The organism is Reichenbachiella sp., from assembly GCF_039941815.1.
Taxonomy (GTDB): domain Bacteria; phylum Bacteroidota; class Bacteroidia; order Cytophagales; family Cyclobacteriaceae; genus Reichenbachiella.
The window spans coordinates 172,303-229,973 of record NZ_JBDVDW010000027.1 but is presented as its reverse complement, the minus strand read 5'-3'; the positions used below and the strand labels follow the sequence as shown (position 1 = coordinate 229,973).

The following is a 57,671-nucleotide window of genomic DNA, read 5'->3' as shown; positions in this document are numbered from 1 at the left end:
TTGAGTCTGCTCAAATGGATGCCATAGTGAAAGTGGGAGAGGGAGAAAAGGATGAAGCTCCCATGTTGTACGTAGGCGAGGCCTTGGGTACAGGATCAGGTCTACGTTTGGATATCGCAGTGGACCCAGTCGAAGGGACTGCGCTTATGGCCTCTGGCAAACCCAATGCAATCGCGGTCGTGGCCGCCACAGATCGTGATGGGTTTTGGGATGCAGGGAGCGCTTATTATATGAAAAAGATCGTGGTAGGCAGCAAGGCCAAAGGCGTCGTCGATATCAACGCCTCAACTCAGAGAAATCTGGAGGCTATAGCCCATGCTAGTGGTAAAAAGATAGAAAACCTGGTGATTTATGTACTGGATAAGCCCAGACACAAAGAGCTAATAGCTGAAATTGAGGAATGTGGAGCAACGGTAGATCTGCATGCAGAAGGAGATGTGATAGGCTCAATATTGGCACTAATGCCCGACCATCCGGTAGATGCTCTCATGGGTATTGGAGGAGCGCCGGAGGCAGTCATATCAGCGGCTGCTGTACTCGCTCTGGATGGCGATATGCAAGGACAACTGGCACCTCAGCAAGACTCAGAGCGTACCAATCTACTTACAGAAGGAGCAATTTTGGATCAGGTTTTAAAACTCGAAGACCTCGTGAAATCCAATTGGGCCATATTTGCCGCGGCAGGAGTGACTTCAGGAGCGCTACTAAATGCCCCGCAAAAAGTCGAAGGCCGATGGCAGGCCGATAGTGTTTTGCTTGGGCCACAAGCTGGAGCTATCGTCCAAAGAGCCAAAAATTTACTCTCCGATTAATACAAAAGGCGCCCAGTAGTAAGGGCGATTATATTTATCATCAGCGATTAGGGACAGTTTGGCTTTTCTTAGCGCACCGCTAAAGGTGTTGTAAGTTGATGAATACAAATGATTGTTGTAGAAGTCAATCATAAGACGCGAAGTCGATTCATCGGCTACCGTCCATAGTGAAACCACCAGATTTTTAGCTCCCGCATAAAGCAGTGCTCTTGACAGGCCGATGATACCTTCGCCTTTTGAGATTTTTCCCAAACCTGTTTCACAAGCACTCAGGCAGACCAGATCTGCATTGATATTTATATTATAAATGTCGCCAGAATACAAACTGCCGTCATCAAGAAAAATTCTTGACAGATTGGGCTCAGATTCGTTGACCATTCCGTGAGTAGCAAAGTGTATGTACTTGTATTTTTTGATGCCTTCGTCCGTGATATTGGCTTTAGAAGCTTCCGCATTGATGAGCATGTCGGCTTCTCTATTGTTGGCTTTGAATAAATATTTGATTTCATCAATTTCAGCTTTTGATCCGGGGAGGTTGCTTAGCCTGCCTGACAATCCTTGATATTTTTTAGTTCCAAATTCTATTGGCGCGACTAGCAATATGTCTTCCGTAGCACCTTCGTAGCTTTCTATTTCTTTTTTTCGTTGGACGAAAAGCGTAGCGGAGTTGTCATAGCTGACATTATATTTTTTTATCACATAGGGCATGTCTTTGTAGCTCACATCACCTTCTAAGTTGGCATCAGTGACCAGTGCTTCGAACGGGATGGTGGAAAGGCTCCCTTCTGGAATGACAATCAACTGGTTGATGTCTTTAGCAATTTTAATAGGGAAGAGCTCCTGATAAAGCCTCTGTGCCGTGCTCAAAAATGATTTTTTCACATCATATTTCATCGAGTTTCTTAAGCCCAGAATTTGCTTATCGAAAGTTTCGTCTTTTGGCTGATTACTTACCTTATAATCATCCGCAGTAATCAGAAAAGTGAAAATCCTATTATTCGTGATGAAATGAGTAATCACAGCAGTCTGCGGTCCTAACGCACTTTGCAGTTCGCTGAGCTCGACGTGCTTCACATTAAATTTTAGATTATAATAGTTAGGATAGTTGGATTCCAGCTTACGCACAAATTCATTGTATCGGTTATTCAGAGCTAGCAGTTTTTGCTTTAAGTCTGACTCATTAGCTGGATCCTGATTTGTGGCCAGCAGCTGTTCTTGCAGCACTATATCTGCTTTGAGATCACTTTCTTCGGTGATTAGTTCAGTCGGGATTCCAGAAAACTGCTTGGCGTTAGTATCCTGAATCGCTGAAAGTAGAACCGCAGATTTGCTTTTCTCCGCAAAATCAAAAGCTTTCTCGTAGTAAGGCTTAGGCTTCATGACCACCTGACTCATTTGATAAGACAGCGTAACTCCAGATTCATAAATCTCCGCAGCCGTCGCACTCAACGAAATCTTATCTTTCTCACTGAGTCGAATCTGACGAATATGACTGATGAGCAAATCTGCCAATTCTAATGTCGTCAAGGCAGCCTTCAGATCCCGGAATTTTAAAGTCTTGTTGTAATGAAAGCTTTCGAACGCTTCTGATTTTTGCTGGAGTGAGCTCAGCAGTATTTCAGCATTGTAGTAGTTTTCTAATTTTGGGTTTTGATAAATATCCGTCAGCTCCTGGTCAGCAAGATTGGCATAAATCGCCTTTTGAAATGTCTCAATTGATGCACGATATTCAGTCTGCTTTAGATATACATCAGCCTTACGATTATAAATATTGGCTATTTCTGGATGCTTAGGTCCATATAGATCTGTGTACATTTCCAGAGCCTGATCTTGATATTCGAGTGCTTTTTCGAAATTTTGCTGATGATAATATACTTCGCCAATACTGAATGCCGCAAAAGCCTTGCTTGGATGCTTTTCAGGATATAGGTTGTTCCAGATCTCGGACACCTGTTGCAGGTTTTCTAGTGCCTGTTCATAGTTCTCCTGAATATCATATTGCAACGCAAGATTGTTAAGCACCAGGGCTATTTTTGGATGGTTGTTGTCATATATGGATTGATAAATTTTAAGCGCATTGTTAAAATATACCACCGCAGCGAAAGAATTGATTTCAGCATTCACCAGTCCAATATTGTTATAGGAGTCGGCCACCTCGGGATGATTTTGACCATAAAGATCCTTGCGTAAGTTCAAAGCATTTTGCAGATACTGCAGTGATAGATCCAGATTTCCATTGTTCCAATAGGCGATACCCAAATCATTATAGCAGTTAGCGTTTTCCTTTGAAGTAGTCACACCGGCACGCTCAAAAAGGCTTTGAGCTTTAAGCAAATCATCGATTGCCTCCACATTTCTTCCGAGGTGAAGATAAGCATCCCCTTTTACGCTGTAGTTTTCGGCCAATAGAAGAGATTGATCCTGTAGGTCGGCTTCGAGTGCGTTGCACATTTCTAAACCCGTGCTGGCATTGCCTAGTCGAATATTGGCTTCAGCTATTTTAATTTGACATTGTACAGATCCCTCACTATCATTTTGGGCTTGACATGCCTCATATACAGTTTGGTAGTTTTCCAGCGCCAGCTGAAATTCCCCAAGTTCAAAATGGGATTCGGCCTGTTGAAATACCTTGTGGTCGGTCACACCTTGGGCATGTGTGAGTTGTACCAACAACAAAAAGGAAGCGGTCAGTATTGAATATTTTTTGCTCATTATTTTAGAATCTAAATCCATAGGCTACTATAAAAACCTGAACTCTGGTAAGACCATCAGGATTTACTTTTCGATCTGTGAATTTTCTACCGTATGATAATTTGATGCTATTGCTTACATTGAAATTGTATGTAAAACTTGACAACAAGGTCATCGCTAATCCTGTTGTACCTTCCAATTTTTGGTACTCGCCGGTTGTTCGGTCAGCGATCTGATCTTTAGTGATTCTATAGATTGGCAGCAGGCCAATGTTGAAACTGTAGTTGGAAAATCTGAAATTTCGCTCCACACGGATCATTACATCTGTACCTCGTTTCAGTTTTGTGGCATTGTCATATGTCATGACGTAGCTTTCGCTTGGGTAAGTAGGAGGAAACCATTCTCCTCGCCAGAAATTGTTATTATTGGCCGTAAGTGCCATCTGTACCCCGGCAGCCACTAGCCATTTCGAACTAATCATGGATCCACCGGCTACAAAATCGTAGCTTCCCAGACTGGTTTGATAGTACATAGGCAGTGAAAGACCTTTAGAAGCTGGTCGTTTTGAACCACTGTCTTTTTTGTCAGCATCATTGCTTGGTATTTTCATTCCGATCGTTGCATTTATATCGAATCTTTCATTGCTAGCCACTCGCTGAGTCAAACTTAGTGAGATATCGCCCATCCCCGAGGTGTTGTCAAAGTTGCCGGTGACCCACTGATAGGGCAACTTGATCTGAAAACCTAAATTGTTGGTGATGGAGAAAGAGGCATCCAGATTCGCTACATTGATGATGGGGGATGTAGTGGATTCACCGTAGTAATAGCTCACTTCTATTGAGCGTAGTTTTAATTCTACTTTTTTGTTGTAGGCCTGATCAGGCTTCATTGCACCCATGGTGCAAAACCCTGCATCACTGCAGCCTTGAGCGGTCACCAGACGAGTGTCTAACAGACCAGTCAATATTATCAAAAACAAAATAGTTAATGTTCGTTTTTCCATAGCTCCAAATTTATTTAATAGTATATAACTACTAACAACTTCTTAGTCACATCCCCATCATTTTTCGATCAGTTGTCATCCACCTTCGGTTGATGTCATTTCTTGCTGGTCCAGGACCTCATCCGTACTCAGCTCTCCTTGTTCTGACAAGGCGACCGCAACAAATCGCAGGCTTGGAATCTCCTCGCATACGATGATCATCATCACAGTAATGGGTACACTAAGAATCATTCCCATGACACCCCATATGGCACCCCAGATTGTCAGTGAGAGTATGACTACCAGCGAACTCATATTTAGTGAATTACCCATCATTTTTGGTTCGATGATATTACCAACGATTACCTGAATGACGCCTACTGATACAAGCACGTATACAAATGGTGCCAATTCGCCAAATTGAAGTATGGCAAAGAAAGCAGGAAATAAGGTAGCAATCAATGATCCGACCGTAGGAATATAATTAAGAACAAATATCATCATAGCCCAGAAAAATGGAGAATCTATGCCGAATAGCATTAAGACCAAATAGCTCAATAAGCCGGTGATAAAACTGACAAAGGTTTTAAGCAATAAATACCGACCTATGTTTTTATCCATTTTGTTTAATAGGCTAAATTTCTTCTCTCTTTCTTTTTGATCTGGATAGAATGCTGCCATTTTTCGGTCAAAAACAGTCTCTTCTACTAGCAAAAAGATCAAATAAATAAAAATGAGGAATGCATCTCCCAGAAGAGTGGTGGCAGTATCTATCATCATACTGATAAATTCTGTAAAGTCAGAGTTTTGAACATAGCTAATCATCTGTGCGGCTAGGTCCACGCCTACGAGATCGTTGAGTTCTTGCATGGCCAATAGCAGGTTGGCTTGATACTCCTCTAGCCCAACAGATAGATTGGACATGCTGATATAGAGCATTTTCCCTACCACAAATAGTATGACATTCATGAAAAGAAAGGAAAAGGTGCTTTGGGCCCAGACGGGTACTTTTCTGGCTACAAATGGTATTCTTACCAAATACTCTCGTGCCTCATGTATAATAAACCAAACCAGCATGGCAATGATAAATGGGATCACATACTCCTCTGTATAATACAAGATCATGACTATGGCTACTGCACTTATAAGGATATATGTTATTTTGGCCAGGTCAGGTGCTTTTACGGAGTTTTGATTGGACATAGAGGGTTTAGTTTACGATGATAACCTAGCTGATTGTATCTTCCAGGGCTAAAGATATTGTAAAATAATTAGCCAGCCACATCAAAAAATCGTTGTCAAACGAAAGTTTATTTTGTTGAGGCTTTCACTCAACCCCACGATTTGGGTTAAATTTGTATTATCAAGTAATTAATGAGCTTTTTGATGAACTAAATTTATAGATCTGAAAGCAAAAATTGGCATGGAGCAAGTGGAATTACAACCTAAAACCAGAGCTCAGTATCTGGAAGAAATCAGTAGATTAAAGAAGGAAAAGAATGCGGTTATTTTAGCCCATTACTATCAGGAGCCTGATATTCAGGATATCGCTGATTTTGTAGGAGATAGTCTTGGCTTGTCTAGAAAAGCCGCCGCCACGGACGCAGATATTATTGTCTTTGCCGGGGTTCATTTTATGGCAGAAACGGCCAAGATCATCAATCCTGACAAAAAAGTGATTCTACCAGATGTCAATGCTGGCTGCTCACTTGCAGAATCAGCACCCACAGGGCCTTTCAAGGACTTTGTAGATGCCCATCCTGATCATATAGTGGTGACCTATATCAATTGTACTGCGGAGATCAAGGCCATGAGTGATATCATCTGTACTTCTTCGAATGCAGTGGATATCATCAATTCTATTCCAAAAGATCAGAAAATAATCTGTGCTCCCGATAGAAATCTGGGAGAATACCTGATTCAGCAGACTGGCCGGGACATGGTGCTATGGGACGGCGCATGTATGGTGCACGAAGCTTTTGCTATGGACAAGATCTTGGACCTACACAAAGAGAATCCACAGGCCAAATTCATCGCCCACCCCGAATCTGAGCAACAGGTGCTTCGCGTCGCCTCGTTTGTGGGGTCTACCGAAAAACTGCTCAACTTTGTTCAGGACGATGAGTCACAAGAATTTATTGTGGCCACAGAAGCGGGTATTCTCCATGAAATGCAGAAGAGAGTGCCAGATAAGAAACTTATACCGGCGCCGGCCAAGGAAGACAACACTTGCGCATGCAGTGAGTGTCATTTCATGAAAATGAATACACTGGAAAAGCTCTACCTCTGCCTCAAAAATGAAACTCCAGAAATCATAGTACCAGAAAACATAAGAAAGAAAGCGCTCATTCCTCTCGAGCGAATGTTTGAACTATCTAAATAATTTATGATCAAACACGACTTTCTTATCATCGGTTCTGGATTGGCAGGCCTGACCTACGCCCTCAAAGTCGCCAGACACTTCCCTAAAAAGCAGATAGCCGTGGTGACAAAGGCTGCGGCCAACGAGTCCAATACGAAATACGCCCAAGGCGGCATGGCTGTGGTCATGGACAATGTCACAGATTCTTATGACCAGCATATACAAGACACGATCATAGCCGGAGATGGTCTCTGTGATCCTGAGATAGTAGAAATGGTGGTAAAGGAGGCTCCTGAGCGACTAAACGAATTGCTGAGCTGGGGTGCGGAGTTCGACAAAACCAAATCTGGAAGTTTTGACCTGGGTAGAGAAGGGGGACATTCTCAGAATAGAATTCTTCATCACAAAGACATCACCGGCTACGAACTGGAGGAAACGCTCCTATCGCAAGTGGCCGAATGTAAGAATATCAGCCTTCTTAGCCATCACTTTGCAGTTGACCTGATCACCAATCACCATGTGCAGGCCTGGAAGGGAAGAGAAAGCAACCGGTGCTTTGGTGCATATGTACTCGACGAAAAAACAGGTAAGATCGAAACTTACCGCTCCCATATTACTTTGCTGGCGAGTGGAGGTATAGGTCAGGTATATCAAAATACAACCAATCCCAAAGTAGCCACAGGAGATGGTGTGGCGATGGCTTATAGAGCCAAAGCTCGAATTCAGCATATGGAATTTGTGCAATTTCACCCTACCGCTTTGTATGATACAAGACCGGGTCAGACCTTTTTGATTTCAGAGGCTGTGCGTGGTTTTGGGGCTGTCTTGAGAAATCGTCGAGGCCAACTTTTCATGGAAAACTACGACGAGAGAAAAGAATTGGCCTCGCGAGACATAGTATCTCGTGCCATCGATAGCGAACTCAAGAAAAGTGGCGATGACTATGTCTACCTGGATTGTAGACATTTGGAGCCAAAAGCTTTTGAAAGCCACTTCCCCAACATTTTACAAAAGTGTAAGGAGCTGGGAATAGACTGGCGAAAAGATATGATTCCGGTCGTGCCGGCTGCACATTATTTGTGCGGAGGTGTAGTCACCAATGCCTTTGGGCAAACCCAAATAGCCAACCTGTATGCGTGTGGCGAATGTGCCTACACGGGCTTGCATGGAGCCAACAGATTGGCATCCAACTCTCTCCTCGAGGCACTGATTTTTGCCCATCGTTGTTATGAAAAGTCAGTGACCGAAATAGAAATTGAGGCCGAAGAAGTGGAGGTGCCAGAGTGGAGTGAAAAAGGTACCACCAACCCAAAAGAACTTATTTTGATCACCCACAACAAGAAAGAAGTACAGGCGATCATGAGTAACTATGTAGGTATCGTACGCTCTGATATCAGGCTGAATCGAGCATCCAATAGGTTGAAGGTGCTGTATGAAGAGACCGAAGATCTCTATCGAAAAACCAAGATATCACCACAGTTGGCAGAGCTTCGAAACCTGATTACCATTGCTTACCTGATCGTAAAACAATCACAGGAGCGAACCGAAAATAGAGGAGGATTCTACAAGGAAGCCTAATTAAATAGGGGTAAACCGGCTCAATGGGGTTTATCTAAGGGTACATCAACTTTTCTTATGATCCATAGATTCAAAATTCTGACGCTGCTGCTTGTTTGGTCGATCACCGCATGTGATGACAGTCCTGATCCTCAATTTGAGCTTCCCGACGATGTAGACCTGGCGGAGTCATTTTTTGTGTATATAGATTTGAATGACAGATCAGGAGATACATTTAAAGTGCAAATGTATGTCAATGAACTGTCTGAGGACAATGATGTAATTCAATTTGCCGCAACAGTCCCTGGTACTTATGACATTTCTGATGTAGGCAGATTTGTTACCAATTTTCAAGCCTTTGATGAAGCTGGCAATACGCTGGTAAGCGAATCTGTAAGCACCAATCAATTCCGAATTCTTGAGCCAGAGTCGGCTTATAAAATCACCTATGAAGTATTTGAAACTTTCGATACCCCCGTATCTACCAATCAGATTTATGCCATGGCAGGCACTTCCATCGAGCACGACCACGTGCTACTCAACACCCCAATGGTGATAGGATATCCTACCGGATTAAAAGAAAGAGACTATTTTGTGTCCTTGAGTTACCCCGAAGAGTGGACGCTTGGCACCGCCTTGGAGGTCTATGGTGAAAACGTATTTAGGGCAACGGATTTCGATCATTTGGCAGACTCACCCATCCTGTTGGGTGAAATGACCACCAGTACTATAGAAGTAGGTGGTGCGGATATCAATGTACATGTCTACTCAGAGGGTCAGAATATCACCTCTACGCTAGTGTTAAACGATGTCGAACAGATCTTGCTGGATGCAGAAGCTTTTCTCAAAACCCTTCCCACTGATCAGTACGATTTTTTATACCATTTTGGAGACGTCAATGCGGGTGCACTTGAGCACTCCAAAAGCTCAGTATATGTGTTGAGAGATGGACCATACAGTGCCAATTATGGGGCGGCCATTAAGAGCATCTCGGCGCATGAGTTTTTCCACGTGGTTACACCATTGAATATTCATAGCGAGATCATAGCAAATTTCAATTTTGCGGTGCCCACACCATCACAGCACCTTTGGTTATATGAGGGAGTCACAGAATGGGCCTCCGATTTTATGCAGTATCGAAATGGCTCCATGTCGCAGACTACCTTATTCTCTGAGCTTGGGAGAAAGGTAGAGGTAAATAGCTTTTTTGACGAAGATTTCAGTTTAGTAGATATCAGCACCCAGTCTTATACCCCGTCTGGTGGTGAGCAATTTGTTAATATTTATAATCGGGGAGCTTTTATTATCAGCTTGTTGGACATTCGGCTTTTGGAGCTTTCAGATGGCCAACGTGGCATGCGTGAAGTAGTACTGGAGTTGGTTGAGACCTTTGGACCGGATAAGGCCTTTTCGGAAACGGATTTTTTTGATACGGTAGTAGACATGACCTCTCCGGAAATCGAAGATTTTATAGATAGCTACATCAAGGGCACGGAGACTCTCCCTATTCAGGAGTACTATTCAAAAATTGGTGTAGAATATAACGCAAATGAATTTGAGTTTTCCAAAATGGATAACCTCAGTGCTGAACAGACCAAGCTGCTCGAAGCCTGGTCTACTAACTTGTAAGGCTGACAACCTATTCGGCCTTCCTCTTGCCCTCCTGAAGGCCCTTTTCGTAGAATCCACAAGAGGATAACTGCTCAATAATTGAATCATGTTCAAATGATGATCATCAAAAATTACCAGGCCCAAAACCTATCTATTTAAAGGCAGGACGGGAAATAAATACAGTGCAAACGGCGTGATAAAAATCGTTCAACGTGCTGCTACAAGGGCTAACCTCAAGGAAAGAGTTATTGCCAGGGCACAATCCATAAAGACTACAGAGATATACACTCATGTTGCAGTTTTAGGGATGAACAAAATAAACAATCCTATAGATTCTATGATACCAAAAGGCATATAAGTGTACTTTTGTATGCTTATTGAATTGTTGTGACTAATACAAAAAGGCACGAAATAATGACAAGAATAATTTACTACGTAGCAAGTTCAATTGACGGATTCATTGCAGGTCAAAATGACGACATAAGTGACTTTGCAGCAGGCGGAAAAGGCGTGGACAAATACTTAGCTGACTTGCAAAATTTTCAGATTGTAATTATGGGTCGTAGAACCTATGAATTTGGATATCAATATGGACTTGAACCAGGTAAGCCTGCCTATCCTCATATGGAACACTTCATTTTTTCAGACTCATTAAAAATTGAAAACTTGGCTGAAACAGTACATATTGAAAAAAAATCAATAAACAGAGTTAAGGAAATAAAAGAATCAGCTCAGTCTGACATTTATTTATGCGGTGGTGGAGAATTTGCAGGTTGGCTTTTGGACAACGAACTTATTGACCAACTGAAATTGAAATTAAATCCAATTATTCTCGGAAATGGAATTCGACTTTTTGGAAACTCAAAAACCAAAGCCAAATGGAACTTGAAAGAAACTGAATCATTTGAAGATGGACTAAAAATTCTGACTTACGATATTGAAAAATAAAGTACTAGCCACAACAAGGCATATAGCTTATGGCGGATAAACGGTACTTTGCAAGGTTTTCGCTCCTTAGCCAGCTTTTGTTTCTGTGGACAGGAAAGTGTATCGAAAACACCACAAACCCAAAGTAAACCGTTCACGTGCTGCTGCGAGGGCTAACATAAAAAAGAGTCATTGCCAGGGCACAATCCATGAAGACTACAGAGATATACACTCATGTTGCAGTTTTAGGGAAGAACAATATAAACGACGCTATAGATTCTATGATGCCATAAGCTTTATAAGTGTACTTTTGTATACTTATCGAATTGTTAGAGCCAATAACTGCTACTTGATATATGAACTTTAGAGCATCATTCTGCGATCCATTTAAACCAGACATAATTGAACTTGGTGAAATAGAACAAGATAAGATTATGGAGAATTTCGAGAAGATCCCTTGGGAGGAACTTCTGGAGAAAATGAAAACTACTAACGAAAACGAAATCCATTATTCCCCATCACTGGAAATAGAGAACAAAACTAACAGAAACGGACTATCCGTATCGGCAGTTGATGGAACAGAATGGTACATTTTCTTCAAGAGACCGAAATTGGTAAAAAAATGGTTTGGATTAGTAGAGAAGATGGACGACAACTACTTAACTGATGTAACAGGCCAATCGACTGATGACGTCAAGAACTGTCTTAATGCTCTAATTAACAACGACTTGGAATATCTGGAAAAGCACATTGGATAAAACTGGATCTAACAATATGTATGAAGGCATGTGCCAAAGTGCTTTTCGGCTGAACTCAGTGCGAATCAGCCGCTGAACAAAGTGCGGCAGTTTCTACCAGCACCGGAAAATCTCCGACTTTCTTCGGGGACGCCCAGTCACATGGTTGAAAAAAAGTAGTGATGAAAATCGAAGATTTTCCTAATTTGTAAACGAAACAAAATATACGTCAAGTATCAAGGATGATGGGTGGACGTTGTGAGGCATTACGGAAAATGGAAAAAGGACAAAAATTCGAATTAAAAACTTTCAACGGAAAAACAACAGCAAATAAAGACTGTTGCAAGAACGAAAACTATTGGCAATTAATTAGCACAACCGGAACACTTGTAAATTTTGCACATGAGCTGAATTTCCCAAACGAGAATAGAGTTCTAATACAATTTGATGTTGACGTTAAAGCAAAAGGATTAGAATGCCATAACGAGATTCCTAATGCTTTGTGGATTTTAACGTCTGATTTAAGCGCAATTAACATACAATGATCACGTCCAATTCATATGTTTATTTCGCTTTCAAAGGAGACGATTTTGATCCAATATACATTTCTGAAGACTCATTGTCTTTTGATTGAACAATACGCTCTCCAACGTTGTCTTTAATCCCATGCCAGTTCTACGGTAGATTTGACTTTTCTGCTTTCTGGCAGCACCGGAAAAATCTCTGATTTTTCCTACTTTGAATCCGACACTTTAACTTACACCAACGCCATAGGATATAGGCACACGTTGGCAATAATATAGACATGAAGAGATTAATACTTACCAACCTGCTGATCTGGATATTTTCAGCGGCGTTTTCACAAACAGAAAATAATACATTTAAAAATTTCGAAGAGTTCACCGCTGATGCCCCAACTGGAAAATACAATTTCCAAATTAAACAGAGAACAATCGGTAATGTGGTAATGATGGGAGGCGTAACAAATCATAGGTTAAAAAAAATCAAACCTTCTACTGATTCTGACAAACTCAACAAGTTCGCTTGGGGAGTTAAAAATGGAGATTCTCTATACATTAATAGCTACCCGTATTCTAAAATTTTGGGATTTAATAAAATTAGGGAACGGGGCTATTATTCCTATTTCATGGGAGAACCTGCAAGGACAAAACAGGAGCAACTGAATTTAGGAATGATCAAAGAAGGTGATCCAAGAATGTCAGTTTGCTGCTGGACTGGATTTGTAATATTGAACACGGGTGAAGTAAAACATTTAAGGCCAAAACTTGTTGGCGAACTTATCCAAGATAATGATGAATTGTATTCAGAGTTCAAATCGCAAATTCTGCAAATTGAGAATGTTCATGAAATGTTTGAATATTTGAGTAGATACAATAAGACAAAATGACTATTGCCAACATAAGCTATGAAATGCATGCGTTTTCAGTGCAAATTGAACTTCTGTACCAATTGAAAAGTCCGCCACAAGTTTTAAATTTAAAACAATGCGTGGCTATGTGAGAGACGAGAGGTTAGTGCTTTCTAATCCACACTCATAATAGCTAAGCGTTATCCTCAATACTTATCAAATCGTATGTTATTTGGAAAACCTAAACCTACCGTAACTTCTGAAGACCAAGAATGGATAGAAGATGCCTTCATATGGTTAGAAGAACAGTATGGTAGAGAATATCTGAAGTCATTAAAAATCATCGAACCAACAAAAGAGTTTTTTGACCATCAATTTACTGGTACCGAAGCGGATGCTGAATATGCATTGAAGAAGTTGACTGAATACATGGATCTGAAGGGAACCAACATTGAATTGTATTACTTCTCTGAATCTCCAATGGAATTTGAAGACGAAGGAATTGTCGCCACTCAGAACTCGAACGGAACTGGGACTCAAGATAATTATGCCCTCGGTACTTACTCAGAAGATGGACCCAACAAATTTGAAATCGGACTAGATCTCTCGCAATTAAAAGACCCTCAATCCATGATTGCTACTTTAGCTCATGAACTCTCACACATGGTTTTACTTGGCGAAGGTCGCCTTGAAGAAAACGATGAAGAGTTAACAGACTTAAATTGCATTGCGCTTGGACTCGGAATATTCATAAGTAACTCCATTTTTAACTTCCAACAATGGCAAGGCTCAAGTCACCAAGGTTGGCAAGCAAATAGACAAGGATATATTCCTGAAGAAGTGGCGGCTTATGCTCTCGCCCTTTTCAATAACTACCAGAACAATCAATCAGATTGGCATCAACACTTGAATAAGTCGATGACCAAACTTTACAAGAAGAACTTAAAGTACCTCCAATCAACAACGGATGAATTGCGGTTTAAATAAAAGAGGATAACATTCTGCGATCAAATCATGGTTACACTAGGCAAAGTTAAAGATCGAATTAGTGACTCAAACTGGTTTTTATATACCCTTAAGCTTGAAGAAAGCAAGTATTACATCGGAACAGCCATTGATCCTGAACAAAGATTCTCAGAGCATCAAGAACAAGGAAAGAATTGTTCAAGTTGGTGTAAGAAATTCAAAGCGCTGGAAATCTTGGAGGCTGCTGATACAGGGCTTAAGAGGATGAAAGATGCTACGCTATTGGAGGATATTTTAACCCTCAATTATATAAGGAGATATGGAGCAGCGAATGTCAGAGGCGGACGGTATATTGGAAGCGAACGTAAAGTTCAAAAATCCTCTGAGCAACATTTGAATAGAGGTTACATAACAGTGATGCATAGACTTCTCGAAAAATTCAATATTACATTTCACGAACTAAGTGAACTGGGTCTTAACGACTTTGTTATGGATAACAGGAATGAAGCATTTTTAAATAATCTCATAGTGATAACATCCAACTCAGAGAACCCGAAAACTAAACTGCTTGAAAAAATAACGAAAGCACAACAAACGATATAGCATATGCATCCACTTAGTTACTTGAAACTGATCTGCAAAATCGATACTTTAGTGGATATTTAATCAGTTCAGAGGCACGTGTCATATCTGAACGTTAGCGATAACAACTAGCCGTAAATTTTAGACATGGATATATCAACCATTAAATCAGCTTTTAAACCTTCGAGTGAAATTTCTGACCCAAATTTCTTCGCTGGTCGAAAGGAAACCATAAAAAAGGCAATAATTGACTTTCAAGATGATGGAGCCTTTATGGTCGTTCATGGCTTACGGGGAGTTGGTAAATCCTCAGTAGCTAAACAATTAAAGCTAATCGCTGAAGGAGATAAGCGGTTAATTAAAGCTTTAGAACTTGAAAAATTTGTTCCTCGCAAAGGATTTAATTATTTGACGCATGTAGTTACCTGTGATGGTAACACTAAAAACACTGAGTCCTTGTTGAGTAGAATCTTGGCTGGGGCTGATCAGAATCCGTCTTTATTCTCAAATACAAATGCGGGTATTGGGAAAATCCAGCAGCTAAAAACTAAATCATCAACAAAAGGCTCAGCAAAAATTGCAGGTCTTGGTGTCGAAGGGAATACTGAACAAGAAAAAAGTTACATTACCTACTCCACAGAAGACGTTTTTCAGCATTTCAAACAACTTCTTGGAATAGTTAGAAAGGACAACTTAGATAAGAACGGTATCCTATTCATAATTGATGAATTTGACGTTCTAAAGGATAAATCTGGGTTTTCATCTCTTGTAAAAACTTGCAGCAACGACTTTGTCAAATTCATGGTAGTAGGAATTGCAAATACTATTTCTGAATTGGTTGAAGATCACTCTTCTGTCGGAAGACAATTGAAAAGTGTTGACGTTGACAAAATGTCGGAAGATGAACTTTGGGAAATCATTGTAAAAGCCGAAAGATCAATTGGCAAAGACTTTGAATTCACAGATGATGCAGCTGGTTCTATAACTAAATCTGCCGACGGGTTTCCTTACTTCGTTCACCTTTTAGGAGGAGAAGCATTAATGAGAGCATTTGAAACAGGACAGTCTCAAATTGATAAAGAGCTTACAGAAGAAATCAAACATGATATTGCTAATGGAAAGCTTTATACGTTGTATGAAGAAATGTACCATGACGCTGTAAAGAACTCGCAACAGAGGGAAATATTACTAAAACTATTTGCTCAACGGCAGACTGATGAAATCTTCTCGGAAACAATATATTCAGAAGCAAAAGCAGACTGGGCTATAACCAACCCAACTCAGTTGATGAAGGAACTTACGAAAGCCGGAACCGAAACCCAAGGAGTATTAACAAAAGTTAGAGAGAAATACTATCGCTTCACTGATCCTGTTTTCAAGGTTTACGCGAATCTTCGAACCTTTAAATTTTAAATATCGCTAACATGTGCTATGAATGAATAGGACTTTATCAGTCAAGATAATTTCGTGAGGGTTGGAAAGTCCGCCACAATTAATAAATTTAAAACAATGCGTGGCTATGTGAGAGACGAGAGGTTAGTGCTTTCTAATCCACACTCATCATAGCTGTACAGTTAGCATCAAAAAGTGTCCATATGAAATTATTTACTCTCTTAGTTTTAGCATTTGTAATATCTTTTTCAGCATTAGGTCAGCCGAATGAATTCAAAAAAATCACGAGCAAGGTTGATACGGTAGGCTCGCTATCGAGAACTGGAAAAGTGGTACGAATTAGCTATCAGTTTTCAATAAAGTACTCAGGCGAACATGAAAACATTGAGACCCTTATGCAGTTCTGTTCTTCTGAAGTCCAATATTCAATTAGGCAAGAAGTATTGAAGTATGAACCTGATTCAGTTGAAAGCATAAAAATAAAGTCAAGTATTCAGCCAACACTGGATTCCGTATTTCTAACAAACAAGATTCAACTTTTGAAATTAACTCTGGAAAAACTATAATAATTACATGATGCCAACAAGAGAAAGGAAAGCATGGTCTTGCCAATTTTTAGAATATTTGGTGCTAGATTCATCACCCCCCTCTTGCAGATGACTTTCGGATTGGCTTTTAGGAATAGGCTAGTTATCTTCTTGTTTTTAACTAACTAGACAACCAGCCTTATCATTGGAGAGCATTATGAAGAACTGCATACTTTTCCTTTTAACTTTAGTAAACATTGGCAATTCCTGTTCAACAAAAGATAAATATCAGTTGACTGGTTATTGGAGTGTTTGTTATAGAGATGGCAGTTACCAAGAACATATTTTCAATGAGAACAAAATATATCTTTTGAATAAATTCACATCAAAAGATGATGTTGCTGTTTTTGAATACAGAATAAAAAATGATAGTCTAATGGGATTCGGGATAACAAAGAACACTGTTAAGGACACATTTCAATTGCACATAAATGTTGTTTCACCCAATGAAACTATTCTCTCCAATCAATACCTCCAGTATAACTTAGAGATGCTCAATGAGCAATATGACCTCCCTACAGGATCCAACGTAGAATTATGGGCTCAACAAGCCATCCCTAAATTTGCCACTCGAATGGCGGAGCGCGGATGTCTTGACATACGAACTGAAGAAGAAAAGATGCTTCCTGATCTAGGAGAAATAGAAGACGATTTTGATCCAATATACATTTCTGAAGACTCATTGTCTTTTGATTGAACAATACACTCTCCAACGTCGTCTATAATCCCATGGCAGTTCTGCGGTAGATTTGACTTTTCTATTTTGAATCCGACACTTTAACTTACGCCAATGCCACAGAATAAGACAGGCGTTGTAGCACATTAGCTCATGAGACACTTAACCATCATTTTCTTAATTCTTTTACCCAGCATGCTATTTGGACAAGAACCAAATTGGAGATTGAACAAGGTGAACAAAACAAATGAATTGAAATACGAATATTGGCTACATACAACGGCAACTATCGACCTAAGTGGGCTTGAACTAACAACAGACAAGGACTCAACAAAAGTCATAACTCAAACGCCTGTCGTTTACGAAATTCATTCGAAGAACGAACTTACAGAAGAAGATAAGGAAGCTATATTGACATGCATCCTTGAACATCAGACTGACTTTAACTCCAAATGTAGTGTCAGAAAAAAATATCAAATTTACGGGCAGATTTAGGGGGAAAATCAAAATTTTGAGACGCTTAAAAGAACATGCTACAACATGGTGTAGGCACGAATGCCCTTACGAGCTTCTCAAATCAATGAGCACCACCGCTCCTCGTGGAATCTCTAGAATACCGATAACGCCTGTCTGCTGACAGGCAGGCATTCGTGGTTCCTTAGCGGTATAAATCTGGGTTAATGGCTAAACCGACTTTTGCGGTTTTACGTGGATGGGTTATCTTTCTGCCATAGTCAAGCCTTTGGGGGCACTCGTCCTACACAGGCGTTACCTTCTATTATCGACTAATACTTTTTCCTATTTTGAAACAAATGAATAAATACAGAAAAATTAATCGGCCAAAAAAAAATGAATACCCTCCATATTCTCAACATTATTTTGACTTAATAAAAACTGATACTGATATACTACAAGAACTATATGAGAATTTTTTCAAGCTTAAAGAACTAGTATATTCTTTATCTGAAGAAAAACTGACTTTCAGATATGCTGAAAATAAATGGACTATTAAAGAAATATTAGTTCATAATATTGATGACGAGAGAATATTTGCCTACCGAGCATTGAGACATGCGAGAAATGACAGTACTCCTTTGCATGGATTTGAAGAAAAAGATTATGCGAAATACTCAAATGCGAATACAAGAAAATTAGATGACATCTTTGAAGAATACTGGAGTGTTAGATTATCTACTATATTATTATTTCAAAATTTACCGGAAGAATCTTTTTCGAGAAGGGGCAGCGGAATTGATACAGATGGAGAAGTTAAAAATGAAAGAACAGTTAGAGCTTTCGCTTATCATATAGCAGGTCATGAATTGAATCATATAAAGGTTATTAAGGAACGATATCTTGGGATAAAAGTCGATAAATTCCCTATTTAAACAGAAGGTAACAAATGCTAAAATGAATATGCAAACTGAGCCTTTTGATATGACAATGCGAACAGAAACTTTCCTGCCTCTAGCAACTGGCACTCATACTCATTTTAGTTGAGCGTTATCAGCAAGTACCAAAATGGACTCAAGCGAATTTCTCGAACAACTCAAGCAACGTTTCAACTCAATAGCCTTTGAGCGTAAGGAAACTGAACATGAACTTGAAGTACTTGTAGTAACTGAAGAACCAAAACCTTACAATTTCTACATCTGGATTGAAGGTGGGTGGACAATAATGGATATTGGAGCAACTTTAAAATCCGAACCATCAAAATATTTCTGGTATCAGTCTTGGGAGAACTTCTACGATGTTGATACTAAATGGATAGACGAACTCCTTGAAACAGCAACTGACCAACTTGAAATTCTCTTGAATAAGAAAACTAGAGTGATCCAACGGAAGGGACTCCTTGCCTCTTCATTTGAGTGCCAGTACATGAACTCCGAATGGGCGAAATTAAGCAAGAACCGAGCTTTACATTCGAACCTTGAATTGCCCAAAATAAGCGGACGAAAAAAGGTCTACGAATAAAGCTGATAACATGGTGTAGGCACGAATGCCCTTACGAGCTTTCTGAATCAATGACAGAATCATCACCACCGCTCCTCACGGAATCTCTAGAATACCGATAACGCCTGTCTGCTGACAGGCAGGCATTCGTGGTTCCTTAGCGGTATAAATCTGGGCTAATGGCTAAACCGACTTTTGCGGTTGTACGTGGATGGGTTATATTTCTGCCTTAGTCAAGCTGTGAGGGCACAACATCCTACATAGACGTTAACTTGAATTATCCGCTAAATGGAAAATAATACTAAAAATTCAAAAATATAGCTCCAAGAAGGGATAGACTACTCCTGGCCTACAAACTTGTAAGGCTACCAGCCCATACGGCATTCTTCATAGCCTCTTTTTTTACCAGATTCATAACCTGCCTGATAGCCAGCTTTTTTTCCTGCAGTGAATCCTGAGGAATATCCCTTCTCATGACCTTTACTATGGCCTTCCTCTTGCCCTTCTTGACTGCCCTGAAGTAATCCAGCTTCAAATCCGCTTTCAAATCCCTCCTCACGACCCAAGTTGAGCCCTTCCATTTTGCCCTGTTTGATTCCCTCCTGCAAGCCCTTTTCGTAGAATCCACACGAGGAGAGTGTAAAAGTCAGAAGAAAAATTCCATATACAGTGTAGTATTTCATAAGCTGAGTTGATTCTGAAATATAAATTTAACACGAATGGAATATAATTATACTAAGAAATTAGAATAACTGAAAAGTTTCTTGAAGAATGGACTTTTTGATGGAATGGATTGAATAAATAAAAAATGGGCACCATTTACGGTGCCCAAACAATATTATTTAATCGAGCTCTGCAACTGATCACTCTTTAGGTGTTTTTGGATCACCTGTTTTATTTTCGCTCTCGCAGATTCTGACTGATAGGGGTGCTCGCCGATCATTTCCTTCTCCAGGGCGAACAGACGCTGAAAAAGAATTTTATCATCCACTTTCATCTGAATAGAAATAGTTTTGTTCTGATCAAAAAGTTGATCCCAAACGGCTCTGACATCGGCCCAATAGATCTTGTTTTGTTCCCACCAGACCTTAGCCACAGTACATTTCGAATCATCCGTTTTCGTATAGGTATTCATTCCTTTTTCTTGCGCGAGGAGTGCATCGCCTGAATCATCGCGAATCACTTTGTCGTTGTCCTGTTCGTGAATCCAACCGAAATCCGTGATTTCCTGATGATTGGTTCTGGTCATGACGTTATAGTCTTTTCGTTTGCTGAACTCTCGGCGTGGCAGAGGAGCATCGGTTGTACTCTCCCAGTAGTGTCTTCCGTCTACATGCACCCAAGAGGCCGACCCTTCGTAGCGAGGGCCGTCGTCTACCTGATATACTTTCTGTGTCCACTGACCCTTTACCTCATCAGCTGCAAGCGCATTGTATTTCCAGGTATTGTCCCTATCGAATTGATACAACGCCGTGCCTTCATAAATCCAATCCTGACGCCAATGTTTGATTATCATGGTATCACCAATGACTAAGAGATGCTGCAGTACGATTTTATCCTTTTCATCACTGATCGGAAAGACATATTCCAATGCTCCCGAAGTATAATTTTCGTGAAACTCATAGTTCTGATCTGGCGCAAAGGTTTCCGCGAAATTGAATCGAATCTCATAACAGCCGCACATTGCTTTGATAGCCGCTATATCCTGTTTTTTTTGTTTCTGTCCGTAGGACACCGCAGTCCATAGGAGTAGACAGATTGTGATTGTTTTTTTCATAATTGTAAGTACTTACTTAGTTAAAAATGCTTTTTTAAGTTTTGGATACTCATAGGCGAGTAGTCCGAGATTTAGAATTAGATAAAATCCAGTCAAGACGAGCTCACCTATTTCATGAGGTTCCAGAAAGAGGTGAAAAAGAAAAATATTGAGTGATAATGGTACCAGCATGACTGCACCTAAAAGTGCGTAGCGCTGCGTAAATAGCAGTAGGCCGCAGAGGATTTCAGCTATTCCCAGGAAAGGCCAGAAATATTCTGTGCCTTTCAGCCCGCCAATCATGGCTTTGATTTTCACTACATGATCCGGGAGTTCAGTAGCCTGCTCCGTGGAAGACCGCGGAGTCTTAGGGGCAAATTTTTGTACGCCAGCATAGATAAATAGTCCGCCAAGCAGCATATTGATGACAAAGACTGCAATTTTTAATTTGTTCATGGCGTGATCAATTCATAGGTGAGTTCTGGGTAGCCTCGTTCACCCGAAGAAGAGGTCAACCGATTAAATTTCAATTTGTAGTAGTTGTTTTGAGCATCGAGAATTACAAAAAACCGATCGTCGTATAAGGCCGGTTCAGTACCTGGCCCACCGCCTATTCTCCAGTCAGAGCCCAGAGCGTTGATCTCACTACTAAAGGTTAGATTCGACAAATCTTCGGCTGTAATATCTGCATATGAAATATCGCTGATTAGCACCTTCGCTACTTGTGTCTGATAGCGGTTGAGTGTAATAAAATCACTGTATCCATATGGAATAAAACCTCCAAAATTCACCAGATTGGTATAGGTGCCATATTGAATGTCCCAACTCTCTTTTTCGGGTTGAACATCAGTTATACCTTCATCAAGGTCGAAAAAGGTGAAGTTGTAAGCGTCTTCCTTCGTAATGTCTGCTATAGAAATTTGGTCGGAGTCAATGTCAGCATATTCAATTTGGTAGCCGTTGTCCGCTCTGATGATTCTGATTTTCTTCCAATTTCTACCCTCGCCATCACGCTTCACTATGAAAATCTGATTTTCAGAATCTGTAGAAGCCACAGTGCCAATCGCCAGATCAGAGAGATCTCCATTGGGAGCATCCACCCAGTCGGCCGCGCCTATTGATGGGTCATACTGAGGGATAGCCATCTCAGACCCAAACCCAACTGTGTCCTCAGCGTTCACTTGAGTCAGATCGGTGAGGTCAAGTCGACGAGCCATAACATAAGCCCCACTATTGAGGATCACTTTGAATTCGTCCGGTTCAGAGGCAAAACCGAGATCCCACGAGTACTTTTCTACATTGGTTTGTTTGTTTTTACTCAAGTCAACGAAGGCCTGTAAACCAAAGGAAGCTCCACCAGCATTCAGTTCTATGGTACCGCTTTGGGCAATAAAATTTTCAGAAAAAACGACAGTCATTTCTGATTGTGATCCAAGCTCGAGCGCTTCATTTGCCGGCAAGCTGAGAACAAGTGATTCACTTTGTTCGATGTTTAGCCCAGCGCCTGGAAATACCTCCATCACCACTGATTCGTCACCTGCTGTATAGGGAATAGTTACGGTCAGGTCTGAGGCAGTTGGTAGTGTATAAAAGTCAGCCGATTCTCCATACGTCAAGGTAGTGCTGGATAAGTCGATCGAGATTGACCCATCAGCGGCCACTGGTCTGGAGAAAGAGATTTCTACGGCTACAGAGGCATCATTTTCTGCCAGATTGACCTCTTCGTTGGCAAAATTGACCCGGATGGGTGCAGACTCCTCTTCCTCACAAGCAGATATTCCCAAGAGGAGTAAGCCAGCAAGTAGGATTGAATTGGTAATTGAATATTTCATTGTTATTTAGAGAATTTATAGTTGATATTGAAAAAATAGGACCTGCCGTAGGCTACCGACGATTGACCATTGGAAGAGCTGCTATGAGCATTTCCACTGGTTTGGATGTTGGTCACAGCTGTGACGTCCAAAAGATTTTTAACCCCAAGGCTGACAGTCAGGCCAGGTGTGATGCCTCCAGAAAGAGTGAGATCCCATAAATGAAATCCCATCCTTTGCTGTAGCTGAAGCTCCGAAGTACCGTCGTCTTGAGTTACGTTGATGTACTGCTTGCCCGGCCCCGTGTATTTATAAAAGCTGGCAAGCGAAATACCTGTTTTGAAAAGATCAAGTTGGAGTGCGGACGTGACCTCAGGAGCGTACAAGTACTTAGGGACATCATGGAGTGAAGTCTGTTCGGAGAAGTTGTGATACCGACCGACATAGGAGAATCCTGTGCGGGCCATTATTGAACCATGTTCGTAGGTCACCCCTGAAGTATAACCGTGTGTTCTGAAATTTGAAACATTCATATAAGTAGTCGCCTCGTTTGGATTGTCAGGAGTGAAGTATCCAATTCGGTTGTTGATGCTATTGAAGAATCCTGCTACAGTAATTCGCCACTTTTTTCTCAGCCTATAGGTGAAGTCACCATTTACATTTTTTGAATATTCCGGCTCGAGTTCCGAGTTGCCGATTACGTTGTGATTGGCGTCGATAAATTCGTGGTAAAGCTCACGCAGCGAGGGTGCCCTAAATCCCTGGCCATAGCTCAATCTTAACTGCGCGTCAGTTGAAAAATCATATTTCAGATTTATTGAGGCTGTAGGACGGGTGGAGAAGGTATTGTTGTACGCCAACCTGAGGCCAGGTCGGATTTTTAATCTTTGAAGAATTATTTCTATCGAAGCGAACAGGCTGAGGTCACTCATCTGTTTTTCCCCATCGTTGAGCGTGCTTCCTGATGCCTTCTCAAATGTACCCTCCAGACCAACTTGTGTGTGCCATTCAGAGTCGCCGATAGACCACTGGGCGGCGTCGTTGAGTGTGTGACGAAAAAAAACGGTGTTGAAAGCGACGGTATCCTGACCTTCGGGAGTGGTGAAATCTGGTACTCCATCAACAAGGTACGATTTGAATCTATGCGTGCGTCTTTTAAACTGGGTATATGACAATACTGTGTGCGCAGCGCCTTGGCCTACTGGTAATTCAGCTTGAACCTGATGCATCCATCTGGAAGTCAGATAATTTTTGTCAAAGGCGTATGGATCTTCTTGTGGATTTGTTTGCTCGGCCGAGCCGTGGTTGAAAAGCTTTTCATTTAAGTAATCGAATCTATAGTAGATATTAAAATCTGATTGCTCATATTTCAAGGCGCCAGATTGAAAAAACTGATCTTTTGGATACCACAACTTATCCCTACCGATACCTGACCATCCACCGAACCGATAAACCCGGGACTCCGACTGCAAGGTCCAGGAGGGACTGAATCTATAATTTCCATTGAGAGATAGATTGTGAATGCCCTCGTTGATGAGTCTATACTCACGACCGACAGAAGCCTCATGCATCCGAATATCAAAGGAGATTTTTGAGGAATCGGGCTGTGTGGTGATGATGTTGACGACTCCGGCCAACGCATCAGCACCATAGTTGACTGCCATTGGACCTTCAATGATCTCTATTTTTTCGATCGCAGCTAGGTTGATTTGGCTTAGATCTATTTCGTTGTTGATCCCACTACGACCCACGATAGGTACTCCATCCAACAATATTTTGATGTTTTGTCCAGATATTCCTTGCAGACTGGTCGAAGAACTTCCGGTGGCGTTGTCTCTTTGAAATTGAAAATTGAGTTCGTAAGCCAGCACCTCAGGTAGAGATTGGATACCTTGTGCTGTCAATCGCTCCTTGTCAAGCACTCGTACGTTATAGACAGATTTTTGTACAGATTGAGGCATCAATTGGCCAGTGATTACTACCTCATCGAGCCTATGTTCCTTTTCCGAAAGCATGATTTGATGCCTGCCCTCCTGCGTTACAGTGTCTTTTCGTGTTTGAAAATTTACATGACTGGTCACGATTTGAAAAGGAGGTTTTATGCTAGTATGGACTTCTCCCTTTTGATCAGATACATGAAAGAATTGAGAATCCCCAGCGATTGAGGTGACCACCACAGAAGCATTACTTACAGGGCCTTGATCGCTACCTACTAGAATAGTTTGAGCATAGCTCAGTGTCGAGCAAAACAGGATCAAAAAAAGTAATGAAGAAGCGTTTGTCATAATTTCACTATTTAGAATAATTCTAAACAATGCAAATTTTAAACAAAGCGTTGAGGCGTGCAATCACCAATTTTGGGGAAAATAAACCTCCCTAGTACTAGTGAGGAGTCTACATAGCTCACTAGTGTTGGTGAATTAAGCCCGTTTAGACCTCATTTCATGATTAAATGAATAGTCCTTGCATTTTAAAACATAAGTTATACTTTTGCGTATGATAGTAATACTATTAAAAAAGATGTTAATGCTAGTATCCATATGTCAACATTAAATATAGTCCTGGGAGAACGGTACTTTAAAAAGGATCCTCAGTCTTCTGATTTGGGTAGAAAAATAGTAAGTGACGGTATTGTGGTTCTCGACGAGCTAGGTTTCGAAGAATTTACATTCAAGAAATTGGCCGAGCAGATAGACTCCACCGAAGCCTCGATTTATAGATATTTCAAAAACAAACACAAGTTTTTGGTCTATTTATCTACCTACTATTGGTCTTGGTTAGAATATGTTATCGAATTTGAAACACACCACATAGATGATTCAATTGTGAAGTTCAAAAGGATTATTGGCATAATATGTCATGCAGAAAAATTTCCTGATGCTTTGGATTTGCCTGGAGTAAATATATCCAAATTACGAAGTGTAATTGACAAAGAATCAGATAAGACCTATCTCAATCGTCAGGTCGACGAGATCAATAGCAAGGGCCTTTTTACTGGATACAAGAGTCTCTGTGCTAAGATTGCCTCTGTTGTAGAGCAAATCAATCCTGAGTTTCAATATCCCAAGGCTTTGGTCAGCATGATCATGGAGGCTTCACATCAGCAAGTGTTCTTTGCACAACATCTGCCCTCTCTTACAGAAATTTCTGGGATAAACGAGAAGTCGATGGAGGAGCAGACCGCTGATTTCCTTTGTCATACTGCCATGAGTTCATTAAATTAATTTTTATCACCTAATGAGTAGCAATACCTGAATATGGAAAGCCCTATTATAGATTTGAATTTGAAACTGTCTCCAATCAAGCGATTGTTTAGGATGCTTTCTTTGGACCAGCGAGAGATATTTATCATATACGCCTATGCCATATTCAATGGGCTTATCAACCTGACTTTACCGTTGGGTGTACAGGCAATTGTCGCCTTTGTGATCAGTGCTGAATTTTCGGCTTCCTGGGGGATTCTAATTTTTATTGTAGTCTTTGGGGTCGCCACATCCGGTGTCATTCAGATTTTGCAACTCACTCTTACTGAGCTTTTACAAAGAAGAATATTTACCCGTGCGTCTTTCGAATTTGCCTATCGGATTCCAAGGTTTAAGATGGAGGCGGTTACTGACTTTTATCCTCCTGAGCTGATGAACAGATTCTTTGACACGCTGAATGTGCAGAAAGGATTGCCAAAAATATTGATTGATTTTTCAAGCTCGACATTGCAAATTCTTTTTGGAATGATATTGCTCTCTCTCTATCACCCATTCTTCGTGTTTTTTGGCTTTCTACTTGTCGGTATGATGATACTGATCTTTTATCTGAGTGGGCCAAAGGGATTGAAAACAAGTATTCTCGAATCGAAATATAAATATCAAGTCGCTCACTGGCTGGAAGAGCTGGCCAGAGTCATGGGTACTTTCAAATTGGCTGGTGAGACAAACCTACCGATAGAGAAGACCAATGAATATGTGTCGAATTACCTGAAGTACAGAAAACAACACTTCAAAGTACTCATCTTCCAGTTTAGTAATATTGTGGCATTCAAAACGATTGTGACCGCCGGATTACTGATTTTAGGAAGTATTCTTGTCATCAATCAGGAAATAAATTTAGGGCAGTTTGTGGCCTCTGAGATTATTATTCTTTTGGTATTGAGCTCTGCAGAAAAACTAATCTTGACCATGGAGACTGTCTATGATGTGCTGACAGGCCTTGAGAAGCTTGGGCAAATCACTGATGTACCGCTCGAAAACGAAGAAGGTATTTCTCTGACCGAAGTATGCAAGGAAGGTGGTATCCCGATAGAATTCTCCAAGCTTTCCTATCAATTTGAAGGGGAGTCCAAAAAAGCTTTGGATGACATCAATTTGGATGTCAAGGCTGGGGAGAAAATTTGTATTGTCGGTGGCAATGAATCCGGTAAAACCACGCTTATATCTGTGGCCTCAGGACTCTATCACAACTATGAAGGTTCGGTTCTATTTAATGGAATTCCATTTTCGGATATTAATATAAATAGTTTCCGCTCTGTGGTGGGAGATAACTTGAACCTTCAGGATCTTTTTCATGGTACGCTAGCTCAAAATATATCAGTTGGAAAAGACGATGTTGAAATGGAAGACATTTTAAGAGCGATTAATCAGACCGGACTCAATGGCTTTTTGAAGCAGCTGCCCAAAGGCCTGGCTACGATGATCAGCCCAGAAGGCCAAGGTCTTTCTGATAGCGTTAGACAAAAAATCATCCTCTCTCGAACATTAGCCGAAAGGCCAAAAATAGTAGTCATGGACAATAATGCGCTTAGCGGTCTTGACTTTGAGGATAGAAAACGAATTAGTAATATCCTAACGGACCCAAAACAGGAGTGGACGCTGCTTGCAGTGACCAACGATCCATTGATGCTTAACAAATGTGACCGGGTGGTCACTCTTGAGAATGGGAAAATTGTGGACATTCACAAAACGGTCAAGAAAAACAAAAAGTAAAGTAGCTATGCTTAACATTTCAAATCGTCCAACAAAGAGGGAGGAAATACTCAAAGATCTCTCTTCCTATCAGGAGGTGACAAACTCGCAATCTACCCGCAAGTTCGTTTATCTCCTCACGGGGATCTTTGCATTGCTCTTTATTTGCCTTTTTCTGCCTTGGACGCAAAATATCCGAGCCAGGGGAACATTGACTACGCTCAACCCTGAAAACAGAGAGCAGTCAATTAATTCTTTGATTTCGGGGCGTATAGAAAAATGGTACGTACGAGAAGGCCAGTTGCTCTCAAAAGGAGATACAATACTGCACATCTCGGAAATGAAAACAGAGTATCTGGATCCAAATCTGGTAGGTAAGACACAAAATCAGGCTAACGCCAAACGAGCCTCCGTCAACGCATACTCTAATAAGGGAAAGGCTCTGGATCAGCAGATAGCTGCCCTGGAACGAAACAGGAAGCTAAAACTTGAGCAAGCCAGAAACTACATTCGGCAATCCGTACTCAAACTGCAGTCGGATAGCATAGATTTTTCTACCGAACAGATCAATTTTGAAATTGCTGAGAAACAGTTTATCCGGCAGGAGACACTGTACAAACAAGGACTGAAATCATTGACCGAGCTGGAGAATAGAAGGCAAAAATTGCAGGCAGCCATGAATAAGAAGATCTCCGCAGAGAACAAGTGGCTAGCCAGTCAGAATGAATATATCAATGCTCAAATCACCCTGAATACCATAGAGAATGAATTCAGACAAAAAATAGCTAAAGCGCAGTCTGATAAAATGTCTGCCCTATCAGGAGAAATGGACGCTGAAAGCCAATTCAATAAGCTTTCAATACAGCAAGAAAGCTACTCTAAACGTTCAAGTTTCTACTTTATCACCGCTCCTCAAGATGGATTTGTGACCAAGGCCATCAGCAGTGGTATCGGCGAGAGTGTAAAAGAAGGTCAGGAGATTTTCACATTCGTACCATCAAAATATAACATGGCTGTCGAGCTGCATATCAGACCTCTTGATTTGCCCTTGATTCGTGAAGGGAGTAGAGTAAGGTTACAATTTGACGGATGGCCCGCACTGGTATTCAATGGCTGGCCGGGTATGTCCTTCGGTACTTTCGGAGGCAAAATTATTGCTTATGACAAGGTGGCAAGAAATGGTATGTTTAGAATATTAGTTGTACCAGATGAGGATGAAGTGCCGTGGCCCACTTTATTACGTCTGGGGAGCGGTGTATATGGAATCGCCTTGCTCAACAATGTACCTGTGTGGTATGAATTGTGGAGAAACTTAAATGGATTTCCTCCTGATTTTTATACCAATGACGCCAAAGACACATATATCAAAAAGAAGTCGAACTATGAATAAAGTGATCGTATTCTGTTTGGTAATTCTTTTCGGCTCCCCAGGTTTTGGGCAGTCCGGTGAGGAGGTATTGAAACTAGAAGAGTTTTATTCGCTTGTAAAACAGCATCACCCAATGGCACGTCAGGCCGAGCTGATTGTTCAACGAGGCGAGGTGGCCGTACAACAAGCCAGAGGAGCGTTTGATCCTAAACTGGTCTCTACTTATGATACAAAGCAATTTCAGGGAAAGGACTATTATGATATTTGGGATACCTATGTCAAGATTCCTACTCTGCTCAATGTGGACTTGAAGGCTGGTTATGAGAGAAATAATGGACTATTTCTAAATCCTGAAAATAACGTGCCGGCAGATGGACTATACTATGCAGGTATCAGCGTACCCATAGGGCGTGGAATGATTCATAACACCAGAACTATAGGATTGAAAATGGGTAAGGTGGAGCAAAGAACCCTGCAAAACGAAGCTTATGCGGTATACAATAACCTTCTTCTTGATGCCAACTATATTTATTGGCATTGGTTTGAAACCTTTCAAAAAATGAGAATTGCTGAGTCCAATTTGGACTTGATTACAGAGCGTTTCATGGGTATCAGATCGGGAGCTTTGAATGGAGAAAATGCGACAATAGATTCCGTGGAAGCCTTGATACAGGTTCAAACGTGGATGAATACTTTGGAAAAGAGCAAAATGGAGTATCAAAATGCAATCCTGCAAATGCAGAATTTTATCTGGGATCCAGAGACCACCGTTGAGCAAGCACAGCCTGACGCGGTTTGGAATAATGACGAAGTGCTGGTTGTTGACAATTATGTAGACTTCGCCATGAGGAATCATCCAGACCTGAATACTCTTGAAGCCAAATTGAACGGTCTCGAACTGAATCGAAGGCTGGCGGCAGAGAACATAAAACCGGTGCTGAATTTAAATTACAATTTTATTACTGGCGGCGACACCACTGACGAAAGCCTGACTGGCGTGACTAACAACTATAAAGGAGGCGTGGAGTTTTCATTTCCATTGTTTATCAGGAAGGAACGCGCCAAACTCAAGCAGACCAAACTCAAGCTTTTGGAAGGGGATTTGAAGCTGAGCCATAAAACGAGAGAGGTTACCAACAAAGTGTTTCAATCCTATGGCAAAATGATAGTATTAAGGAATATGATCATTCAACAATATCAGATTATTGAAAATTATGAAACTATGCTGGAAGGGGAGAAAACGAAATTTGACAACGGCGAAAGCTCCATATTTCTCATCAATAGTCGGGAGAATAAAAAAATATCGGCGGAACTAAAATTAGTTGAGCTTCAAGCCGAATATGGTAGAGCACTCGGGTTGACCAACTGGTCGAGTAGCTTCTATATCAATGACTTGGTGACTCAAGTGCCCTAGATTGAATATTGTAGAGTAGCTTAGCCTAGATCCACAAGGCCTTTTTTGACTGCATACACGATGAGTTCGACAGGAGAGGCCAGCTCGAGTTTTTTCAGCATATTTTTCCTATGAGAATTGATCGTATGAGTACTCACATGGAGCTGGTCAGCGATTTGGGTTGTGGTCAGCCCTTTGGCCACCCATTTCAGCACCTCAATTTCACGGTTGGATAGTATTTCCAGATTTTTGTTAGATTTCTCTGGAGTAGGCGGCTGCATGAGAACGTCAAGGATGTCACCACAATAAAACCTCTTGCCTAAGCGAATGCTTTCCAATGCATTTTTAATTTCCTGTGCATCGCAATGTGTGGTTAGAATGCCTCGAATTCCGATCTCTTTCAGTTCTTGAATGAGATTGGTATTCTCCAGATCAACGACAAGTAATAGGTCAATATTTGACCGACCCATCAACTGTGAAATTTTGGGAAGCACTTCTGAGTTGGCCTGAGATAAATCTGCCAGCAATAGTGTTTGGGACACGTCAGGTGACCATTCTGATATAGATTCCGCTGCCCCAACTATTTGAAAGTGTGGGGACTCACCGATGATTTGCTTCCAGCCCATCATCGAGACGTAGTTAGGATTCACTAAAAATGTGCGTGTAGCTGGCAACTTTTTCTATTTAGAATAATTCTAAACAAAACTAGAAGGCATTATCCGATTTTCCAAATTGTTTGGAACGATTCTAAATAATAATATGGTCTTCTATAGTCATGCCAGTCAGATATGTCAATTGTTGTATGTGATTCTTACTCTATAAATACTGTTATTGATGGGAAGACTATCGTGAGTAAAACATTTAAAAAGGATATAATAAATATTATTTGCGGTATCTACCTGACTATCAATACTAATCACCAGGTCTAGTTTAGTACCAGACGATGCAATCGTGCTACCCAAGTTTTGAGCACCCTCCCCATTTGCCGCAAATGGCAGCTCCATGAAATAAACTGTAGCGCCGAGTCCTCTTGTATCATCTGTCACAGCATCTACCTGTTTTACTGTCACTTGATCTGGTAGATTGACTTTAGCAATCATCCACCCTTCTTGATCTTTTCCCCCTGTTAGATAGGCTCTGCCATCTTGAAGACCACCAGTATTGTCGTAAGCTATGTTGTAGTTGATTTCGATTGAATTATCATAAACCTCAAAATCCTGAGCGGTCAAATAGTAGTACTGAGTGCCTGCGTTGGCATCCTGACCTGCCGGGCCGCGAGGTCCCGTAGCACCAGTCGCTCCTGTGGCACCGGTCGCTCCCTGAGGTCCAGTAGCGCCAGTTGGTCCTTGAGGCCCTGTTGCACCGGTCGTACCGTCACTACCCGGTAGTCCCTGTAATCCTTGTGGTCCAGCGGGCCCTTGTGGTCCTGTTGCACCATCCGCTCCAGCATCTCCTTTATCTCCTTTATCGCCTTTTGGCCCCTGGGGTCCAGTGGCACCAGTTGCGCCAGTCGCGCCTGCCGCTCCGTCATTACCAGGCAAACCTTGTATTCCCTGTGGCCCGGTAGGTCCCTGTGGTCCTGTGGCACCGTCCGCTCCGGTATCTCCTGTATCACCCTTCGGGCCTTGTGGTCCCGTAGCTCCTGTTAGTCCAGTTGCGCCAGTCGCTCCATCATTACCAGGTAAACCTTGTATCCCCTGAGGCCCGGTAGGTCCGGCAGGTCCCTGTGGTCCTGTGGCACCGTCCGCTCCGGCATCTCCTTTATCGCCCTTTGGACCTTGAGGTCCAGTTGGCCCGGCAGGTCCTGTTGCGCCAGTCGCTCCGTCATTACCAGGCAAACCTTGTATTCCCTGTGGTCCGGCAGGCCCAGCTGGCCCTTGCGGTCCAGTGGCACCGTCCGCTCCGGTATCTCCTGTATCACCCTTCGGACCTGCAGCTCCTGTGGCACCAGTAGCTCCATCTTCACCGTCCGCTCCTGCCTCACCTTGAGGACCTTGATCTCCCGTGTCACCTTTGTCACCTTTAGGCCCTGGTTCGGAGCTACCTGACGACTCAGCATACAACGCATAGGGGACACTCAGTAGCTGAGTAGTTCCCAGTGTTTGGAAACTTGAGCCGCCACTGGTATCTATACCAACTTGTATAAAGTAGGGGCCACCAGACCAATCGATTGCATCAAAAGATCCTGTAGTCACATCTCCTTCACCGATAGTCATTCCAACTAATCCATAACCATTGGTGCTTACCAAGTGAGTTTCGGAATAGACCGAGGATCCATTGGCACTTCCTTGAAGTAATGTTACTTCAAAATTGACCGTTTGATTAGCGATTGGATTGCCACTGGCATCCCGGGCTATAGCCTGATATTTAAATGCACCCGGAGCTTGCGCCAGTACGAATGAAGTCGATAGAAGCAGAATTAGGCTGAGCGGTAAGATCTTATTCATAATTACCTGATTTTTGAGAGTTTAAATTTTTTGATTGGTCTTTCTTCTCCGTCGAATACCTGCACGACATATGCGCCGATATTCAAATAATCTACATCTATGACCTGTTGATTAGCGTATTCATTGCTGCCAGCATACAACAATCTTCCGGTCAAGTCTGAGATGAGTACCCTAAAGTATGCGACTTCCTCAAATTGGAGCGTGAGTTTGTCGCTAACTGGATTTGGAAAAAGCTGAATGTCTAGTGCATAGGCAGTCAAACCTAGTACGTATGGAGCAATATCTTCGGACTGAACTCCTGAGGATAAAATGATATCTGTATTAGAATAAGAGTCGAGTACGCTTCCACCAAGGGTCCAACTGAGCTGAATATCGTCATCAGAAAATGTACCACCAGCCGTGCTGACTATGGTGGGAGCCAATTCCTGTCCTAAACAAAAAAAGGAAACAAAAAGTAGTAGATGAGTGAGTAGATATTTCATGGTCAGACCGCGTAGGTACTAATATTAAGCTAAGACCACTGTTTTGAACAGTGTCCAACCATTTTCTACAACTGCCAAAATAATTAAAAAAAATCACAATAAAACACAATTTTATTACAAATTGTCAGAATTAATTACGCATATTATCTATTAGTACTTCTGCTGACCCTCTAGGGTATCAGCGTAAAATGATGTCTACCGGTCATTTAATTATTCCAGATGGGTGAGGTCAAAGCCACGAATGACTATATTTAATTGCATTTTTAACCCCGAAAATACATTCAGCATGACATCTATTCTTGTAGTTGACGATTCAAAATTTCAAAGAGAAACCATCAAAAATATTCTGGAAGAAGCTGGATATGATGTGATTGGAGAAGCGGCCAACGGTGAGGATGCCATCAAGCTGGCTTTGATTCTTAAGCCCGAAATAATCACGCTTGACAATGTGCTTCCTGATATGTTTGGATTGGATGTGATGGACGAGCTCAACGATGTAGATTTCAAAGCCAAAGTCATTATGATCAGTGCGGTAGGTCAGGATATCGCACAAAGAGAAGCCAAAGAGATAGGCATATTAGATTACCTGGTAAAACCATTCACAAAGGAAACTTTACTTGAAAAAGTATTGAAATTGGCTACCATGTAAGAGGAAGGTGAGTTACAGTTCCTTTATTCAGATTCTATAAAAAGAATTATCACGACAATTCTCAATATCAAAATACATATTTGTAGTATTTGATAAAACAATTTATACATTTGTATAAATTGAATCAATTTTATTAGATATGAAAGGGACACAATTAGGAGAGTTCGAAGAGGTAGTGCTACTTGTAGTTGGGCTACTTTATCCTCAGGCGTACGGGGTAAACATTCGACAAGCTATTGAGGAACAGACCGGTAGAAAGGTGGTACTGGGTGCTATACACTCTGCACTGAATCGATTGGAATCCAAAGGATTTTTAAAATCCAAACTGGCTGAAGAGACTCATGTAAGAGGGGGTAGGCGAAAGCGGTTATTTCAAATCACTGCCGGTGGAAAGAAGGCCCTGGTAGCTAATCGTACACTTCGCAACGAGCTTTGGGACAAAATCCCTGATCTGGCATGGAATGGCCTGAATTATGGACTTGCCTGATCCATCATCACCTCCTCGATTTGCAGATTACTTTTTGAAGTGGTTTTGCAAGAAGGAGCTTCTGGAAGAAATAAAAGGAGATCTCCATGAGATCTACGAACTCGAGACACAAGGCATGCCAGGCTGGCGTGCAGCACTTTTCTATTGGATACAAGTAATCAATTTTCTTCGTCCATTTGCAATACACGGTCATCACTCAAAACATACCATCATGATATTAAACCATATTAAATTCGCCAAACGCAATTTGATCAAGCACAAAATCAGTGCATTTCTCAATATTCTTAGCCTTTCGATAGGGATAGCCTGTTTCACGTTCATCTTTGTCTACCTCCATTCGGAATTGAGCTATGACCGATTTCACAAGCAGGCAGAATTAATCTATCGGGTCCCAATAGATTTTGTCGATAGTAAGAACAATCGAATACCGGATGCTACTACTCCTCCAGCGCTGGCTCCTGCTCTATTGAGAGATTTTCCAGAAGTGGCTTCAGCGGTACGCTTGTTTCCAAATTGGGGGGCACATTTTCGATTGGGGACAGAGGATGGAAGACAGTTTTTCGAATCAGATCTGATTCGTACAGATTCTACCTTTTTTGATGTTTTTAGTTTTCCTGTTCTGCATGGGGATCAGTCTACCGCTCTCAATACGCCTGATAAAATAGTATTGACCAGAAAAATGGCCATCAAATACTTCGGCAAAGAAGATGCAGTAGGAGAAAAAATACTGCTCATCGGTGCCGCACCAAAAACATTTTTGGTTTCGGCAGTATTAGCCGACCTCCCGACAGAGTCGCATTTCCAGTTTGGGTTTCTTACACGAATAGATTTCGAAAGATTGGAGCAAAATTGGGGATGGTATAATTTTTATACCTATATCAAAATGCATCCAGCTTCAGATCTGACCGCATTTGAATCCAAGTTGCAGCCATTCTATGAAGGCTATATAGAAGAAGAGCAGGAGAATTACAATCAAATCTACACCCAACCCCTCACCAGTATTCATCTGTATTCCCATCTGAAATGGGAACTACAGGCGAATGGAGACATTAATAGTATCCGAATTTTTAGTGTCCTTGCCATATTCGTGCTACTTGTGTCCTGTCTCAATTATGTAAACCTAACCATGGCGCAATCAGTGCGTAGATTCAAAGAAGTCGGCGTAAGAAAGGTTTTCGGTGCCAATAAATATACCTTGATCGGTCAATTTATCGTAGAGACACTACTTACCGCGAGTATTGCTTTGTTTTTTGGGTTCCTGCTGACGGAAGCTGCCCTGACCAATCTCAATCCACTCCTCTCCAAGCAACTAACTCTTCTTGACCCTGATGGCACATGGCTCATTATCATCATTTCGGGAGTCGTTTTGCTGCTGGGCATACTTGCAGGAATGATTCCTGCCTATCATTTGTCCACCTACCAAGTCGCCCTGGCGGTAAAAGGGATTCGAAATACGACGGGTCAACCCATCAAGAAGATGAGATATGGACTGTTGATCGTGCAGTTCGCAATCTCGGCTTTAATGATTCTTGGGGTTCTTGTTGTGCAAAAGCAGTTGAATTTTATGAAAGGAACGGACAAAGGTTTTGAACCGGACCAGGTACTCATTATTGAAAATGGTAGAGAAATTGACAATTTTCAAACCCTCAAAAATGAACTACTCAAGATTTCCGAAATACAAAGTGTGAGCAATGCCAGCGGAGTATTGGGACGGCTCAACTGGACTACCAGCGTCGGCTACCCTGATCCTTTTATAATGAATTATGTGGCAATAGATGCTGACTTTATTGAAACGATGGGTTTCGAGCTACAAGCAGGCAGAGCCTTTTCCAAAGATATGGAAAGCGACAAACACGGTTATAATCTCATGGTCAATGAAGTCGCGTTTGAAGAATTGGGTCTGAAGGAGGAGGATTTGGGTCAGACCATTCCGGTCAGACAGGATGGAGATTCAATTATATACGGAACAGTCCTCGGTGTATTGAAAGATTTTCAGTACACAGACCTCAAGATGAAAACGAAACCATTCGCTTTTTTCTACCGCGAGGAGTCGCTGGATTATATAAGTATAAAAATGCAGGCCGGAGAAGTGGCCGATGCCTTGAGCAGTATAGAACGTGCATGGGATCAGATTTCCGGAGGTGCTCCTATTGACTATTTCTTCCTGGATCATGTCTTTGATGAGTTGATATTGGAAGAGCAGCGACTAGGTCAGCTGATGTTTGGTCTTACTATGCTGTCTTTTTTCATAGCCTTTATAGGCATGTTCTCCATTGCCAACATGACACTCAAGGACAGAAACAAGGAAATAGCCATTAGAAAAGTATTAGGGTCGACGGCTGGCTCAGTGGTGAAGCTGATTACCGGCAAATTTCTTTGGCTTGTATTGATAGCTAATCTTGTCAGCACGCCAATAGCATTTATTTTAGCTAATCGCTGGTTAGAATCATTCAGTTATCGAACCTCACTTGGATTCGAGCTTGTGCTCATTGCCTTTTTGTCGACAGCCGTAGTAGCTTTTGCCGTAGTAGGTGGCCAGTCACTGAAAGCAGCCTTAGGAAACCCTGTGGATAGCTTAAAACATGAGTAGATTAAACGTATAGAAAAAATTGACTCGAGTCAATACCAGATTTAGTATTAAAGTTTGAAATGATTCCACTTGATTCTATGTCTACTCTAGGGGTTAATCAAGACAATAGTGTTTTTTGAAGGAAAGAAAAATGTAAAAGCATGAAACTAGCTTTTTATACAATGTTGATCCTAGTCTTGGGGTTGTCTGCATGTGATGAAGATGACGTGCCCAAAAATACCTTCACCATTCCTGAATTGGGAAAACCAATTGTATTTGACTACAATCCTGCAAGCCAAAGTGCATTTGAAGATACTTATTATGAAATGGACCTGAACTTTTATATTCCTGAAGGAATTGAAGACTTGAAAAACAGGCCGTTGCTTTTTACTATTTCTACCCTTCGAAATGGAAGCGTCACAGGGAGTATGATTGAGATTATACAAAGGGAAGGAATGATAGCCGTAAGCCCTAAAAATGGAGAGCAACAACAGTTTCAATTATTTTTGGAAGCCCTGATCGATACGGAGTATGTGGATCCATCAAATGTGTATCTCGCTGGGTTTTCGGCTGGAGGTTTCCATGCTTATGAGTTGGCGCAACTAGTGCAAAACAAAGTACGAGGAATCGTCTTGCTGGACCCTGCCAACTTTAATTCCTTTGAGCCCGAAGAAAATTCTTCCTTATCCCTATGCATCGTATGTCAATATGATAGAATCGAACGATATGCTCAGACAGTTGCCGAACTAACAGCATACGGAATGAGTACCAAAGTAATAGCGGTAGAAGGCACAGATCATTTCGGAATTCTATCTACATTCACGAAACAGGAAAAATCAGAATGTTTCGATTTCGTAAAAAACGTTGACTAAATGTTCTTTCAGCGACGCCATGAGTATTTTGGTATTGCTGATTACTAATAGGTGTGAGCTCTGTACTCTTTTTTTATAAGCTTTATAAATCAATTCTATAGCGTCTCGATGACAAGAATTGAACATTCTCTGTTCTATTAGTGTTTCGTTGATAATGTTTAAATTCAGAATAAGTATTTCTTTTTCGAAATGACCGATGAAGTACAATCCCGAATATGGTGTTTTGCTTTACTGAAAATTAAACACCACATTACGATACCACTAAACTCGCACTACCCATGGCAGATTCGCTGATCCAACTAGTAAAAATCGACAGCTTAGAAGAAAAAGTCCCAGCCTATGCTTTGGCTGAAAATACTGATCTCGTACTTATCAAATACGGTATGGAAGTATCCGTGCTATATGGGAGGTGTCAGCACAGAGGTGCGCTGATGTCAGACGCCACGATCATCGGTGACGACATTGTCTGTGGATTGCACAATTGGGACTATAGATACGATACTGGCGTGAGTGCTTACAACAATACTGAAAAGCTCCACAAGTTTAAGGAAATCCTCAAGGATGAATTCGTTTGTGTAGACAGAGCCGAAGTGCTTGCATTCGAAAACGACAACCCTCAGCCTTTTCAGCGAGAAGAGTATCAAGGCACCTTCGCCGATACCCATCCGGAGAGCACTGAGCCATACACTAGAGAAATTGGAGAATTGGCCAAAAATGGCTTGAAGAACCTGGGTCACCATGGTTTTACCGAAGCCATGGGTGTCGATAGAAATACGCTACCAAAATGGGAAAACCTGCAGTTTTTACCTGCACAAATGGCTAAGAGACCCTTGTTGGATGACGCAGCTGTATCCACAAAAGTGGTCATAGGGCCACGAGCCAAAAAACCTTTGGAACTGGACATGCCTTTGTTTGTTTCCGATATGAGTTTTGGAGCCCTGTCACGAGAAGCCAAAATCGCCCTTTCCAAAGGAGCCGAAAAAGCCGGTACAGGTATTTGCTCAGGAGAAGGCGGCATGCTACCCGACGAACAAGCCAACAACTCAAGATATTTTTATGAGCTGGCTTCTGCTCAATTCGGATTCTCCTGGGATAAAATAGAAAAAGTTCAAGCCTTTCATTTCAAAGGAGGGCAAGGGGCAAAAACGGGTACTGGCGGCCATTTGCCTGGCAATAAAGTACAAGGTGAAATAGCTACGGTGAGAGGGTTGGAGCCTGGCCATTCGGCAATAAGTCCGGCCACTTTTCCAGACTTCAAAGGGATGGATGATTTCAAAGCCTTTGCAGCCAAAGTAAGAGAGGTGTCTGGCGGGATACCGGTAGGATATAAGCTCGCTGCCAGTCACATCGAAAAGGATTTAGCCTTCGCTTTGGAGGCTGGAGCTGATTATATCATCCTGGACGGTCGAGGAGGTGGCACAGGAGCCGCTCCTACCGTACTTAGAAATAATATCAACGTACCGACGATTCCCGCATTAGCAAGAGCTAGAAAATTTATGGACGAGCAAGGAGTTCATGATGTCTCGCTCGTGATCACAGGAGGGTTACGGATCGCTGAAGATTTTGCTAAGGCGCTGATGCTGGGTGCCGACGCCATAGCCGTATCCAATTCTGCTTTACAGGCCATTGGCTGTCTTGGGATGAGGGCCTGTCATACCAACAATTGCCCGGTAGGGATAGCCACGCAAAAAGAGAATCTGAGATCAAGATTGATCGTAGAGAACTCTGCAGAGCGATTAAATAATTTTTTCCGAGCAAGCAATGACCTGATTCGGGTAATTGCCAGATCCTGTGGCTACAACGACATCAGCCAATTCAACAAAGAGGATTTATCCACTTTCGATTGGGATCTATACAAGCTGACAGGAGTAAACTATGCAGGCATCAAATAATCATGTTTGAGGTATTCTTATGATTATATTGAAAATTTGTCGCATCATTTGTATAGCACCTACTTCCAGTGTGTCTACGATAGAGACTTTTAGCTTTAGAGGATCAGCGATTTACGGAGATGATATTTATACCTTTAGAAAAACTGGAAATCACCAATAGCCATAAACTAATATGAAGGAAATTGATAAAAACACTTTAACTCAGACTCGGAAGAGTTTGCATCAGGCAATTCAATTGGTAAGCGCTGTACCTAGAAATATTCTGCCTCACGACCCTACTGATGGTAGATCAAGCCTGGAATGGAATTCTCAACTCAATTCTTTGCAATCCTTGCCTGTCACCAATTCAAATGGTGAAATTAGGGTTGGGCTTACTTTCGAGACGTTTGCGCTGTACATCACTGTCAATGATGATAGCAAAGCAGCATTGGAAATGTCGGGACGATCGGTAAATGAAGGACTGATTTGGATGAAGCAGGAGCTTGCCAAAATCGACATCGCATCAGAAGCCATCAATTTGGATCTGCCCTATGAAATCGAAAAATATGATTATTCAAAGGCCCTTTATGTTGACACTGAGGCGCTGAATGCACTAGCCGAGTTGTATCAAACTACAGCTGAGGTATTGTCGGATATAGTGAATAAATGGGAGGATGCCCATGACATCCGTTGCTGGCCTCATCATTTTGATCTGGCTACCCTCATTCCATTGGAGACAGATCAGAACAAAGAAATAACTAAGAGTATCGGTATTGGACTGTCTCCCGGGGACGACTCCATCAACGAGCCTTACTTATATGTCAATATCTGGCCGCAGGTGGACTCAGCCATGCTACAAAAACATGATTTGGTTGTTGGTGAATGGAACCTGGAAGATTGGTCCGGAGCCATATTGCGATATTCCAGTATGAACCTTGAAAACCTAAAAGTGGAATTTGAATCTTTTACCGGTAGTGTGATTCCCATGCTACAAGAAGAAAAAAATTAGTAAGCTAAGCGATTGATGAAGCATTGGTTTTTGGGTGATATTTCGCACTTATAGAGAATGAACAATAAAAAAAGACGCATCAGGATAACTCATAATCCCTCGGGCGAACTGATAGCCGAAGGAGAAAAAGGTTGGGGGATGTTTTCCTTTGAAGGCAACTATTATATAGCTGAAAAAAACTTAAAGACCCTTGGATTCAAATTCTCAGGTATTCCAGGCATTTGTCCTTACAAATTCATTTACTTCTGGTATCATTTTGAGTCGACAACTGGTATCAAAACCTCCATGTTGGGATGGAAGTATTGGCTGCCCAACCCGCTTTTTCCATTCATAGCTTTCAGGATAGCCGTACCGATAAATCACCCAGACCTCACCGTGGAGAACATAGAAAGCTAAGTGCCTTATTCACCTATGCCAATAGTCGTTTTAAATTCCTGATAAATATTGGTTGCCCATTTGGACGGCGTCTGAGATATTCTCAAAACCGATGTCTTGAGATAAGATATCCTTACCATTTTTCGGGAAGAACCGTTTGATGCAAGCAGCATAGTTCATTTTGTAGACGACCTCGGCCTGATTTCCTTTTTTCAAGATTGGACGCTCATGTAGGGCTTTCCCAAAGGACTTGGTCGGTCTGCCATTGGCATAGATGCTATTTCCAGTGTGGTAATATTGGTACAACTCGGCGGCTCCTTCCTGAACTAATTTTGCTAAAACCCAATGTGTGATATCTATGGCTTCATTGAAGTTTTCCTCACCGGATTCTACCAGCGCGATGACATGAAATTTTTCTGCGCCTATTTCTACCGCTGTGATTTTATCTAGAGACAATCGCGTAGTATCCGAGCCAATAATATAACTCACGTGCGATACATTGCCAACCAAGATTCCTGTCGAATAAACTTCTATCAGGCACGTAACTCTATTCTGATTTTTGGTGTAGATCACGCCTTTTTCATAATCGGCAAATAGCAGGGTATTGGAAAATACCAGGATTAAAAAAGATAGTAGATGTTTCATAACAGTAGTTGTTTGATATGATTCCAATACAAACTAAATACTCAGATGTTATATGAGAATTTACTACTGATTACATTATTGTTAAACTTCAGAGGCAGTGTTAAATCATTGTTATAGCTACGTGATTACTATCAAATGAAAACACTTTGTTCTCGGCTATGTGATCGGACACAAGCCTTTTTTTCAGAAAGGATTCAGGTTAATTCGGCTATGCTATTCAGCCAATATGACAATTTTTACTCATCATATAGCTTATGACCCATTAAATCGTCATAAGATACTCAATACCCCAATTAGTTGATTTATTCAAAATTTGAATTTAAGCATAATGACCATACTCCGAAAAAAAGTTAATTACGCAGCCTCTTTTATTTTTTTACTTATCTTTTTTGTTTCATGCGGTGAGTCAAAGATTGATCCAGAAGAATCGTTGGTTTACGTCGGTCCCTGGATTCCAGGTTGGCCCGAATTAGGGCATGATGGAGAACCATATGAGTCGGACAGATTTATCGTTTACAGTAATTATTCGACTTTTGAGACCAAAATTGAAACTTCTGAGTATGCAGAAGCCTCTATAGACGAAGTGCTGGAGGCCTTTGAATTGACTTGGGATGACTATCAGTTTGTGACGAGTCAGAGCAATAGAAAAATTGTCATATTTTCTGACCACGATCAAAGGAAAGCAAATAGTGGGTTGGCCTATCGGGATGGCATTATTATCAGGGCACTACATTCCCCTCTTTATGAATTAAACTACACACTCTATAGATGGAAGCGTACCCTCAAGCATGAACTTACGCACGTCAATGAGTTTTTACTAATTGGAGATCCTGCTTATCGATTATCCAATACGGTATGGTTCAGAGAGGGCATTGCGAACTATATATCAGAAAATCAATCTGTGCATCAACTGAGTGACTTGGAAGATTGGCGCGAAAAGATGATAAATGTTAGCGGAGGGGGCAATCCAATCAGCATAGAGGTTTGGGGAGATTTTCCTCAATCACAAGCAAATTCTGAATGGGAATATTATGCGTTTTTCGAGCTGGCCATTCGCTACCTTCTTGATCCTAATGGAAATGGGTCTACAATATCTGATGTCAATGCATATTATAAAGAGCTCGGAAATGGGACAAGAGTAGGCATTGCATTTGAAAATAATTTTGGATTGACCTTGGAATCATTTGAGGAGCAATATTGGGATCTAATGACCAATTACTTAAGCAAATAGAATTAAAAGATTAAGCAACTTACATATGTGAAAGGACTGCTGACTAGTCAGTTTTTCGGATCATTCTGGTGACCTCGTTTTCAGAAATGATCCCAACAGGCCCGCTGTAGATCCCTCCATCTATTCCGATGTCTTTCACCTTCACGGCAAGTACATTTTTTTTGCTCAGCAGGCCATTCGGAATTTTGTACACTCGGATGGTTCTGTAAGACTGACTCTGCCCGAAGGACTGATGATCGTTTGTTTCCCCGACGAACTCTCCATTGAGATAGGTGATATCAAAGTCATCGATTCTGCCCAACACCAGGTAGTAGTCTTCATGGGGATTTGGAGTGAAGCTGAGATCAAAACTCTTCCTGTACCAGGCAGTCCCGTCGAAGGATCGGTAACCCTGATTGTCCCAATACCCAGGGACAAGTAGTACATCCCAGTGATCGTCGTCGTAGTCAGGCTCGATGAATGACTTACTGTTGCTTCTAGTAAATCTCCATGGACCGTATAGGTTTTGCAGCAGGTTTTCGCTCCCTTCGGACAAGTAGATTCCTGGGTTTCCCTTGACGATGCCACCATTCTTATATTCGTCATAGACTTTGACAGAAATCACGTTGTCTCCCTCGAAATTGATCAGCTCGCTGCTCAGGTAATATCTCCTATTGGAATTATAAGCTGTTCTGAATCTGGGGGGAAACCTTCCCGTTCTCCCTACCAGTCTGCCATTGAGAAATGTTTCGTCTACATCATCTATAAATCCCAGCACCAGATAGTAGGCCTGATTTGGTTTTAGTTTTCTCCCATCAAAGTGGATTCTATACCAGGCATATCCATCGTAGCCATTGAATCCTTCATTTTCCCAGTCAGTAGGGGCATAGATTTCCTCCCATGATTGATCATCAATTTCAGTTGTTGACCATTTTTTATTATCTCCTATTTGAAATTTCCAGGTTCCCGTTAGATCAATAACCTTTTTATAACCCTTCAAGGATTGATCGTCAGCATTGTGCTTCATCTTTTTATCCTTGTACATGTATTCAAAAATAGTCTCCCAGAAACCGTCCTCTTCAGAGTTTGGTTCAGTGTCTACACTTTGAGCTATGGCAGTGGCTGATGATACCAGCCAAGCCATGGTCATTACAAGAAGTGTTTTATTAAAACTTATCATTACTAGTTACTACGATTAACGATGGTAGAAAGTACAAATGATTCTTGTTCTTGCCCTTCAGCGAATTTATTTTTCTTACGCTTTACAGGAATGCTTGCGGTCCCTTTTCGCATATCTATTACAAATCCATAGGCGCTCATCATCCGAGTGCCTATTATTCCTGAGATGCGTTTGCCTGTCCTGCGCTGAATCGACTTGGCTACTGTAGACAGATCAAAAGCAAATACAGGGCCTCTAAGTCTGACCTCTCCAAAGTCAATTTTGGCGTTGGATACTCTTTGCAACTGGTTGGCTGTCGATCCAAAACCTGGAACCTTCAGCGTTGCATCCTGACTGCTACTAGTAGAAAAGCTGTATTTGTCCTTCATCTCAGTATCCAATACGGTGAAGTCCGATCCAGTGTCTAGCAATACCCATGTTTTTTGGCCGTTCAGCTGCATTTGTATTATTGGTTTACCATTGTATCTGGCTTGTACCAGATCAGGCTCCTGAGCCTGTGTGAAATTATAAATTAATCCAAGCATGACGAGTAATGTGATTTTCTTTTTCATGGTTTTGAGTTTTTGTGAAAAATGATATTCAAACTAACTCACTACCATGTTACCGTGTGTCACCACTGCGTCAACAGATGTCACAAGTTGTAACATTCACCTTTTAAAGCATCTTATATCCCATCCCATGTACAGTAAGAATGATCTTAGGATCATTCGGATTGAGTTCGATTTTTTGCCTAAGCCTCAAAATGAAATTATCAATCGTCCGTGTAGTGGGAAACTCGTCATATCGCCAAATATTTTTTAGCAAGTCGTCGCGCCCTACGATTTCTTGCCTGTGTTCCTTTAGAAACTGCAAAACCTCAAATTCTCGGTGTGACAGTTTGATCTCCTCCTGACCTTTTTTCGCTACGTAATTCTTAAAATCTATTTCCAACAAACCTATAATCTCATAGTGCTGGTCATTGGTCGTACTTATCGTCTGAGATCTCCGCAAAATTGCCTTTACTCTGGCTATCAGCTCTCTCAGGCTAAAGGGCTTGGTGATGTAATCGTCTGCGCCAAGCTCAAGGCCCAGTACACGATCTATCTCCTCACCTTTGGCTGTGAGCAGTATCACAGGTACATCATTGCCCTCGATTCTCAGCTGCTTGCAGACATCGAATCCGGACATTTCAGGCATCATGACGTCGAGTACAACCAGATCATAGGAATTCTCCTTTAATCGGTCCAGGGCCATCTCTCCATTTTCGGCCAGATCCACTTCATATCCCTCAAACTTGAGATTGTCAGCCAATCCATCTCGCATGGCAGGTTCGTCGTCTACTACAAGAATTTTTATCATATAATTATTGGGTTAGCGGAAATTTGAGTGTGAAAGTACTGCCCACTCCGGGTTTTGAATCTACTAATACCTGACCCTGATGGGATTCCATTATGTGTTTAACCAAACTGAGTCCCAGGCCAGTACCTTTCGTTTTCTGAGTCAGAGCACCTTCTACTCGATAAAACTTATCAAAAATATGCTTTTGTGCAGCTTTGGAGATACCCGCTCCGTAGTCCTTCACGGTACAGCATCCATAGCCCTCGTCTACAAAGGTTGATACCTCGATTGATTTGCTTCCATTGCTGTATTTCACAGCATTTTCTATCAGGTTGGACAATGCCTCACCGAAGGCCTGTGGATCTACCGATACCGATACCGAGACACTTTCGGAGCACAATGAAAGTGTACATTCCATTTCTTTTTCTTTGAAGAGGTGAGCAAAGTTCAGATGGATAGATTCGACCATCTCGTTGAGCTCCTTTTCCTCAAAATGGTATGTCTTCCTGTTGGCCTCGATTCTAGAAAAATCTAGAATATTGTTCACCAGATAAGTAAGCCTACCAGACTCATGATGAATGATTTGATAATAATGCTTCTTTTTGTCTTCAGTATTGACTCGTCCCAGCATCAATGTCTCCGCATACATGCGAATGAGCGCCAGTGGGGTGCGGATTTCGTGAGATACGTTGGACACAAAATCGGATTTTAGCTGAGCTATCTTCAGCGTGCTTCTTATATTTCTGATCACCAGAGCAGTGCCAATAAAAACTGTAAGTAGAGAAAAAAGCAGAAAGTACAAATTGTTTTTGCTTCTCTCCTGTATGATATCAATATAACTCTCTCCCTTGGGTTGGATGGACAAGTACATGCCGGGGAGGACCCATAGCTTCTTTTTGATTGAGCTACTTTCAATATCGAAAGTATCAGTTTGATAGATATATCTGGGAGATTGCTGATCATGAGTCCATTTATATACTCCTAATCGAAAGTCGTCCTGATCTATTTCTTGCATTTTGTTACCCAGAACTTGCTCCACCCAATAGGTGGGCTCCAGCACCATCAGCGAGTTGTATAATACCGAGTCTTGATCATAGACCATAGCAGTCATGGCTACCTGACCTGCTTTTAGCCCACCAGAAGCCTTCCAATCTTCTGCGGCCTGTATTTTCTGAAATCCTGCATCGAGATATTTTGTGAGCTGCCGAAGGGTAGAATCTTCTTTCTGATACCAGCGATCAATTTGCTTTTCCAGATTTTCATCCTTGGTCACATAGTCATTTAAAAAGACCGAATCTTCTTGGTTAACCATTTTTCGCAATACGAGCAACTGGATGGACTCGTTTCCAATAATCAGGTCATTGCCATTTTCCAAAATGGGCTGTTGATCGCTGGACAGCCGTCTGATCCACTGGCTCATCATATCGTCGGCATACTGGTTTAGTGAAAACAAAACCGCCTCCATTTGCTTCTCGTAGACCGCTTGTGCCATTTCTTCATCTTCGCCCAGTGATCTAACCTGGATGAAGGCATAGATCAGAAATGGAACGGCGATAAAAAAGAGTATTAAAAGTACCGGCTGTATCGGTTTGTTCATAGTAGCCAAATTTGCTCCTAAAAATAATGGTTTTACGGCAGTATGAGCTAGCCGTTAGCGAATTCCAATAAGAACGCCTGTGTTACTATTCATTTCTAAGTGTATCTGCAGGATTGACTCGAGCGCCTCGATAAATGGTAATGCTCGTAGTCGCTATTCCTATGATAAAAATGCCGATCGAGCTAAGGAAGATTGGCACAAACTGAACCGAAATGTGAAAGGCATAAATCAAATCAAGAATCCAGGTTGTGCCATAATATCCACCAATACCTCCAAATATTCCTGCGAGTACAAGTATGATGATAAACTCTTTGTTCAGCAGGAACAAAATATTTTGTGTTGTGGCGCCAAGTGCTTTTCTAATGCCTAGCTCCTTTGTTCGTCTGGCTATATTCAACGAGGCTAGTGAGTAGATTCCGGAAGCAGACAGTAGCCCACCCAGCAAGGTGAGAAATAAGAATATTTTCTTCAGGTTTCCATTGGTTTGTTTGGTGCCAGCGAGCAAAATATCCTCTTGAAAGTTGCTGTCATATGGCTTGGTAGGATACATCTCCTTCCATGCGGTTTCTAAAAATTCGTTGACCGACGCCAGATCAGCAGGTTGAGCCCTTACCACCATATTTCTCCATCTTTCGCCTACAGTCGCATAAAAGATGTAAGGTTCGGGATCCTTAGATCTGAAGACATTATCTACAAAGTCTTCTATGACACCCACTATTTTTTTCTTGTTTTCACGAACGATCACGTATTGACCAATAGGATCACCTTGAATATTCAGGCTTTTTAGGAGCTGGCGACTGACCACCGCACCTTCATTGAAGTCATTGGCCTTGTCGTAGTCAATCGCTCTCCCATGAATAAATTCGAAATCCATAGTTTCGAAATAGTTTTTTCCAAATTCCAAATGCTGCACTTCATACTCCTGACCTTCAAAGGAGATAGGGTTGGGATATGTGCTAAATCCGATTTGATGCTCGGTAGAACCTACTTCTTCTATTTTAGGGTTGACTCGAGCTTTCGCGGCGAGGGCGTGGTACTCGCTTTCACTTTGAATACCCACGATCATCAGTTTTTCCTTGTGATAGCCAAAGTCTATGTTTTCCTGAAAGGCGGTGTTTTGAATGAAAACCACGCCACCGATCAATACGATAACAGAGATGGCAAATTGGATTGTCACGAGTGTACGTGTCAGGAAGTTTGTACCATTCACTTTTACATTACCCTTCAGCAGGTTGATGGTATCCAACTTTGCACTAAATAGAGAAGGGTAGATGCCTGCCAGGATAGAGGCCATAAACACCAAGAGCAATAAGGTGATCATAAGATTGACACCGCTTAGATCTGCAATCCCATAAGGCAATTCCCACATGGCTGTGAACTCTGGCACGATGATCATGGACATCAAGTAGCCTGCTACCAAAGCCAGCAGGGCCACGATCAGGGTTTCCAACATAAACTGCGCCACCACCTGACTTTTGTTGGCTCCCATGGATTTTCTCACTCCGATCTCTTTGAGGCGATTGGCCACCATAGCAATGGAGGTATTAGTTAGGTTAAAGCATGCGATCAGCATGATCATGACGGCCAAGACAATGAAAATCATTAGCGGTTCTGTCGGAATTGGGGCATTCAGATAAGACCAGGTCATATCATTTTGATTCAACCTGGTTTTGAACGGTACCAGACTTACTCTTTCTACTATTTGCTCTTTGAAAGCTTCATTTCTTCGTGGGAGATATTTGTCAAAATACCCTGCTATTTCTTCGGCTTTCTCTGGATCTTCCAGTTCAAACAACGTAGCAGGTACATTCCAATCTCCCCAGGCCGGCTGGTCTAGTGCACGCATCTCTTCAAAATGTTCGTATCGCATGAGCATAGGCATGTAAAACGAATTGTTGACTGGAATTTTGGCAAGCACGCCGCCTACAATCACTTTTTTCACAACTCCTCGAGCGAAACTCAAGGTGAGCACTTTGCCAATTGGCTCGTCATCTCCAAAGTATTTGGTGGCAATTTCCTCATTGATAAATATGCTGTGCAAATTTTTGAAAGCCTGTTGACTACCTGCAATTAGGGGCAAATCAAACATATCAAACAAAGTGCTGTCCGCATAGGCGATATACTCCCCGAACGTATTGTTGATCCCGGTCTCCTTGTTGATATAACTCACGCTAGCCCCGCCACCCTGACTACCAGATATTCTGACAAATCTTTTGATGCCAGTGATGTCTTGAGCTGCCATGGGTGCCACAGGTGTAGGCGTGCTGATGGCTTCTCTGTAGTCAGATCCATTGATGACTACATGTGAGTGAACTCTGAATATATTTTGGACTTTGTCCGTGCTATGAAAATCGTCGAACTCAATGTTGTAGGCGATGAGGATATAAGCCGTCAGACAGCAAGCCATGGCGATACCCAGACCAAACGTATTGATAATGACATAATTCTTGTTTTTGATCAGGTTTCTGAGTGCTATGAGAAGATAGTTTTTTATCATGGTGTTAGAGTTTTGTCAAAAATGCGATAGAAACTAAATCAATCAATGAAAATGATCTCATACGTTGTCATCAATTGTAATAGTTTGTCACAAGACCATAAATAGAATGCGTCACAGGTGTAAAAGATTGCTTTTGTGGTGATGGCGAGTATTATAATGTTTAACCTGAAATATGCATAATCCAGGTTTAATAAGGGTATGTATCTCTCTAGTAGTTTAATTTTTTTATTTACTCTGAAAAAAACGAAATGAAATCTACAATTCTACTTCTCTTAGTAGCATTCACAACAGCTGCATTCTCACAGAGACCTGAATCCAAATTGACTCCTTTTTTTACCTCCTAGGTCAGTACAATCTTAAAGTATATACTCCGGATGAACAGGGAGAGTGGAAGCGTGATGGGTCCGGGACTTCGATTTACACCTTGCTACTGGACAGTACTTATATAGATGAAGAATTTGCTATTCGAATGGAATCCGGTTCGATTACCATGCGTAGCACTTTAGGGGTAGACGGTCGCACCAATGAACTGAGACTCATTGCACTTGACAAGGAGTATAGTACGATGGATGTCTATGCTGGGACTGCCACAGGCCGAACGCTGGTACTGAGCAACCTAAAGACTGACGTAGCTTTTAAAAGTGCCGATGGCACTCAATTTTCATTTCGCCTGACACTAGAGCCTTGCAAATCTTGCCATCATCAATTGACGGTAGAGTACACCAATGACAATGGACAAACCTGGAAGAGATTTTCCAGGCAGGAGTACTTTTTGAAAAAATAGTATTTTTACGGTCAGCCCAAAACAATCAGCTTGCCCACATGGAAGATCATTTGCCTCATTACCAGATCAGGCCCAGGTTTAGAATAGCTACATCGATAAGCCCGGAGCAAATACGAGAAAAACTGACTAATGCCATCTCCAAAAGTTCCGATTCAATTGGTGGCACAGTTATTACCGGACATGCCACAATCACACTGCCAGAAAAAGATCAGCACTATTGGTCGCCACAACTTACATTGAGTTTTGAGGCCTTGGATGGCGAAAATGTTCTTCGCGGCATGTATAGTCCAAGGCCGGCTGTCTGGACCATGTTTGTACTTTTTTATTCAATCATTGGATTCGCCACTTTGGTAATATCAATTATGGGGTACTCCTTTTGGTCGTTGGGTCAGTCAGCTGCTATCCTATGGGCTGTTCCGGTGCTTTTGGTCATATTCCTTTCCCTTTATCTAGTTTCATTCCTGGGCCAGCGGACCGGAAAAAAGCAAATGATTGCCTTGCACAGCTTTGTGGAAGACACGCTGGAGATTAAAATATTGGGAGAATAGGGCATCTTAAATACAGATACTTTGACTCAAATAAGGGTACAGATATCTACAAATGTTTATACGCCGAGCCCTGACTACGCCTCAATGTACGAGTGTGCATTTTGAATTATAACCAGTATTATAAAAATTATGAAGAAAGGATATAAAATACTCTTTTTAGGGCTGGTCCTGTTCTCAGCTTCTGGATGTGATGAAGAGGAGGTTAAGAACAGTTCAGGTATTGACAACCGTGAAATTGGAAAGCCCATCACTATTAATTACGATCCTGAGGTGGCAAATTCATTCGAAGAAACTTACTTTGGAATGAAGGTGGCATTCTACATTCCACCCGGCATAGAAGATCTTAGAAATAGACCCCTGATGTTTACCCTTTCCACATTACGAAATCTTAGCGTCGCGGGAAGTGTCGAACCCATCATTAATGAGTACGGTATGATTGCTGTGGCCCCACGTGAGGGTAATCCCATCCAATTCGCAGATATGCTAAAGGCATTGATAGATACTGAATACATTGACCCGGATCAGGTCTTTGTCGCAGGATTTTCTAATGGAGGACGTGATATATTTGAGCTTGCCTGGGCCCAACAAGACAAAGTAAAAGGTGCTATTCTATTGGATCCTTCTGCATTTTTTGCAGGCGATCCCATGGAGGAGTCCAGACTGTCCGTATGTATTGTCTGCCAGGACGACCGAGAAGGACAGTACAGCGCTGATGTCTCAAAGATGAATGAGGCTGGTGTCAAAACTAAAATGATACCAGTAGAAGGGCAGGATCACTTTGGTATATTGTCTTCAGGCACGATCGAACAAAAGATCGAATGCTTCAATTTTCTTAATGGACAAGACTAGAATATGATCAATCGATATATTAGGATATAATTTGAATTTTAAAGTGAAATTCGTATTCTCTGATTTGAAATCATATTTGACCTGCTCAGCTGCTATCCCAAACTATAACTGAATTCAAATATTAGTGTCTCGCCTCTTGATTAAACCTGAAATATGCATTAGATAATCTATTCCAATCATAAAGCACTTTGAAATAGACACTAAACATATATTTATTGAATCACCATAGCGGTGCTATGCCTCTTCAATATAAGTGCCTCTTTCTTTGCGCTTTATAGCTTTCATCACGATTCCTAATGCATAATCCAGGTTAAACGAATGAACTAAGCGCACAGAAAAAGTTTATTACAGACTAGCGATAGTTAATCTTTCCTTTAAGGGATACAGACAAAATAACTGTTCTTGGATCGTTGAATGGGCCTTAAAACCTTTCTCCATCGGTCGCCTGTTTATCCTTCGTTTCTGTGAGGTTGGCAGGGTAATCTATAACTTTACATTAGCTGGATTACAGAGATGTTTGTATATTTATTAATGAGCCGTTTGGGCAAATTTGATAGGATATCAAGCACCAAATAGGATCATGTTATTAGAAACAACTTTAAGCAAAACGTAAAAAATTTAAACCTCTTTCAAATCAATTTGAATTCATGAAACCCTCCACACAATATACTAAAAGCGGGCGCATCAATATTGCCTATCAGGTATTTGGAACTGGTGAAATCGACTTGGTTTATATCCCTGGTTGGGTGTCTAATATTGACTGGATGTGGGGATGTCCCGAGCTAGTGGATTTTCTCGAAGAATTGGGTAAAATGGCCCGAGTTATATTATTCGATAAGAGAGGAACGGGACTATCTGATCGAGTGGTGGAGCTATCTACCCTGGAAGAGAGAATGGATGATATACGTGCCGTGATGGATGCTGTCGGGTCAGAAAAAGCAATTCTTTTTGGTCATTCTGAAGGAGGTTCAGTATCGGCACTATTCGCAGCTACCTATCCAAACCGGACTATTTCCTTAATCACCTTTGGTGTTTTTGCTAAGCGTAGATATGCTCCGGATTACCCTTGGGCTCCGACTGACGAAGAGAGACAAGTAGTCTATGACATGATTGAAAATAGCTGGGGCAGTGGAGAGATGGGCCTGGAGTCTTTAGCGCCATCCAAAGCTGGCGATCGAGTCTTTATGGACTGGCTGGCCAATTATTTTAGGTCCGGTGCCAGCCCAAGTGCAGCTATGATGTTGACCAAAATGAATACCCAGGTAGATATCATCAACATATTGGGATCGATCAAAGTGCCGACCCTGATGATGCAGCGCACGCATGATATTGATGTCAAAATAGAAGAAGGCAAATTCATTGCTGATCGAATCCCGGGAGCGAAATTTGTTGAATTTGAAGGAGACGATCACTTGTTTTGGGCGGGAAATACCGCAGAAGTGTTGGAGGAGATGAAGTCCTTTATTTTTAATGAAAAACCTATGCCCGTATATGAAGTCCGCCTGTATACGATTGTAGCTGCCAGGGTATTGGCCTCCGAAACTACAGGCGCCAACATTCAGGACATTATGAATCAGTATGTCTCTTTGTACAAAGGGAAAATTGTTCAATATGAGCATGATGTTTTCATTGCCACCTTTGAAGGCCCAAGCAAGGCGGTGCATTGTAGCATTGATTTAGTAGATGCCATTAGTATAGCAGGTGCTGAGCTCGCAGTTGGTATCCACATCCGCGAAGGCGCCATTGATACGTCGCAGTTTATTAGCGGAGAAACACAAGGATTTACCGATTCTATGCTTGATTTGGCAAAGCCGAATCAGGTACTCATTACTCAAACGGTAAAACATTTGTTGCTAGGCACAGGTTTGAGTTTCATTCCAAATGAGGATGAATTCAAAGCAATGTCAGGCGAGTCTCTTTCGCTATTCCGTGTAGTGGACGACTCCAGAGGAGGTATACCTGCGGAGGGACTTCCGCAAAACCAGGTAGCACGAAACGATTCTTTCTTAGAGAATGTCCTGCAAAGTATAGAAGGACACTTGAGCAATGAGACTTTTGGAGTAGACACACTCTGTCGAGAAATGGGCATCAGTGAGCGACAATTACAACGCAAGCTCAAAGCCATTACCAATAAATCACCTAATCAACTCATTTCTTCGGTGCGGCTACACAGGGCTAAGGAGCTCATACTCAGCCAACAGTACAACGTAGCTGAAATAGCTTTCCAAACTGGATTTTCCAGCCCCTCTTACTTTTCCAAATCCTTCAAAAAGGAGTTTAAACTGAGCCCTACCGAACTGCTAGTCAAATAGATTGATTGAGATTGTCGGAAATTTTACATGCTTGTCGGTTTTGTCATTGCCCATGTCGGAAATGTGATTGATTTAGGCGGAATTGTGCCAGCATATTCATGCCCCCCGTTCGAACTTTGTAGAAATTTAATTAGAATCAATCCTAGCTGAATTGGAGTCTGATAGGCCACACCTACAGCAGCCACTCTCAATTTAGCTCATCTGGATGCCGAAATTAATTATTACTATCTCACAATTACTATGTCACTAAGAACCTCATTGAAATCGACAAGTTATTTGATTTATCTGGGCATTATGTCATGCGCATGGGACCAGGTAGATCCTGAGTTTGATTGCTCTCTTACTCCTATTGAAATCGAACTTTTGGAAAGCAACACCTCTGAATGCAGTAACCCTAGCGGTGGTTTTACATTAGGGGTGACAGGAGGAGAATCGCCATATACTTTTTCTTCAGATGCCGGAACGAGCACAAACGGGGAATTTCAAAACGTCGCAGCCGGAAGCTATTTGGTGACCGTGTCAGATGCAAATGGATGTACGAGCCAATCTACTGTAGAGATCCAAAACGAAGAAGGCGTAAACTTCGATGCCGTGACAGTGATAGATACTGAATGTGGCTCTGCCGAAGGCAGAATTGAAGTGGAGGTATCAGGAGGCATAGAGCCCTATTCCTATGCCTTGAATGGCCTGCAGTCACAAACGAGCGCCACGTTCACCGGATTAACAAATGGTACTCACGAGATTCGTGTCAGTGACACGGAAGGATGTGTAGTCACCCAAAAAGTCCAAATCATCTCAGGTGTTAGTTTCGAAAACACCATTGAAAAAATCATCAAAAACAACTGTACCAGTTGTCATGGAGTGAGTGCATCTCCGAGCTTCAATAACTATGAAGAGATAAAAAATCATGCTGAATCCATCAAGCGAGTGACCACCAACGGGTCGATGCCAAAAGGATCCTCCATATCGCAAGAAGAAATTGATAATATCGCCTGCTGGGTGAATGACGGCGCACTTTCTAACTAATCTTTTATTGTCACAATTGTTTTGCTGCTCATTCTGGATTTCCCCATGTGAGCGGGAAATAGTCTAAAAATCTATTAATATGAAGAATCGAATTTTAACATTGCTATTAGTTGCGTTTGCTTGCGGTTTTGCCACCGCTCAGCCGCTGATCGACAGGGAAGGTACCGCATCTTTCTTTTCTGAAGCTCCGATGGAAGACATTGAAGCCATCAACAAGGAAGTGATAGGTGCGGTGGATTTGGAGAAAGGAACAGTTGCTGTGTCTATGTTCATCAAAAAATTCACCTTCGACAGAAGTTTGATGCAAGAGCATTTCAACGAAAACTATCTGGAATCTGAGAAATTTCCAAAAGCTACCTTTAAGGGAGTGATCAAGGATTTTACTACTTTGGATTTTACAAAAGGAGGGAGTTTTGAGGCGCTGGCCGAGGGTGAAATGGAAATCCATGGTGTGACAAAACCACTATCTAGCGTTGTGAAGTTCGATGTCACCCCCTCTACGCTAAGAGCAGAGACTGTATTTGAAATTTCAATTGCCGATCATGATATCGAAATACCCAAGCTAGTGATTAAAAATATTGCAGAGGTGGTTGAGGTAAAAGCAGCATTTAATTTCAAAAGAGAACAACGATGAAACAATTAGTTATCACACTTGGCTTTCTAGCCTCATGGCTCACACTAGCTGCTCAGGATGACCTATTGGCTAGTTTGGAAGCAGAACAAGAAGACGAAGTATCGTTGGTTGAGGCTACTTTCAAGGGCACTCGACTCATCAATGGGCATTCGATAGAAACCAGAAAAAAAGGAGTGATGGATTTTATGATCTCTCACCGATTTGGTACCATCGATGGTGGTGGGTATGAGCTTTTTGGACTGGACGATGCTAGCATTCGCATTGGCCTGGAGTACGCAATTACGGACCGATTGTATGTTGGAGTGGGCCGGAGTTCGTTCGAGAAGACATATGATGGTTTTTTGAAATACCGTTTGCTGCGACAGTCTAGCGGAGGAGGAAAAAACATGCCCATATCGGCCACATGGCTAAGTTCAGTTGCCTTAAGAACTTTAAGAAATCCAGATTTGGACGAGAGCTTCAAAGACAAATTGGCGAATACCAACCAGCTACTTATTGCGAAAAAATTTGAGAGTGGTCTATCACTCCAGCTTATGCCTACATGGGTACATCGTAATTTGATCTCGGACGATGAGTCTAATAATGATGTTTTTGCCTTAGGCGTAGGAGGTCGAATCAAACTATCTCAGCGTGTCGCATTTTGTGGAGAGTACTATTACCAGTTTCAGCAGTTGCATGGCGAAACAACAAATGCCATAGCCGTTGGTTTTGATATTGAGACTGGTGGGCATGTTTTCCAACTGCAGTTTACGAACGCCACCTCTATGGTATCTAAAGGTTTTATCACAGAAACTGTCAATGATTTCTTTGATGGTGAAATCCATTTTGGATTCAACATATCCAGAACTTTTCAGCTGAACTAAGAACACCAAAATATCGGCTAGTTGATCGACACATGAACCGCTGGTTTGATGTAGGCAATCCTATTGCCCAGTCTTTTCAATCTGATAATCGACCAGACCTACCAAATAAATTAAAAAAACAGTAATTAATCATAATCCTATAAATCAATGAAGAATCTAATTAATCAATTGAATCTAATGCTACTATTGGCAGCATTAATCACGATCTCTGCTTGTGGAGATGACAACGAAGAACCTGCTGCAGAAGCAGGATCAATGATCGGTTTATATGAAGATGCCACCTTGGGTAGCGTCTTGACCGATGCGAATGGCGTCACATTATATGTATTCGCCAATGATGTAGCTGGAAGCAGCACCTGTCTCGACGGATGTTTGGACAGCTGGCCTATTTTTTATGCCACAGAAGCTGAATTAGCCAGTGGACTTGAGAGCGATGACTTTGGTACCATCACTCATTCTAACGGATCGAAGCAAACGACATATAAAGGATGGCCATTGTACTACTATGCACCTGCAGGAGATGGTGAAATAGAGGCAGCTGGCAGTACTGCGGGAGAAGCAGCTGGCAACGTCTGGTATGTAGCTAAGCCAAACTATACTATCATGTATGCTAATGCTCAGCTAGTCGGAAGTGACGGCAAAAACTACACTTCAACCTACGAAGAAGGAGAGGGCGCCACTGCATATTTTGTAAATGCAGAAGGAAGAACACTCTATATTTTCGTCAGCGACTCTAAAGATGTAAACAACTATACTGCGAGCGATTTTTCTAATGATGGCATCTGGCCCGTCTACACTAAAACAATTGATGCTGTAGCTTCTACAATTGATGTTGCCGATTTTGGCACTATCGACGTATTCGGCGAGACCCAAGTGACATACAAAGGGTGGCCTTTGTACTACTATGGTCAGGATACAGAAAGAGGCGACACCAAAGGTGTAAGTGTTCCTAGCCCAGGT

General features: G+C 41.7%; 52 protein-coding genes (2 of these 52 only partly in view). 35 read left to right on the top strand and 17 right to left on the bottom strand.

The window, feature by feature from the left end:
* A protein-coding gene (glpX, locus tag ABJF11_RS06835; protein WP_348118971.1) for a class II fructose-bisphosphatase crosses the window boundary here: on the top strand, positions 1-812 show its 3' portion. Its footprint begins 142 nt before the window's first position; only the last 812 of its 954 coding nucleotides appear in the window; its start codon lies beyond the left edge, outside the window; it ends in the stop codon at positions 810-812.
* Here glpX and ABJF11_RS06830 read toward each other — a convergent pair.
* The 3 genes from ABJF11_RS06830 to ABJF11_RS06820 form a co-directional block, all read right to left on the bottom strand.
* Positions 798-3,524 carry a CHAT domain-containing tetratricopeptide repeat protein gene (locus ABJF11_RS06830; RefSeq protein ID WP_348118970.1) on the bottom strand — a complete coding sequence of 909 codons (2,727 nt, stop codon included), beginning with the start codon at positions 3,522-3,524 and terminating at the stop codon, positions 798-800. The two genes, glpX and ABJF11_RS06830, sit on opposite strands and share 15 nt — an antisense overlap.
* A 4-nt stretch (positions 3,525-3,528) precedes the next feature.
* On the bottom strand, positions 3,529-4,506 hold the full coding sequence (locus ABJF11_RS06825) for a hypothetical protein (protein WP_348118969.1): 978 nt from the start codon (positions 4,504-4,506) through the stop codon (positions 3,529-3,531).
* A gap of 75 nt (positions 4,507-4,581) precedes the next feature.
* Positions 4,582-5,688: an AI-2E family transporter gene (locus ABJF11_RS06820; protein WP_348118968.1), complete on the bottom strand. Its 1,107-nt coding sequence runs from the start codon at positions 5,686-5,688 to the stop codon at positions 4,582-4,584.
* A 220-nt stretch (positions 5,689-5,908) separates the two neighbouring features.
* Between ABJF11_RS06820 and nadA the strand changes: the two genes are divergently transcribed.
* The 14 genes from nadA (at position 5,909) to ABJF11_RS06750 (ending at position 19,225) form a co-directional block, all read left to right on the top strand.
* Positions 5,909-6,868, top strand: coding sequence for a quinolinate synthase NadA (gene nadA, locus ABJF11_RS06815; RefSeq protein ID WP_348118967.1), 960 nt, complete (start codon positions 5,909-5,911; stop codon positions 6,866-6,868).
* A 3-nt stretch (positions 6,869-6,871) separates the two neighbouring features.
* Positions 6,872-8,425, top strand: a complete 1,554-nt coding sequence (gene nadB, locus ABJF11_RS06810; RefSeq protein WP_348118965.1) for an L-aspartate oxidase — start codon at positions 6,872-6,874, stop codon at positions 8,423-8,425.
* A 57-nt stretch (positions 8,426-8,482) separates the two neighbouring features.
* On the top strand, positions 8,483-10,033 hold the full coding sequence (locus ABJF11_RS06805) for a peptidase (protein WP_348118964.1): 1,551 nt from the start codon (positions 8,483-8,485) through the stop codon (positions 10,031-10,033).
* A 369-nt stretch (positions 10,034-10,402) separates the two neighbouring features.
* Entirely contained in the window at positions 10,403-10,963 is a 561-nt protein-coding gene (locus tag ABJF11_RS06800) for a dihydrofolate reductase family protein (RefSeq protein ID WP_348118962.1), read from the top strand.
* A 335-nt stretch (positions 10,964-11,298) separates the two neighbouring features.
* Positions 11,299-11,700, top strand: coding sequence for a hypothetical protein (locus ABJF11_RS06795; protein ID WP_348118961.1), 402 nt, complete (start codon positions 11,299-11,301; stop codon positions 11,698-11,700).
* 254 nt (positions 11,701-11,954) lie between these two features.
* Complete coding sequence (locus ABJF11_RS06790) at positions 11,955-12,224, top strand: hypothetical protein (RefSeq protein WP_348118960.1); 270 nt, start codon at positions 11,955-11,957, stop codon at positions 12,222-12,224.
* 260 nt (positions 12,225-12,484) lie between these two features.
* Positions 12,485-13,087 (top strand): DUF6563 family protein, encoded by a 603-nt coding sequence (locus ABJF11_RS06785; RefSeq protein WP_348118959.1) that lies wholly within the window; start codon positions 12,485-12,487, stop codon positions 13,085-13,087.
* Positions 13,088-13,273: 186 nt separating this feature from the next.
* Entirely contained in the window at positions 13,274-14,035 is a 762-nt protein-coding gene (locus ABJF11_RS06780; RefSeq protein WP_348118958.1) for a hypothetical protein, read from the top strand.
* 27 nt (positions 14,036-14,062) lie between these two features.
* Positions 14,063-14,617 carry a GIY-YIG nuclease family protein gene (locus ABJF11_RS06775; protein ID WP_348118956.1) on the top strand — a complete coding sequence of 185 codons (555 nt, stop codon included), beginning with the start codon at positions 14,063-14,065 and terminating at the stop codon, positions 14,615-14,617.
* Between the two features lie 126 nt (positions 14,618-14,743).
* The gene (locus ABJF11_RS06770) at positions 14,744-16,009 is read left to right on the top strand and encodes a hypothetical protein (protein WP_348118954.1); all 1,266 of its coding nucleotides are present in this window, start codon (positions 14,744-14,746) and stop codon (positions 16,007-16,009) included.
* A 182-nt stretch (positions 16,010-16,191) separates the two neighbouring features.
* The gene (locus tag ABJF11_RS06765) at positions 16,192-16,554 is read left to right on the top strand and encodes a hypothetical protein (RefSeq protein ID WP_348118953.1); all 363 of its coding nucleotides are present in this window, start codon (positions 16,192-16,194) and stop codon (positions 16,552-16,554) included.
* Positions 16,555-16,885: 331 nt separating this feature from the next.
* Complete coding sequence (locus ABJF11_RS06760) at positions 16,886-17,272, top strand: hypothetical protein (protein WP_348118951.1); 387 nt, start codon at positions 16,886-16,888, stop codon at positions 17,270-17,272.
* Between the two features lie 791 nt (positions 17,273-18,063).
* Positions 18,064-18,639, top strand: a complete 576-nt coding sequence (locus tag ABJF11_RS06755) for a DinB family protein (RefSeq protein ID WP_348118950.1) — start codon at positions 18,064-18,066, stop codon at positions 18,637-18,639.
* Positions 18,640-18,772: 133 nt separating this feature from the next.
* Positions 18,773-19,225 carry a hypothetical protein gene (locus ABJF11_RS06750; RefSeq protein WP_348118948.1) on the top strand — a complete coding sequence of 151 codons (453 nt, stop codon included), beginning with the start codon at positions 18,773-18,775 and terminating at the stop codon, positions 19,223-19,225.
* A gap of 344 nt (positions 19,226-19,569) precedes the next feature.
* Here ABJF11_RS06750 and ABJF11_RS06745 read toward each other — a convergent pair whose 3' ends face one another.
* The 5 genes from ABJF11_RS06745 to ABJF11_RS06725 all read right to left on the bottom strand — a co-directional run bounded on the left by ABJF11_RS06745 (position 19,570) and on the right by ABJF11_RS06725 (position 25,056).
* Entirely contained in the window at positions 19,570-19,887 is a 318-nt protein-coding gene (locus ABJF11_RS06745) for a Yae1 family protein (RefSeq protein ID WP_348118947.1), read from the bottom strand.
* Between the two features lie 155 nt (positions 19,888-20,042).
* Positions 20,043-20,981, bottom strand: a complete 939-nt coding sequence (locus tag ABJF11_RS06740) for a DUF6607 family protein (protein WP_348118946.1) — start codon at positions 20,979-20,981, stop codon at positions 20,043-20,045.
* A 12-nt stretch (positions 20,982-20,993) separates the two neighbouring features.
* Positions 20,994-21,416 carry a DoxX family membrane protein gene (locus tag ABJF11_RS06735; RefSeq protein WP_348118945.1) on the bottom strand — a complete coding sequence of 141 codons (423 nt, stop codon included), beginning with the start codon at positions 21,414-21,416 and terminating at the stop codon, positions 20,994-20,996.
* Entirely contained in the window at positions 21,413-22,792 is a 1,380-nt protein-coding gene (locus ABJF11_RS06730; protein WP_348118943.1) for an HmuY family protein, read from the bottom strand. Before ABJF11_RS06730 ends, ABJF11_RS06735 begins: the two co-directional genes overlap by 4 nt.
* Positions 22,793-22,794: 2 nt before the next feature.
* The gene (locus ABJF11_RS06725; protein WP_348118942.1) at positions 22,795-25,056 is read right to left on the bottom strand and encodes a TonB-dependent receptor; all 2,262 of its coding nucleotides are present in this window, start codon (positions 25,054-25,056) and stop codon (positions 22,795-22,797) included.
* Between the two features lie 255 nt (positions 25,057-25,311).
* On the opposite strand from ABJF11_RS06725, the gene ABJF11_RS06720 reads away from it, so the two are divergent.
* From ABJF11_RS06720 to ABJF11_RS06705, 4 genes are read left to right on the top strand one after another with little or no spacing between them, the layout of a single operon-like run.
* The gene (locus ABJF11_RS06720; protein ID WP_348118941.1) at positions 25,312-25,995 is read left to right on the top strand and encodes a TetR/AcrR family transcriptional regulator; all 684 of its coding nucleotides are present in this window, start codon (positions 25,312-25,314) and stop codon (positions 25,993-25,995) included.
* Positions 25,996-26,028: 33 nt separating this feature from the next.
* The gene (locus tag ABJF11_RS06715; RefSeq protein WP_348118940.1) at positions 26,029-27,747 is read left to right on the top strand and encodes an ATP-binding cassette domain-containing protein; all 1,719 of its coding nucleotides are present in this window, start codon (positions 26,029-26,031) and stop codon (positions 27,745-27,747) included.
* 7 nt (positions 27,748-27,754) lie between these two features.
* The gene (locus ABJF11_RS06710) at positions 27,755-29,116 is read left to right on the top strand and encodes an HlyD family efflux transporter periplasmic adaptor subunit (RefSeq protein ID WP_348118939.1); all 1,362 of its coding nucleotides are present in this window, start codon (positions 27,755-27,757) and stop codon (positions 29,114-29,116) included.
* The gene (locus tag ABJF11_RS06705; RefSeq protein WP_348118938.1) at positions 29,109-30,509 is read left to right on the top strand and encodes a TolC family protein; all 1,401 of its coding nucleotides are present in this window, start codon (positions 29,109-29,111) and stop codon (positions 30,507-30,509) included. The genes ABJF11_RS06710 and ABJF11_RS06705 overlap by 8 nt, the downstream gene beginning before the upstream one ends.
* A gap of 20 nt (positions 30,510-30,529) precedes the next feature.
* Here the strand turns inward: ABJF11_RS06705 and ABJF11_RS06700 are convergent, their stop codons facing one another.
* The 3 genes from ABJF11_RS06700 to ABJF11_RS06690 all read right to left on the bottom strand — a co-directional run bounded on the left by ABJF11_RS06700 (position 30,530) and on the right by ABJF11_RS06690 (position 33,417).
* The gene (locus tag ABJF11_RS06700) at positions 30,530-31,162 is read right to left on the bottom strand and encodes a response regulator transcription factor (protein WP_348118937.1); all 633 of its coding nucleotides are present in this window, start codon (positions 31,160-31,162) and stop codon (positions 30,530-30,532) included.
* A 117-nt stretch (positions 31,163-31,279) separates the two neighbouring features.
* On the bottom strand, positions 31,280-32,935 hold the full coding sequence (locus tag ABJF11_RS06695; RefSeq protein WP_348118936.1) for a hypothetical protein: 1,656 nt from the start codon (positions 32,933-32,935) through the stop codon (positions 31,280-31,282).
* Positions 32,936-32,937: 2 nt separating this feature from the next.
* Positions 32,938-33,417, bottom strand: coding sequence for a T9SS type A sorting domain-containing protein (locus ABJF11_RS06690; protein WP_348118935.1), 480 nt, complete (start codon positions 33,415-33,417; stop codon positions 32,938-32,940).
* 286 nt (positions 33,418-33,703) lie between these two features.
* Here ABJF11_RS06690 and ABJF11_RS06685 point away from each other — a divergent pair, with 286 nt between their 5' ends.
* The 7 genes from ABJF11_RS06685 to ABJF11_RS06655 all read left to right on the top strand — a co-directional run bounded on the left by ABJF11_RS06685 (position 33,704) and on the right by ABJF11_RS06655 (position 41,270).
* The gene (locus tag ABJF11_RS06685; protein WP_348118934.1) at positions 33,704-34,066 is read left to right on the top strand and encodes a response regulator; all 363 of its coding nucleotides are present in this window, start codon (positions 33,704-33,706) and stop codon (positions 34,064-34,066) included.
* Positions 34,067-34,205: 139 nt separating this feature from the next.
* Positions 34,206-34,553 carry a PadR family transcriptional regulator gene (locus ABJF11_RS06680; RefSeq protein ID WP_348118933.1) on the top strand — a complete coding sequence of 116 codons (348 nt, stop codon included), beginning with the start codon at positions 34,206-34,208 and terminating at the stop codon, positions 34,551-34,553.
* Positions 34,540-37,143, top strand: coding sequence for an ABC transporter permease (locus ABJF11_RS06675; RefSeq protein WP_348118932.1), 2,604 nt, complete (start codon positions 34,540-34,542; stop codon positions 37,141-37,143). The genes ABJF11_RS06680 and ABJF11_RS06675 overlap by 14 nt, the downstream gene beginning before the upstream one ends.
* Positions 37,144-37,283: 140 nt before the next feature.
* Complete coding sequence (locus ABJF11_RS06670; RefSeq protein WP_348118931.1) at positions 37,284-37,994, top strand: hypothetical protein; 711 nt, start codon at positions 37,284-37,286, stop codon at positions 37,992-37,994.
* Positions 37,995-38,272: 278 nt separating this feature from the next.
* Positions 38,273-39,886, top strand: a complete 1,614-nt coding sequence (locus ABJF11_RS06665; RefSeq protein WP_348118930.1) for a glutamate synthase-related protein — start codon at positions 38,273-38,275, stop codon at positions 39,884-39,886.
* Between the two features lie 172 nt (positions 39,887-40,058).
* Positions 40,059-40,874, top strand: coding sequence for a hypothetical protein (locus ABJF11_RS06660; RefSeq protein ID WP_348118928.1), 816 nt, complete (start codon positions 40,059-40,061; stop codon positions 40,872-40,874).
* Positions 40,875-40,931: 57 nt separating this feature from the next.
* Entirely contained in the window at positions 40,932-41,270 is a 339-nt protein-coding gene (locus tag ABJF11_RS06655; RefSeq protein WP_348118926.1) for a hypothetical protein, read from the top strand.
* A gap of 30 nt (positions 41,271-41,300) precedes the next feature.
* On the opposite strand, the gene ABJF11_RS06650 is transcribed toward ABJF11_RS06655, so the two are convergent.
* Positions 41,301-41,894, bottom strand: a complete 594-nt coding sequence (locus ABJF11_RS06650; RefSeq protein ID WP_348118925.1) for a hypothetical protein — start codon at positions 41,892-41,894, stop codon at positions 41,301-41,303.
* 328 nt (positions 41,895-42,222) lie between these two features.
* Between ABJF11_RS06650 and ABJF11_RS06645 the strand changes: the two genes are divergently transcribed.
* Positions 42,223-43,125 (top strand): hypothetical protein, encoded by a 903-nt coding sequence (locus tag ABJF11_RS06645; protein WP_348118924.1) that lies wholly within the window; start codon positions 42,223-42,225, stop codon positions 43,123-43,125.
* A gap of 43 nt (positions 43,126-43,168) precedes the next feature.
* Here ABJF11_RS06645 and ABJF11_RS06640 read toward each other — a convergent pair whose 3' ends face one another.
* From ABJF11_RS06640 to ABJF11_RS06620, 5 genes are all read right to left on the bottom strand, one after another.
* Complete coding sequence (locus ABJF11_RS06640; protein ID WP_348118923.1) at positions 43,169-44,284, bottom strand: hypothetical protein; 1,116 nt, start codon at positions 44,282-44,284, stop codon at positions 43,169-43,171.
* A 2-nt stretch (positions 44,285-44,286) separates the two neighbouring features.
* On the bottom strand, positions 44,287-44,835 hold the full coding sequence (locus ABJF11_RS06635) for a retropepsin-like aspartic protease (RefSeq protein WP_348118921.1): 549 nt from the start codon (positions 44,833-44,835) through the stop codon (positions 44,287-44,289).
* A 103-nt stretch (positions 44,836-44,938) separates the two neighbouring features.
* Complete coding sequence (locus tag ABJF11_RS06630) at positions 44,939-45,622, bottom strand: response regulator transcription factor (protein ID WP_348118919.1); 684 nt, start codon at positions 45,620-45,622, stop codon at positions 44,939-44,941.
* A gap of 4 nt (positions 45,623-45,626) precedes the next feature.
* Positions 45,627-47,198 carry a HAMP domain-containing sensor histidine kinase gene (locus ABJF11_RS06625; RefSeq protein ID WP_348118917.1) on the bottom strand — a complete coding sequence of 524 codons (1,572 nt, stop codon included), beginning with the start codon at positions 47,196-47,198 and terminating at the stop codon, positions 45,627-45,629.
* A gap of 85 nt (positions 47,199-47,283) precedes the next feature.
* Positions 47,284-49,695 (bottom strand): FtsX-like permease family protein, encoded by a 2,412-nt coding sequence (locus ABJF11_RS06620; protein ID WP_348118916.1) that lies wholly within the window; start codon positions 49,693-49,695, stop codon positions 47,284-47,286.
* A gap of 424 nt (positions 49,696-50,119) precedes the next feature.
* On the opposite strand from ABJF11_RS06620, the gene ABJF11_RS06615 reads away from it, so the two are divergent.
* The 8 genes from ABJF11_RS06615 to ABJF11_RS06580 all read left to right on the top strand — a co-directional run.
* Positions 50,120-50,479, top strand: coding sequence for a hypothetical protein (locus tag ABJF11_RS06615; protein WP_348118914.1), 360 nt, complete (start codon positions 50,120-50,122; stop codon positions 50,477-50,479).
* 38 nt (positions 50,480-50,517) lie between these two features.
* On the top strand, positions 50,518-51,027 hold the full coding sequence (locus ABJF11_RS06610) for a hypothetical protein (protein WP_348118913.1): 510 nt from the start codon (positions 50,518-50,520) through the stop codon (positions 51,025-51,027).
* Between the two features lie 129 nt (positions 51,028-51,156).
* Positions 51,157-51,876: an alpha/beta hydrolase gene (locus ABJF11_RS06605; RefSeq protein ID WP_348118912.1), complete on the top strand. Its 720-nt coding sequence runs from the start codon at positions 51,157-51,159 to the stop codon at positions 51,874-51,876.
* Between the two features lie 647 nt (positions 51,877-52,523).
* Positions 52,524-54,188: an alpha/beta fold hydrolase gene (locus ABJF11_RS06600; protein WP_348118910.1), complete on the top strand. Its 1,665-nt coding sequence runs from the start codon at positions 52,524-52,526 to the stop codon at positions 54,186-54,188.
* A gap of 240 nt (positions 54,189-54,428) precedes the next feature.
* Positions 54,429-55,214 carry a cytochrome c gene (locus ABJF11_RS06595; RefSeq protein WP_348118909.1) on the top strand — a complete coding sequence of 262 codons (786 nt, stop codon included), beginning with the start codon at positions 54,429-54,431 and terminating at the stop codon, positions 55,212-55,214.
* Positions 55,215-55,293: 79 nt separating this feature from the next.
* On the top strand, positions 55,294-55,848 hold the full coding sequence (locus ABJF11_RS06590) for a YceI family protein (RefSeq protein WP_348118908.1): 555 nt from the start codon (positions 55,294-55,296) through the stop codon (positions 55,846-55,848).
* Complete coding sequence (locus ABJF11_RS06585; protein ID WP_348118907.1) at positions 55,845-56,711, top strand: DUF5777 family beta-barrel protein; 867 nt, start codon at positions 55,845-55,847, stop codon at positions 56,709-56,711. The genes ABJF11_RS06590 and ABJF11_RS06585 overlap by 4 nt, the downstream gene beginning before the upstream one ends.
* A gap of 147 nt (positions 56,712-56,858) precedes the next feature.
* A protein-coding gene (locus ABJF11_RS06580) for a hypothetical protein (protein ID WP_348118906.1) crosses the window boundary here: on the top strand, positions 56,859-57,671 show its 5' portion. It continues 42 nt past the right edge of the window; only the first 813 of its 855 coding nucleotides appear in the window; the start codon lies at positions 56,859-56,861; its stop codon lies off the right edge, out of view.

What these genes read in the sequence shown, in the direction of transcription:
- ABJF11_RS06780 (WP_348118958.1), top strand. Translation starts at nt 13,274, where the DNA reads ATGTTATTTGGAAAACCTAAACCTACCGTAACTTCTGAAGACCAAGAA.
- ABJF11_RS06745 (WP_348118947.1), bottom strand. Translation starts at nt 19,887, where the DNA reads ATGAAATACTACACTGTATATGGAATTTTTCTTCTGACTTTTACACTC.
- ABJF11_RS06585 (WP_348118907.1), top strand. Translation starts at nt 55,845, where the DNA reads ATGAAACAATTAGTTATCACACTTGGCTTTCTAGCCTCATGGCTCACA.
- ABJF11_RS06685 (WP_348118934.1), top strand. Translation starts at nt 33,704, where the DNA reads ATGACATCTATTCTTGTAGTTGACGATTCAAAATTTCAAAGAGAAACC.
- nadA (WP_348118967.1), top strand. Translation starts at nt 5,909, where the DNA reads ATGGAGCAAGTGGAATTACAACCTAAAACCAGAGCTCAGTATCTGGAA.
- ABJF11_RS06595 (WP_348118909.1), top strand. Translation starts at nt 54,429, where the DNA reads ATGTCACTAAGAACCTCATTGAAATCGACAAGTTATTTGATTTATCTG.
- ABJF11_RS06830 (WP_348118970.1), bottom strand. Translation starts at nt 3,524, where the DNA reads ATGAGCAAAAAATATTCAATACTGACCGCTTCCTTTTTGTTGTTGGTA.
- ABJF11_RS06720 (WP_348118941.1), top strand. Translation starts at nt 25,312, where the DNA reads ATGTCAACATTAAATATAGTCCTGGGAGAACGGTACTTTAAAAAGGAT.
- ABJF11_RS06690 (WP_348118935.1), bottom strand. Translation starts at nt 33,417, where the DNA reads ATGAAATATCTACTCACTCATCTACTACTTTTTGTTTCCTTTTTTTGT.
- ABJF11_RS06735 (WP_348118945.1), bottom strand. Translation starts at nt 21,416, where the DNA reads ATGAACAAATTAAAAATTGCAGTCTTTGTCATCAATATGCTGCTTGGC.
- ABJF11_RS06680 (WP_348118933.1), top strand. Translation starts at nt 34,206, where the DNA reads ATGAAAGGGACACAATTAGGAGAGTTCGAAGAGGTAGTGCTACTTGTA.
- ABJF11_RS06785 (WP_348118959.1), top strand. Translation starts at nt 12,485, where the DNA reads ATGAAGAGATTAATACTTACCAACCTGCTGATCTGGATATTTTCAGCG.
- ABJF11_RS06665 (WP_348118930.1), top strand. Translation starts at nt 38,273, where the DNA reads ATGGCAGATTCGCTGATCCAACTAGTAAAAATCGACAGCTTAGAAGAA.
- ABJF11_RS06795 (WP_348118961.1), top strand. Translation starts at nt 11,299, where the DNA reads ATGAACTTTAGAGCATCATTCTGCGATCCATTTAAACCAGACATAATT.
- ABJF11_RS06675 (WP_348118932.1), top strand. Translation starts at nt 34,540, where the DNA reads ATGGACTTGCCTGATCCATCATCACCTCCTCGATTTGCAGATTACTTT.
- ABJF11_RS06790 (WP_348118960.1), top strand. Translation starts at nt 11,955, where the DNA reads ATGGAAAAAGGACAAAAATTCGAATTAAAAACTTTCAACGGAAAAACA.
- ABJF11_RS06755 (WP_348118950.1), top strand. Translation starts at nt 18,064, where the DNA reads ATGAATAAATACAGAAAAATTAATCGGCCAAAAAAAAATGAATACCCT.
- ABJF11_RS06630 (WP_348118919.1), bottom strand. Translation starts at nt 45,622, where the DNA reads ATGATAAAAATTCTTGTAGTAGACGACGAACCTGCCATGCGAGATGGA.
- ABJF11_RS06695 (WP_348118936.1), bottom strand. Translation starts at nt 32,935, where the DNA reads ATGAATAAGATCTTACCGCTCAGCCTAATTCTGCTTCTATCGACTTCA.
- ABJF11_RS06605 (WP_348118912.1), top strand. Translation starts at nt 51,157, where the DNA reads ATGAAGAAAGGATATAAAATACTCTTTTTAGGGCTGGTCCTGTTCTCA.
- ABJF11_RS06710 (WP_348118939.1), top strand. Translation starts at nt 27,755, where the DNA reads ATGCTTAACATTTCAAATCGTCCAACAAAGAGGGAGGAAATACTCAAA.
- ABJF11_RS06725 (WP_348118942.1), bottom strand. Translation starts at nt 25,056, where the DNA reads ATGACAAACGCTTCTTCATTACTTTTTTTGATCCTGTTTTGCTCGACA.
- ABJF11_RS06805 (WP_348118964.1), top strand. Translation starts at nt 8,483, where the DNA reads ATGATCCATAGATTCAAAATTCTGACGCTGCTGCTTGTTTGGTCGATC.
- ABJF11_RS06655 (WP_348118926.1), top strand. Translation starts at nt 40,932, where the DNA reads ATGAACAATAAAAAAAGACGCATCAGGATAACTCATAATCCCTCGGGC.
- ABJF11_RS06635 (WP_348118921.1), bottom strand. Translation starts at nt 44,835, where the DNA reads ATGAAAAAGAAAATCACATTACTCGTCATGCTTGGATTAATTTATAAT.
- ABJF11_RS06750 (WP_348118948.1), top strand. Translation starts at nt 18,773, where the DNA reads ATGGACTCAAGCGAATTTCTCGAACAACTCAAGCAACGTTTCAACTCA.
- ABJF11_RS06600 (WP_348118910.1), top strand. Translation starts at nt 52,524, where the DNA reads ATGAAACCCTCCACACAATATACTAAAAGCGGGCGCATCAATATTGCC.
- ABJF11_RS06650 (WP_348118925.1), bottom strand. Translation starts at nt 41,894, where the DNA reads ATGAAACATCTACTATCTTTTTTAATCCTGGTATTTTCCAATACCCTG.
- ABJF11_RS06825 (WP_348118969.1), bottom strand. Translation starts at nt 4,506, where the DNA reads ATGGAAAAACGAACATTAACTATTTTGTTTTTGATAATATTGACTGGT.
- ABJF11_RS06670 (WP_348118931.1), top strand. Translation starts at nt 37,284, where the DNA reads ATGAAACTAGCTTTTTATACAATGTTGATCCTAGTCTTGGGGTTGTCT.
- ABJF11_RS06765 (WP_348118953.1), top strand. Translation starts at nt 16,192, where the DNA reads ATGAAATTATTTACTCTCTTAGTTTTAGCATTTGTAATATCTTTTTCA.
- ABJF11_RS06820 (WP_348118968.1), bottom strand. Translation starts at nt 5,688, where the DNA reads ATGTCCAATCAAAACTCCGTAAAAGCACCTGACCTGGCCAAAATAACA.
- ABJF11_RS06640 (WP_348118923.1), bottom strand. Translation starts at nt 44,284, where the DNA reads ATGATAAGTTTTAATAAAACACTTCTTGTAATGACCATGGCTTGGCTG.
- ABJF11_RS06730 (WP_348118943.1), bottom strand. Translation starts at nt 22,792, where the DNA reads ATGAAATATTCAATTACCAATTCAATCCTACTTGCTGGCTTACTCCTC.
- ABJF11_RS06620 (WP_348118916.1), bottom strand. Translation starts at nt 49,695, where the DNA reads ATGATAAAAAACTATCTTCTCATAGCACTCAGAAACCTGATCAAAAAC.
- ABJF11_RS06660 (WP_348118928.1), top strand. Translation starts at nt 40,059, where the DNA reads ATGAAGGAAATTGATAAAAACACTTTAACTCAGACTCGGAAGAGTTTG.
- ABJF11_RS06705 (WP_348118938.1), top strand. Translation starts at nt 29,109, where the DNA reads ATGAATAAAGTGATCGTATTCTGTTTGGTAATTCTTTTCGGCTCCCCA.
- nadB (WP_348118965.1), top strand. Translation starts at nt 6,872, where the DNA reads ATGATCAAACACGACTTTCTTATCATCGGTTCTGGATTGGCAGGCCTG.
- ABJF11_RS06625 (WP_348118917.1), bottom strand. Translation starts at nt 47,198, where the DNA reads ATGAACAAACCGATACAGCCGGTACTTTTAATACTCTTTTTTATCGCC.
- ABJF11_RS06770 (WP_348118954.1), top strand. Translation starts at nt 14,744, where the DNA reads ATGGATATATCAACCATTAAATCAGCTTTTAAACCTTCGAGTGAAATT.
- ABJF11_RS06610 (WP_348118913.1), top strand. Translation starts at nt 50,518, where the DNA reads ATGGAAGATCATTTGCCTCATTACCAGATCAGGCCCAGGTTTAGAATA.
- ABJF11_RS06590 (WP_348118908.1), top strand. Translation starts at nt 55,294, where the DNA reads ATGAAGAATCGAATTTTAACATTGCTATTAGTTGCGTTTGCTTGCGGT.
- ABJF11_RS06715 (WP_348118940.1), top strand. Translation starts at nt 26,029, where the DNA reads ATGGAAAGCCCTATTATAGATTTGAATTTGAAACTGTCTCCAATCAAG.
- ABJF11_RS06775 (WP_348118956.1), top strand. Translation starts at nt 14,063, where the DNA reads ATGGTTACACTAGGCAAAGTTAAAGATCGAATTAGTGACTCAAACTGG.
- ABJF11_RS06645 (WP_348118924.1), top strand. Translation starts at nt 42,223, where the DNA reads ATGACCATACTCCGAAAAAAAGTTAATTACGCAGCCTCTTTTATTTTT.
- ABJF11_RS06740 (WP_348118946.1), bottom strand. Translation starts at nt 20,981, where the DNA reads ATGAAAAAAACAATCACAATCTGTCTACTCCTATGGACTGCGGTGTCC.